General features: G+C 70.6%; 51 protein-coding genes and 2 tRNA genes (2 of these 53 running past the window's edge). 30 read left to right on the top strand and 23 right to left on the bottom strand.

Annotated features, from left to right (window positions below):
* Positions 1–355, bottom strand: the 5' portion of a protein-coding gene (locus SANBI_RS12050) for a M13 family metallopeptidase (RefSeq protein WP_056129782.1). It extends 1,667 nt beyond the left edge of the window; only the first 355 of its 2,022 coding nucleotides appear in the window; its start codon is at positions 353–355; the stop codon falls past the left edge of the window.
* Between the two features lie 232 nt (positions 356–587).
* On the opposite strand from SANBI_RS12050, the gene SANBI_RS12045 reads away from it, so the two are divergent.
* From SANBI_RS12045 to SANBI_RS12035, 3 genes are all read left to right on the top strand, one after another.
* Entirely contained in the window at positions 588–1,337 is a 750-nt protein-coding gene (locus tag SANBI_RS12045) for a hypothetical protein (protein WP_319155324.1), read from the top strand.
* 20 nt (positions 1,338–1,357) lie between these two features.
* Positions 1,358–1,807: a ribose-5-phosphate isomerase gene (locus SANBI_RS12040; protein ID WP_319155321.1), complete on the top strand. Its 450-nt coding sequence runs from the start codon at positions 1,358–1,360 to the stop codon at positions 1,805–1,807.
* A gap of 87 nt (positions 1,808–1,894) precedes the next feature.
* Positions 1,895–2,905, top strand: a complete 1,011-nt coding sequence (locus tag SANBI_RS12035) for an Fpg/Nei family DNA glycosylase (protein ID WP_319155319.1) — start codon at positions 1,895–1,897, stop codon at positions 2,903–2,905.
* A 177-nt stretch (positions 2,906–3,082) separates the two neighbouring features.
* Here SANBI_RS12035 and SANBI_RS12030 read toward each other — a convergent pair whose 3' ends face one another.
* Positions 3,083–4,402 carry a GNAT family N-acetyltransferase gene (locus SANBI_RS12030; RefSeq protein ID WP_319155317.1) on the bottom strand — a complete coding sequence of 440 codons (1,320 nt, stop codon included), beginning with the start codon at positions 4,400–4,402 and terminating at the stop codon, positions 3,083–3,085.
* 62 nt (positions 4,403–4,464) lie between these two features.
* Between SANBI_RS12030 and SANBI_RS12025 the strand changes: the two genes are divergently transcribed.
* On the top strand, positions 4,465–4,815 hold the full coding sequence (locus SANBI_RS12025; RefSeq protein WP_319155315.1) for an MGMT family protein: 351 nt from the start codon (positions 4,465–4,467) through the stop codon (positions 4,813–4,815).
* A gap of 135 nt (positions 4,816–4,950) precedes the next feature.
* Here the strand turns inward: SANBI_RS12025 and SANBI_RS12020 are convergent, their stop codons facing one another.
* The 6 genes from SANBI_RS12020 to SANBI_RS11995 all read right to left on the bottom strand — a co-directional run bounded on the left by SANBI_RS12020 (position 4,951) and on the right by SANBI_RS11995 (position 10,121).
* Positions 4,951–5,997 carry an LLM class F420-dependent oxidoreductase gene (locus SANBI_RS12020; RefSeq protein WP_319155312.1) on the bottom strand — a complete coding sequence of 349 codons (1,047 nt, stop codon included), beginning with the start codon at positions 5,995–5,997 and terminating at the stop codon, positions 4,951–4,953.
* Positions 5,998–6,035: 38 nt separating this feature from the next.
* On the bottom strand, positions 6,036–7,067 hold the full coding sequence (locus tag SANBI_RS12015) for a DUF1648 domain-containing protein (RefSeq protein WP_319155310.1): 1,032 nt from the start codon (positions 7,065–7,067) through the stop codon (positions 6,036–6,038).
* Entirely contained in the window at positions 7,064–7,417 is a 354-nt protein-coding gene (locus tag SANBI_RS12010; RefSeq protein WP_319155308.1) for a GntR family transcriptional regulator, read from the bottom strand. The genes SANBI_RS12015 and SANBI_RS12010 overlap by 4 nt, the downstream gene beginning before the upstream one ends.
* 278 nt (positions 7,418–7,695) lie before the next feature.
* Complete coding sequence (epsC, locus tag SANBI_RS12005) at positions 7,696–8,280, bottom strand: serine O-acetyltransferase EpsC (RefSeq protein ID WP_319155306.1); 585 nt, start codon at positions 8,278–8,280, stop codon at positions 7,696–7,698.
* Between the two features lie 120 nt (positions 8,281–8,400).
* Positions 8,401–9,336: a cysteine synthase A gene (gene cysK / locus SANBI_RS12000; protein ID WP_319155304.1), complete on the bottom strand. Its 936-nt coding sequence runs from the start codon at positions 9,334–9,336 to the stop codon at positions 8,401–8,403.
* Between the two features lie 714 nt (positions 9,337–10,050).
* Positions 10,051–10,121, bottom strand: a tRNA-Gly gene (locus SANBI_RS11995).
* A 407-nt stretch (positions 10,122–10,528) separates the two neighbouring features.
* Between SANBI_RS11995 and SANBI_RS11990 the strand changes: the two genes are divergently transcribed.
* The 7 genes from SANBI_RS11990 to SANBI_RS11960 all read left to right on the top strand — a co-directional run bounded on the left by SANBI_RS11990 (position 10,529) and on the right by SANBI_RS11960 (position 17,320).
* A tRNA-Pro gene (locus SANBI_RS11990) sits at positions 10,529–10,602 on the top strand.
* Positions 10,603–10,940: 338 nt separating this feature from the next.
* Positions 10,941–12,356 (top strand): trigger factor, encoded by a 1,416-nt coding sequence (gene tig, locus SANBI_RS11985; protein ID WP_319161299.1) that lies wholly within the window; start codon positions 10,941–10,943, stop codon positions 12,354–12,356.
* 227 nt (positions 12,357–12,583) lie between these two features.
* A complete protein-coding gene (locus tag SANBI_RS11980) occupies positions 12,584–13,207 on the top strand; it encodes an ATP-dependent Clp protease proteolytic subunit (protein WP_056129811.1) in 624 nt (207 codons plus the stop codon).
* 45 nt (positions 13,208–13,252) lie between these two features.
* Complete coding sequence (locus SANBI_RS11975; RefSeq protein ID WP_056129813.1) at positions 13,253–13,951, top strand: ATP-dependent Clp protease proteolytic subunit; 699 nt, start codon at positions 13,253–13,255, stop codon at positions 13,949–13,951.
* 207 nt (positions 13,952–14,158) lie between these two features.
* A complete protein-coding gene (clpX, locus tag SANBI_RS11970) occupies positions 14,159–15,439 on the top strand; it encodes an ATP-dependent Clp protease ATP-binding subunit ClpX (protein ID WP_319155301.1) in 1,281 nt (426 codons plus the stop codon).
* The gene (locus SANBI_RS11965) at positions 15,436–15,786 is read left to right on the top strand and encodes a chorismate mutase (RefSeq protein WP_082543828.1); all 351 of its coding nucleotides are present in this window, start codon (positions 15,436–15,438) and stop codon (positions 15,784–15,786) included. The genes clpX and SANBI_RS11965 overlap by 4 nt, the downstream gene beginning before the upstream one ends.
* A gap of 337 nt (positions 15,787–16,123) precedes the next feature.
* Positions 16,124–17,320, top strand: a complete 1,197-nt coding sequence (locus SANBI_RS11960) for a baeRF2 domain-containing protein (protein ID WP_319155298.1) — start codon at positions 16,124–16,126, stop codon at positions 17,318–17,320.
* 223 nt (positions 17,321–17,543) lie between these two features.
* On the opposite strand, the gene SANBI_RS11955 is transcribed toward SANBI_RS11960, so the two are convergent.
* From SANBI_RS11955 to valS, 6 genes are all read right to left on the bottom strand, one after another.
* Positions 17,544–18,356: an amino acid ABC transporter ATP-binding protein gene (locus tag SANBI_RS11955; protein ID WP_319155296.1), complete on the bottom strand. Its 813-nt coding sequence runs from the start codon at positions 18,354–18,356 to the stop codon at positions 17,544–17,546.
* Complete coding sequence (locus tag SANBI_RS11950; protein WP_319155294.1) at positions 18,353–19,210, bottom strand: amino acid ABC transporter permease; 858 nt, start codon at positions 19,208–19,210, stop codon at positions 18,353–18,355. The genes SANBI_RS11955 and SANBI_RS11950 overlap by 4 nt, the downstream gene beginning before the upstream one ends.
* Before the next feature lie 5 nt (positions 19,211–19,215).
* Entirely contained in the window at positions 19,216–20,010 is a 795-nt protein-coding gene (locus tag SANBI_RS11945) for a transporter substrate-binding domain-containing protein (protein WP_056129830.1), read from the bottom strand.
* Positions 20,011–20,085: 75 nt separating this feature from the next.
* Positions 20,086–20,541, bottom strand: a complete 456-nt coding sequence (locus SANBI_RS11940; RefSeq protein ID WP_319155291.1) for a hypothetical protein — start codon at positions 20,539–20,541, stop codon at positions 20,086–20,088.
* Between the two features lie 136 nt (positions 20,542–20,677).
* Complete coding sequence (locus SANBI_RS11935; protein ID WP_319155287.1) at positions 20,678–22,477, bottom strand: AMP-dependent synthetase/ligase; 1,800 nt, start codon at positions 22,475–22,477, stop codon at positions 20,678–20,680.
* A 123-nt stretch (positions 22,478–22,600) separates the two neighbouring features.
* Positions 22,601–25,324, bottom strand: coding sequence for a valine--tRNA ligase (valS, locus tag SANBI_RS11930; RefSeq protein WP_319155285.1), 2,724 nt, complete (start codon positions 25,322–25,324; stop codon positions 22,601–22,603).
* Positions 25,325–25,737: 413 nt separating this feature from the next.
* Here valS and SANBI_RS11925 point away from each other — a divergent pair, with 413 nt between their 5' ends.
* From SANBI_RS11925 to SANBI_RS11910, 4 genes are all read left to right on the top strand, one after another.
* Positions 25,738–26,679 (top strand): ABC transporter permease, encoded by a 942-nt coding sequence (locus SANBI_RS11925; RefSeq protein ID WP_056129838.1) that lies wholly within the window; start codon positions 25,738–25,740, stop codon positions 26,677–26,679.
* Positions 26,676–27,758 carry an ABC transporter permease gene (locus SANBI_RS11920; protein ID WP_319155281.1) on the top strand — a complete coding sequence of 361 codons (1,083 nt, stop codon included), beginning with the start codon at positions 26,676–26,678 and terminating at the stop codon, positions 27,756–27,758. Before SANBI_RS11925 ends, SANBI_RS11920 begins: the two co-directional genes overlap by 4 nt.
* 173 nt (positions 27,759–27,931) lie before the next feature.
* Complete coding sequence (locus SANBI_RS11915; RefSeq protein WP_319155279.1) at positions 27,932–29,656, top strand: ABC transporter substrate-binding protein; 1,725 nt, start codon at positions 27,932–27,934, stop codon at positions 29,654–29,656.
* Positions 29,657–29,691: 35 nt separating this feature from the next.
* Positions 29,692–31,455 carry an ABC transporter ATP-binding protein gene (locus SANBI_RS11910; protein WP_319155277.1) on the top strand — a complete coding sequence of 588 codons (1,764 nt, stop codon included), beginning with the start codon at positions 29,692–29,694 and terminating at the stop codon, positions 31,453–31,455.
* Between the two features lie 98 nt (positions 31,456–31,553).
* Here the strand turns inward: SANBI_RS11910 and SANBI_RS11905 are convergent, their stop codons facing one another.
* Positions 31,554–32,900 carry an aminotransferase class I/II-fold pyridoxal phosphate-dependent enzyme gene (locus SANBI_RS11905; protein ID WP_319155275.1) on the bottom strand — a complete coding sequence of 449 codons (1,347 nt, stop codon included), beginning with the start codon at positions 32,898–32,900 and terminating at the stop codon, positions 31,554–31,556.
* A 180-nt stretch (positions 32,901–33,080) separates the two neighbouring features.
* Here SANBI_RS11905 and SANBI_RS11900 point away from each other — a divergent pair, with 180 nt between their 5' ends.
* The 12 genes from SANBI_RS11900 (at position 33,081) to SANBI_RS11845 (ending at position 46,328) form a co-directional block, all read left to right on the top strand.
* Positions 33,081–33,929, top strand: a complete 849-nt coding sequence (locus SANBI_RS11900; RefSeq protein WP_319155272.1) for a nitrilase-related carbon-nitrogen hydrolase — start codon at positions 33,081–33,083, stop codon at positions 33,927–33,929.
* 142 nt (positions 33,930–34,071) lie between these two features.
* Entirely contained in the window at positions 34,072–35,487 is a 1,416-nt protein-coding gene (gene hydA / locus SANBI_RS11895; protein WP_319155271.1) for a dihydropyrimidinase, read from the top strand.
* A gap of 131 nt (positions 35,488–35,618) precedes the next feature.
* Positions 35,619–36,650, top strand: a complete 1,032-nt coding sequence (locus SANBI_RS11890; protein ID WP_319155269.1) for a TIGR03842 family LLM class F420-dependent oxidoreductase — start codon at positions 35,619–35,621, stop codon at positions 36,648–36,650.
* Positions 36,647–37,636: an ABC transporter permease gene (locus SANBI_RS11885; RefSeq protein ID WP_319155266.1), complete on the top strand. Its 990-nt coding sequence runs from the start codon at positions 36,647–36,649 to the stop codon at positions 37,634–37,636. Before SANBI_RS11890 ends, SANBI_RS11885 begins: the two co-directional genes overlap by 4 nt.
* Before the next feature lie 79 nt (positions 37,637–37,715).
* Positions 37,716–38,705: an ABC transporter ATP-binding protein gene (locus SANBI_RS11880; RefSeq protein WP_319155264.1), complete on the top strand. Its 990-nt coding sequence runs from the start codon at positions 37,716–37,718 to the stop codon at positions 38,703–38,705.
* Positions 38,702–39,583 (top strand): ABC transporter permease, encoded by an 882-nt coding sequence (locus SANBI_RS11875; RefSeq protein WP_319155262.1) that lies wholly within the window; start codon positions 38,702–38,704, stop codon positions 39,581–39,583. The genes SANBI_RS11880 and SANBI_RS11875 overlap by 4 nt, the downstream gene beginning before the upstream one ends.
* 200 nt (positions 39,584–39,783) lie before the next feature.
* Positions 39,784–40,932: an ABC transporter substrate-binding protein gene (locus SANBI_RS11870; RefSeq protein ID WP_319155260.1), complete on the top strand. Its 1,149-nt coding sequence runs from the start codon at positions 39,784–39,786 to the stop codon at positions 40,930–40,932.
* 241 nt (positions 40,933–41,173) lie between these two features.
* Entirely contained in the window at positions 41,174–42,538 is a 1,365-nt protein-coding gene (locus SANBI_RS11865; RefSeq protein WP_319155258.1) for an aspartate aminotransferase family protein, read from the top strand.
* Between the two features lie 156 nt (positions 42,539–42,694).
* Positions 42,695–43,495 (top strand): SDR family oxidoreductase, encoded by an 801-nt coding sequence (locus tag SANBI_RS11860; protein WP_319155257.1) that lies wholly within the window; start codon positions 42,695–42,697, stop codon positions 43,493–43,495.
* A gap of 9 nt (positions 43,496–43,504) precedes the next feature.
* Positions 43,505–44,503 carry a TIGR03557 family F420-dependent LLM class oxidoreductase gene (locus tag SANBI_RS11855; protein ID WP_056129870.1) on the top strand — a complete coding sequence of 333 codons (999 nt, stop codon included), beginning with the start codon at positions 43,505–43,507 and terminating at the stop codon, positions 44,501–44,503.
* Positions 44,500–45,435, top strand: a complete 936-nt coding sequence (locus SANBI_RS11850; RefSeq protein WP_319155253.1) for a coenzyme F420-0:L-glutamate ligase — start codon at positions 44,500–44,502, stop codon at positions 45,433–45,435. Before SANBI_RS11855 ends, SANBI_RS11850 begins: the two co-directional genes overlap by 4 nt.
* Positions 45,432–46,328: an NTP transferase domain-containing protein gene (locus tag SANBI_RS11845; protein ID WP_319155251.1), complete on the top strand. Its 897-nt coding sequence runs from the start codon at positions 45,432–45,434 to the stop codon at positions 46,326–46,328. Before SANBI_RS11850 ends, SANBI_RS11845 begins: the two co-directional genes overlap by 4 nt.
* A 9-nt stretch (positions 46,329–46,337) precedes the next feature.
* Here SANBI_RS11845 and SANBI_RS11840 read toward each other — a convergent pair whose 3' ends face one another.
* A complete protein-coding gene (locus SANBI_RS11840) occupies positions 46,338–47,597 on the bottom strand; it encodes an MFS transporter (RefSeq protein ID WP_319155248.1) in 1,260 nt (419 codons plus the stop codon).
* A gap of 206 nt (positions 47,598–47,803) precedes the next feature.
* On the opposite strand from SANBI_RS11840, the gene SANBI_RS11835 reads away from it, so the two are divergent.
* The gene (locus SANBI_RS11835) at positions 47,804–48,187 is read left to right on the top strand and encodes a MerR family transcriptional regulator (protein WP_319155246.1); all 384 of its coding nucleotides are present in this window, start codon (positions 47,804–47,806) and stop codon (positions 48,185–48,187) included.
* A 171-nt stretch (positions 48,188–48,358) separates the two neighbouring features.
* Here SANBI_RS11835 and cofD read toward each other — a convergent pair whose 3' ends face one another.
* From cofD to SANBI_RS11820, 3 genes are all read right to left on the bottom strand, one after another.
* Complete coding sequence (gene cofD, locus SANBI_RS11830; RefSeq protein ID WP_319155244.1) at positions 48,359–49,417, bottom strand: 2-phospho-L-lactate transferase; 1,059 nt, start codon at positions 49,415–49,417, stop codon at positions 48,359–48,361.
* Positions 49,418–49,631: 214 nt separating this feature from the next.
* Positions 49,632–50,210: an HhH-GPD-type base excision DNA repair protein gene (locus SANBI_RS11825; RefSeq protein ID WP_319155242.1), complete on the bottom strand. Its 579-nt coding sequence runs from the start codon at positions 50,208–50,210 to the stop codon at positions 49,632–49,634.
* Positions 50,211–50,359: 149 nt separating this feature from the next.
* The gene (locus SANBI_RS11820; RefSeq protein ID WP_319155240.1) at positions 50,360–50,794 is read right to left on the bottom strand and encodes a hypothetical protein; all 435 of its coding nucleotides are present in this window, start codon (positions 50,792–50,794) and stop codon (positions 50,360–50,362) included.
* A 375-nt stretch (positions 50,795–51,169) separates the two neighbouring features.
* On the opposite strand from SANBI_RS11820, the gene SANBI_RS11815 reads away from it, so the two are divergent.
* Positions 51,170–52,234, top strand: coding sequence for a glutathione S-transferase family protein (locus SANBI_RS11815; protein WP_319155238.1), 1,065 nt, complete (start codon positions 51,170–51,172; stop codon positions 52,232–52,234).
* Positions 52,235–52,358: 124 nt separating this feature from the next.
* On the opposite strand, the gene SANBI_RS11810 is transcribed toward SANBI_RS11815, so the two are convergent.
* The 3 genes from SANBI_RS11810 to SANBI_RS11800 all read right to left on the bottom strand — a co-directional run bounded on the left by SANBI_RS11810 (position 52,359) and on the right by SANBI_RS11800 (position 56,326).
* Positions 52,359–54,071 (bottom strand): HNH endonuclease signature motif containing protein, encoded by a 1,713-nt coding sequence (locus tag SANBI_RS11810; protein ID WP_319155236.1) that lies wholly within the window; start codon positions 54,069–54,071, stop codon positions 52,359–52,361.
* Between the two features lie 258 nt (positions 54,072–54,329).
* Positions 54,330–55,226: a putative F420-0 ABC transporter ATP-binding protein gene (locus SANBI_RS11805; RefSeq protein WP_319155233.1), complete on the bottom strand. Its 897-nt coding sequence runs from the start codon at positions 55,224–55,226 to the stop codon at positions 54,330–54,332.
* Positions 55,227–55,318: 92 nt separating this feature from the next.
* Positions 55,319–56,326: a putative F420-0 ABC transporter permease subunit gene (locus SANBI_RS11800; protein ID WP_319161297.1), complete on the bottom strand. Its 1,008-nt coding sequence runs from the start codon at positions 56,324–56,326 to the stop codon at positions 55,319–55,321.
* On the opposite strand from SANBI_RS11800, the gene SANBI_RS11795 reads away from it, so the two are divergent.
* Positions 56,313–56,573: a hypothetical protein gene (locus SANBI_RS11795; protein ID WP_319161379.1), complete on the top strand. Its 261-nt coding sequence runs from the start codon at positions 56,313–56,315 to the stop codon at positions 56,571–56,573. The genes SANBI_RS11800 and SANBI_RS11795 overlap by 14 nt on opposite strands.
* Before the next feature lie 36 nt (positions 56,574–56,609).
* On the opposite strand, the gene SANBI_RS11790 is transcribed toward SANBI_RS11795, so the two are convergent.
* On the bottom strand, positions 56,610–56,761 hold the final stretch of the coding sequence (locus SANBI_RS11790; protein WP_319155231.1) for a putative F420-0 ABC transporter substrate-binding protein. 949 nt of this gene lie beyond the right edge of the window; the window shows 152 of its 1,101 coding nt (coding positions 950–1,101); the start codon falls outside the window, past its right edge — the gene reads right to left on this strand; the stop codon is at positions 56,610–56,612.

Here is a 56,761-nt window from a genome sequence, read left to right as displayed (position 1 = left end):
GCGCGAGGTCCTGCTGGAGCGGGTCGACCCCGGCTGCCTCGACCGTCGCGGTGTCCATGAAGCTCGCGTACAGCGCACCGATCTGGGCCTCTTCGCCGCTCAGGTCGTCACGTCCGCCGAGCTCTTCGATGATCTGCCGCACGTGGGCCTCGGCCTCGTCGTGCAGCTGGCGGAACGCGCCGTCTGAGGCACGGTCGGCGGGGATCTCGTGGCTGGCGATCCAGCGGCCGTTGACGTGCCTGTACAGGTCGTCCTGCGGGCGGACCTCGGGGTCCAGGGCTGTCACGTCGATCCCGGACGTCGCCGGCGGTCGCAGGTCCTGCTCCTGGGCTGGTGTGTGCTCGTTCGTCGTCATCGGTCCAGGCTATCCGTCGCCGACCCGCTCGACCCCTCAGGCGCCTCGACGTTCGCGCAGGGCGTCGTCAGGGCTGCGTCGTCTGGGCCGCGCCGCATGGGGATGGGGAGAGGTGCCCACGGTCCGGGGGCCCAGATCGCAGCGCGACGCACCCCACCTGTGGTCCTCTGATCCTGCGAGGTGCTCATCGGCGCTCGCCGGACACCTCCCCCCGACTCACGAAGGACATCTCATGCAGACCCTCACCCCCTGGACCGCACCCGACCCCGTCGTCCGTCAGCTCTCGGACGCGCAGGGTTTCCAGAAGGCCGTGGCGCCGTCGAGCGCCGCAGCGAAGGCCTTCGGCATCTTGCTCGTCATCGGTCTCGCCCTGCTCGCCTACAACCTGGTGAGCGTGTTCCGCACCATGAGCGAGTACGACGCTGGCGGCGACAGGTTCTTCGAGGTGTTCTTCTCCACGACGGGGGAGAACTTCAGCACCGACCCGATGCTCGTCGCCTACGTGTGGGGACCGATCATCCTCATCCCGCTCGCGATCATCATGCTCGTCGTCTCGAAGCTGACCCGCGGCAAGCGGACCGAGGCTGCCTTCGCCGCGTACTCCCGCGACGGCTACGTCGCCAAGGCCCTCGGTCTGCCGTTCCGCTTCGCGGCCAACAACTCCCAGGTCGTGCCGCAGGTCATCGTGCCGGCGCACCTCGGGTCCGAGGAGGTCTCGCGCTGGATGGCGGGCGTCGCGCAGCAGGTCAGCACCCTCGACAAGGCGGGGTCCAAGCAGCTGACGAAGACTCTCGTCTCCAAGCTGTCCAAGCCCGAGGTCGCCATCCCTGCCGAGACGGTCTTCCCCGGCTCGCCGCCCTTCGCGCTCCTCGTCCACGCACCCGACGCCGTCGGCGCGGAGACCGTCCGCGCCGTCGTGCCCGGCGAGCGCAGCACCCGCGCCTACATCGTCAACCTGTCCAAGGTCGAGGGCTGGAGCTGAAGTTGCGGCATGATGTGAGCATGCGCGTTCACATCGCTTCAGACCATGCCGGCTACGAGCTCAAGAGCTTCCTCGTCGAGCACCTGACGACCGCCGGTCACGACGTCGTCGACCACGGTGCCCACGAGTACGACGCCCTCGACGACTACCCGTCCTTCTGCTTCGCGGCCGGCGAGGCCGTCGTGGCCGACCCGGGCAGCCTCGGCGTCGTGATCGGCGGCTCTGGCAACGGAGAGCAGATCGCGGCCAACAAGGTGCCCGGGGTCCGGGCGGCGCTCGCCTGGAACCTCGACACGGCTCGGCTGGGCCGCCAGCACAACGACGCGAACGTCGTCGCCGTCGGCGGGCGCCAGCACACCGTGGCCGAGGCGGCGTCCTTCATCGACGCCTTCCTCGCGGAGCCCTTCAGCGGCGACCCGCGCCACCAGCGCCGGATCGACCAGCTGGCCGCCTACGAGGCCGCGCGCTGATCCTGGTGGGGGACTGCTCCGCCAGACCGGGCCGCCGACTGCTCGTGAGCTCACGAGGTCGGCGGTCTTCGGCGACCGGGGGCTCTCGTGCCTGAGGGGCACACGGTCCACAGGCTGGCCCGCACCTTCGGCGAGGTCTTCGGTGGCCAGGCTGTCGAGGTGTCCAGCCCACAGGGCAGGTTCGCCGCCGGTGCGGCGCTCGTCGACGGCCTCGTGCTGCATGCGGCGGAGGCCGTCGGCAAGCAGATGTTCCTCGGGCTCGGGCCGGCCGACCACAGCCCGAGCGCCCCTGGCCTCGCAGACGACCTCCGGTGGGTGCGCGTGCACCTGGGGCTCTACGGGTCGTGGACCTTCGCGAGCGACGGCAGCGCCGAGGTCTCTCATGCCATCGGCGCCCCGCGCAAGAGGGTGGGCGAGCGCGAGACAGTGCTCGCCGCCGCCGCTCCTGAGGAGAGCGTGCTCGCCGCGTGGGAGCCACCCGACCCTCGCGGAGCAGTCCGTGTGCGGATCCTCTCGGCCCACGCCGTCGCCGACCTGACCGGGCCCACAGCGTGCGAGGTCATCTCCCCGGAGGCGGCGCTCGCGGTCCAGCGGCGTCTGGGGCCCGACCCTCTGCGCAGCGACGCCGACCCGGAGCGGTTCGTCTCGGCGGTCCGCAGGTCGCGGTCGGCCGTCGGTCTCCTGCTGATGAACCAGGACGTCGTGGCGGGTGTCGGCAACATCTACCGCGCCGAGGCCCTGTTCAGGGCCGGTCAGTCACCGACGACCCCGGGGCGCGACGTGCCGGGCGACGTGCTCCACGAGATCTGGGACGACCTCGTCGTGCTCATGGCCGACGGTGCTGCGATCGGCGCGATCGTCACGACACGCCCCGAGCACCGCGGTGACGGAGCAGGCGCTCCGCCGCCGCGAGGCCGTCGGGCCGTGCGCCAGAACACGGACGCCGCCCCTGGCGCCGTGCCGCGGGACGAGTCCTTCTACGTGTACCAGCGCGACGGTCTGCCGTGCCGGGTCTGCGGGACCGAGATCGCACGATCAGAGATGGCGGGCCGCAACCTGTTCTGGTGCCCCAGCTGTCAGCGCGACGATCGCCGGTGACCCGGTGACCCGGTGACCCGGTGACCCGGTGACCCGGTGACCCGGTGACCCGGTGACCCGGTGACCCGGTGACCCGGTGACCCGGTGACCCGGTGACCCGGTGACCCGGTGACCCGGTGACCCGGTGACCCGGTGACCCGGTGACCCGGTGACCCGGTGACCCGGTGAGACCTCTGCTCAGAACACCCAGCTGCAGACCGGTGCCACGGGCCACCCGAAGCCCGACGCCGCACGGAGCAGGGAACCGGCCGTGTGCTCTTCGACGCGGCCAGCGCTCGCCAGGGCGGCGAGCGACGTGCCACCCAGATACGCAGCGCCGAGCTCTGTCACCGACAGGCTGAGGTCGGGGGCGTCGTCGGTCCGTACCACCGTCGCGGGCCCGAAGGCTGTCGCTGTGAGCCGCCAGGACCCCTCGTTGGCCGGCAGTCGCGGGTCGGTGACGTGCAGGACGAGGTCGAGGTCGGTCGTGTACGTCCGGGCGGCGAGCGCACCGGGGACGTCGACGATCCTCACCCAGACGTTGTCGGCGATCTTCGGTGCTGCCGCCCGAGGGTCGACGAGCAGCGAGGCGATCGGGTCGTCGAGGGGGATCATGAACGGCTCGATCTCGTGGGTGAGGTCGAGGTCGAGGATGGTCGACCAGAGCCTGTGCGTGGCCGCAGGGTCGAGGCCGACGACCTCACCCGTCGAGACCGTCCCGCGGGGACCGGTGTGACCCCAGTCGACCTTGCGTCGGAAGGTCGTGTAGCCCCGGGGCTCACCGCCCGACTCGACGACGACGATGCGGCGCGGCTCGCGCCCGTTGCGGAAGGCTGCGGGGTCGTCGAGGTGGACGGTCTTCAGCTCGTCGGTCTCGCGGGTCGCCCACCCGGGCCTGTTGATGCCCGATGCCGGTGTGGGCTGTCGTCCGGCACGAACGTGCAGGTCGCTCACGAGCTCGCCGTGGACGGCGGGGTCGAGCGTCTCGATCCTCACGGTGAGGTCCTCTGACCCTGCGACAGGACGGAGCGTCGCCCCGCGGGGGACGGTGAGCCGCAGGTCCTGGGCGGCCAGGCCGTAGCCGAAGCGGCCGTAGATCGCGGCCTCGGCGGCGAAGAGAGCCGAGACAGTCTCACCCCGCTCCACGCAGTCGGCGAAGTGCTGGTCGATCATCGCCGAGAGGATGCCGCGGCGACGGTGCTGAGGGTGGACGCCCACCCAGGTGAGACCGGCGACAGGGATCTCGGCGCCCGGGACGGGGAACCTGCTGAAGGGGTACGACGAGTGGATGGCCGCGAGGCTCTGCCGGACCGGGACGGCCCCGTCGATGGGGACGGCGTCAGGGTCGGGAGTCTCGACGACCACCCCGCGGGTCCGCTCCCAGGTCAGCGGCAGCGGCAGCTTCTTGGACTCTGCAGGGTCGACCGGGGACGGGAAGGTCCAGTGGTCGAGCTCGATGAGCTCGTCGCGTCGTGACTCGGGCAGCTGGATCTGGGTGTAGCCGTCGGGGAGTGCCATGCCTCGACTCTGCCAGCGGCCACCGACAGGGGCCAGGGTTTTACGGTGCGTAGTCTGTGCGGGTGGACGAGGAGTACCTGGAGAGCGTGCTCGACGTCGTCGAGACGGTCCCGCGCGGGTCGGCGACGACCTACGGCGACGTGGCCGAGGTCGTCGGGCGACGGCTGGGCCGCGGTGGACCCCGTCAGGTCGGCGCTGCTCTGCGCGACTCCGGCGGGGCTGTCCCGTGGTGGCGCGTGGTCAACGCGCAGGGGAAGCCGCCGGCGCACCACGTCACGCGTGCGCTGGACCTGCTGCGCGACGAGGGGTGCCCCCTCGTCCCCGACGGCTCGCGCGTCGACCTCCGAGCCGCCCGGGTGGACTGGGACGAGCAGATGGACCTGAGCGCGGGACCGGGGTCCGAGTCCGTCTGACACGGGACCGCCTGAGGCCTGCCCGCGGCTCGGGCCTGATACGGCGGCACTGTGCCTGGCAGGTCCGGTCAGACGAGGCCGCCCCCGACGGGCCCGGCGGCGCCAGATCCAGCCGGCCTGGTCGCTCTGAGCCCCTCAGGCAGCAGCCATGACCGCCCGCAGCGCCGCGGCGTCGCCCTGGACCACGACAGTCGTCACCGCGGTCTGCTCCCACAGCGCCAGCCGCTCGCGGATCCTCTCGGGTGAGCCGACCAGCGCGATGTCGTCCACCAGCTCGCGCGGGACTGCTGCTGCGGCGCGATCGCGGTCTCCCGCGAGGTAGTGCGCCTGGATCTCGTCGGCCGCGTCGCTGTAGCCGAGCCTGTCGACAGCGTTGCGGTGGTAGTTGGCGCCCTTCGCCCCCATGCCGCCGACGTAGAGCGCGATGAAGGGCCGGACCTGGTCGGCAGCCTGCTCGGGGTCGTCGTGCACGACGACGGGCACCGTCGCCGAGACCTCGAAGTCTGCCGCAGGGCTCAGCCCGGGTCCGCGCCGCGCGAAGCCGTCGTCGATGAGCTCACGGAACTCGTGGTCGAGGCGTGGGGCGTAGAACAGCGGGAGCCACCCGTCGGCGATCTCCGCGGCGAGCGCGATGTTCTTGGGTCCTTCTGCGGCGAGGTGGATCGGCAGGTCGGCGCGCAGCGGACGGACCGTCGAGCGGAGCGCCTTGCCGAAGCCGGTGACGGCGCGCCCGCCGGCCGTGCCCTCGTCGAGGGGGAGCGGGTAGGTCGGGCCAGGAGCCGTGACCGGGGCTTCGCGACGCAGCACCTGACGCACGATGTCCACGTACTCGCGGGTCCGGGCCAGCGGACGCGGGTAGGGCTGGCCGTACCAGCCCTCGACGACCTGCGGGCCGGAGACGCCGAGACCGAGCACGAAGCGACCGCCGCTGAGGTGGTCGAGGGTCAGTGCGGCCATCGCCGTGGCTGTCGGGGTCCGGGCCGAGATCTGCGCGACGGCCGTACCGAGCCGGATCCGCTCCGTCCTCGAACCCCACCAGGCGAGCGGGGTGAGGGCGTCCGAGCCGTAGGCCTCGGCGGTCCAGACGGAGTCGACGCCGAGGGCGTCTGCCTCGACCACGGCCTCGGCCATGCCCTCAGGGGGTCCGGCCGACCAGTACCCGGTGTGCAGTCCGATGCGCATGCGTCTCCTCGACGGTGAGGTGGTGGGACCCAGCGAGCCTAGCTCTCCTCGACGGTGCTCTCAGGAGTCCCGGCCGGACGGGCCGCGCGGTGCCTGTCGGCGAAGGCGTTGAGCAGCGCCGCTGCGGTCGCGGCGTCGTCGACCGTGACGACGAAGCGGCGCCCACCTGTTGACCGCACCTCGAGGGTCTCGCCCCCGCGGATCACCACGCCGGTCCGTCCGTCGGTCGACGTCCGCCACCCGTAGCCGCCGAAGTCGCGGAGCGGGACCACGTCGTCGACCGTGGCGTCCACGATCTCGTCGACGGGCAGGTGCTTGCGCGGCACACCGAGGGTCGAGCGGACGGTGAGCCCGGTGACGTCGACTGTCACGACCCACGAGAACATCGCCAGGCTCAGCAGCACCAGGGCGACCGGGACGGCCAGCAGGCCCCAGGTCCCTGCTGTCGTGACGGCTGCTGCGACGAGCACGGCGGCGAGCAGCGTGATGACCATCCCTGTCGAGCTCGAGGTCTGACGGACCCACACGGCCCGCTCGTCTGCGGTGAGAGGGATGCGCGGGACGTCGTCGCGAGGTCTGTCGGTCTCGGGGGAGGGCTCGTCACGGGGGAGAATGAGCGCGACGAGCAGCCCGAGCGCGAGTGCACCGAAGACTGCCACGGTGATGGCGAGTCCGACGCCCCCGACCTCAGACCCGTCGGTCAGGCCTCGTTGCGGGGCGAGGGTGCCGACGGTGAGGGCGGCGACGAGTGTGGCGACCCCGACGTTCAGACCGACCGCGAGCTGTCGGAGGTTGCGGACGCGCCCGGCCCAGAAGGCGAAGGCCCAGAACGCGGCGACCAGGACTGCGCACCCTGCGACGGTGCCGACGAGCAGCGCGGTCAGCGAGCTGAAGCCGTCAGGACCGTCGCTGCCCCAGTGGGTCGCGACGCGTGCGGGCAGCTCGTCACGCCAGGATGCTGCGACGCCCGCGCCTGCTGCGAGGATGACGAGAGGCAGGACCAGCCCGAGGAGCGTGGTCGACCCCCGGTGCTGGACGCGCCCTGGTCGGGTGCTGCGGGCGGTGGTCATGAGAGGGCCTCCTTGAGCAGGGCGAGCGTGGTCTCGGGTGAGAGGTTCAGGGCGCGCGACTCGGCGGCGACGGCGGCGACGGCGTCGCGGAGCGTCGCGAAGTCGGCGCCGGCGCGCTCTGTCACGACGGCCCCGCGTCCGCGACGCAGGTCGATCAGCCCGTCGTCGCGCAGGTCCTGGTAGGCGCGCAGGACCGTGTGGACGTTGAGGTCGAGCGAGGTCGCGAGCTCACGGGCCGAGGGCAGCCTCTCGCCGACGGTGAGGTCGCCGCGTGCGACCCCGAGGCGCACCTGGGTCGCGAGCTGGGCGAACAGCGGCTCGCTAGCGGTCGGATCGATGCGGAAGAGCATGACGCAACAGTAGTTGTTCTATTGCAACTAGCACAAGTTACGGGTGTGCCATCCGTCTGGCTGGCCGTCCGTCTGGCGAGCCAGCGAGCCGGCGGGCATGCAAGCGGGCATGCAAGCGGGCGGGCATGCAGGCAGGCGGGCAGGCGGGCGGGCGGGCAGGCGGCGCGGTGGACCGGCGACCCGCGGACCCGTGGACCGGCGTGGTGGTGAAGCGCTGGACCGGCGGACGGAGAGCTGCGCGGCTCGAGGACCTCGCGGTCCTCCCCGCCGCCCTTGTCTCAGATGAAGATCGCAGGGTCTTCGCAGTACTCGACCCCCGGGGACGCCACGGGCCGCCCCCTGACGACCGCCGGGACGCCGACGGCGACGGTGCCGTCCGGGACGTCTTTGACGACCACGGCGTTCGCACCGATCTGCGCGTCGTGACCGACCGTGACGGCACCGAGCACCTTCGCACCGGCGCCGACGACCACCCTGTCGCCGATCGTGGGGTGCCGCTTGCCGTGGGTCATCGAGCGTCCACCGAGGGTGGTGCCGTGGAAGAGGGTGACGTCGTCACCGACGACCGACGTCTCACCGACGACGACACCCATGCCGTGGTCGATGAACAGCCGACGGCCGATGGTCGCCGCCGGGTGGATCTCGATGCCCGTCGCCGAGCGCGTCGCCTGCGAGAGCAGCCGGGCCGGCAGGCGCAGGGCCGGGTTCCGCCACATCCGGTGGGTCACCCTGTGCGCCCAGACGGCGTGGACCCCGGGGTAGGCCAGGGCGACCTCGAGCGAGCTGCGGGCGGCCGGGTCGCGGTCGCGTGCGACCTGGAGGTCTTCGCGGAGCAGCGTCCAGGCGGCGGTGAGGCGTGACATGAGAGTCCTTGGGTCGTCAGAGGCGAAGAGGTCCCGTGCGCGCCGACGGGCGTGCACGGGACCTGGTGCAGCAGGCCTGCCGCGTCAGTCCGAGGACGCAGCAGGCCGGGCGGGCTGGGCTCAGTCGAGCAGGTCCGCGTAGAGGATCGAGGTGAGGTAGCGCTCCCCGAAGGACGGCACGATCACGACGATGAGCTTGCCGTCGTTCTCCGGGCGCTTGCCGATCTCGAGCGCGGCGTGGATCGCAGCGCCGGAGGAGATGCCCACGAGGAGCCCCTCTTCCTTCGCGGCGCGGCGTGCGACGGCGACCGAGGTCTCGGCGTCGACGTCGAAGACCTCGTCGTAGACGGTCGTGTCGAGGATGTCGGGGACGAAGTTGGCCCCGATGCCCTGGATCTTGTGAGGCCCGGGCTGCCCGCCGTTGAGGATCGGCGACTCGGCGGGCTCGACGGCGATGATCTTCACCTCGGGCTTGCGCTCCTTGAGCACCTGCCCGACGCCGGTGATGGTGCCACCCGTGCCGATGCCGGCCACGAAGATGTCGATCTCGCCGTCCGTGTCGGCCCAGATCTCCTCGGCCGTGGTCGCACGGTGGATGGCCGGGTTGGCCTCATTGGCGAACTGGCTCGCGAGGATCGACCCGGGACGCTCGGCAGCGACCTCGTTGGCCTTGTTGACAGCGCCCTTCATGCCCTCGGCCGCAGGGGTGAGGATGAGCTCGGCGCCGTAGGCACGCAGCAGTGCGCGACGCTCCTTCGACATGCTCTCCGGCATGGTGAGGACGACGTCGTAGCCGCGGGCAGCGCCGACGAAGGCGAGCGCGATGCCGGTGTTGCCCGAGGTGGCCTCGACGATGGTCCCACCAGGCTTGAGCGCCCCCGACGCCTCGGCTGCGTCGATGATCGAGACACCGATGCGGTCCTTGACCGAGTTCGCGGGGTTGTAGTACTCGAGCTTGGCGACGACGGTCGCGCCGACGCCCTCGGTGAGCCTGTTGAGGCGGACGAGCGGGGTGTTGCCGATGAGCTGGGTGACGTCGTCGTAGATGCGTGCCATGAGGTCCTCTTCTGAACGGTCCGCCGGGGCGGAGCTGCGGTTGGGGTGCGGGAGGTTCTGAAGGTGCAGAGGTGCTGCCTGGATATCGGCTACCGGGTGGCCCTGGCGACGCCAGGGCGAGCGGTCGGGGGCCTCGGGGCATGGCCCGCCGCGGGCGTGGGAGGCGCGGGGCGCCTCGTGCGGGTGGCCCGCCGGCAGGATGGCCAGGGACACGGGAGACGAGCGGTGATCGGCCCGGCTGTGGGCAGGGATCAGCGCTCTAGAGACACTGCAGACAGCAGGGGGACGAGACTGCCCGGCCGCAGTGCGCGCCGTGACCGCGGAGCCGCGGGTGCGCGGCAGGCGCGGACGACAGGGTCCGGAGGCTCGTCGTGCTGCGCTCGCGCACCGTGCCTCCCCCTCGTCGTCCCTGAGCGGGCCGTGGGGCGCTGACGTCGACGACGCCAGCCGACCCTGGCCTGCCCGAGCGACTGTATCGACAGTGCAGGTGGGGTGCAACGGTGTGCCGCCCGGTGGCCTGACTAGGGGCGGGTGAAAGGGCGCGGTCCTCTCGCTGCGGGATCACGGGTGCAGGCGGGTCCAACCCCGGGGCGGACGAGCTGTCGTGGCACCTGCTCGACGACTCGCCTGACGCACGAAGCCCCCGTCCTCGGAGTGAGGACGGGGGCTTCATCATGCTGACGAGGATCATGCTGATGAGGATCGTGCTGTCGGAGCGGGCGACGAGAATCGAACTCGCATCATCAGTTTGGAAGACTGAGGCTTTACCACTAAGCTACGCCCGCACGGTTCTGATCCGGGCTCCTTGCTCGACCGCTCGGCCGGCTGATCCTCAGGAAGAGGTCCAACGTCTGCACGGAAGAACTGAGCGGTCCGGAACGAACCTGCGACAGACACCCTAGCAAAGGATCAGGGGTGGATCGCACGCGGCAGGGCCGACGCCGCTGAGACCGACGACACCCTGGTCGCGCTCGGTCGGGCAGGCCGGTGAGCTCCTGCTGACGGCGCCGTCACCCGTCTGCCGCGACGTGCTGCGGATGCTGCGCACGACGGCTCGGACGACGAGCGCCGAGGTCGCAGGCCTCCGGACCCGCGTCGGTCCCGGCTCGGTGAAGGCGTCGCGCTGCCGGTGTGCCGACCACTCCCGACGCCGTCTATGCTTGGCCGAGCGTGCGCCGCCCAGCGGTGCCCGCGGGGTGTGGCGCAGGTTGGTAGCGCGTCCGGTTTGGGACCGGAAGGTCGCAGGTTCGAATCCTGTCACCCCGACTCGCAGCGGAGGACCCCGGCGCTGGAGAACTCGACTCGTGCCGCGGTCCTCCGTCGCGATCGACGTGCGGCAGCCCCCGCCCCGCCGTCCCTGCCGTCCTCCTCCGCGGCCCGGCTCCGCACCCACGGGCCCCTCTAGGACCTCTGCTATGTCCTCGCGTCGTCCGTGGCGTACGATCTTCAGGTTGCTCGTGGGCGAGTATGGCTCGCGAGACGCGGTCCCTCTGCGGTGACGGCCCAGCCTGTCGCCGAGCGGTTCGCCGCGAGGACGCACGAGAACCTCAGTAACGTTCGTGCCGGGCTATCGGCATGCCATCGAGCAGTTGGAGATCATCGAAGTGAAGAGCGCCGTCGAGACCCTGGACCCGACCAAGGTCAAGCTGACCGTCGAGGTGGAGTACGACGAGCTCAAGCCGAGCATCGATCACGCGTACAAGCACATCGCCGAGCAGGTCTCCGTCCCCGGATTCCGCAAGGGCAAGGTGCCTGCACGCATCATCGACCAGCGCGTCGGCCGCGGGGCCGTGCTTGAGCACGCGATCAACGAGTCGCTGTCCGGCTTCTACCGCCAGGCCGTGTCGGAGACGGACATCCGTCCGCTCGGCCAGCCCGACGTGCAGGTCGTGAAGGTCCCCGAGCTCGAGACCGAGGGTGGAGAGCTCCACTTCACCGCCGAGGTCGAGGTCCGCCCCGAGGTCGAGCTCCCCGAGCTGTCGTCCATCAAGGTCGCGGTCGACGACGTCGAGGTCACCGACGACGACGTCGACGGTCGCCTGGACTCGCTCCGTGAGCGCTTCGGCACCCTCGTCGGTGTCGACCGTCCCGCAGCCGAGGGCGACTTCGTCGTCATCGACCTCAAGGCCACAGTCGGCGACGACGAGGTCGACAACGTCTCCGGCGTGTCGTACCAGATCGGCTCGGGCAACATGCTCGAGGGCCTCGACGAGGCGCTCGCGGGTCTCTCGGCCGGCGAGACCACCACCTTCGTCGCACCGCTCGCCGGTGGCGAGCACGAGGGCCAGGACGCCAGCATCACCGTCGTCGCGACCGCTGTGAAGCAGCGCGACCTCCCCGAGATCGACGACGACTTCGCGCAGCTCGCGAGCGAGTTCGACACGATCGACGAGCTCAAGGCCGACCTGCGCGAGCAGGCCGCCGGCGTGAAGCAGTCCAACCAGGCCGTCCAGGCCCGTGACCTCCTCCTCGAGGAGCTCACCAAGTCCGAGGTGCCGCTGCCCGCAGGCGTCATCGAGGCCGAGGTCGTCCGTCACCTCGAGGGCGAAGGCCGCCTCGAGGACGACGAGCACCGCGCCGAGGTGACCGAGCAGACGCAGGTCGCCCTGAAGAACCAGATCGTGCTCGACATCCTCGCCGAGAAGCTCGAGATCAAGGTCGCTCAGAACGAGCTCCTCGACTACCTCGTCAACGCGAGCCGTCAGTACGGCATGGACCCGAACACCTTCATCAAGACCATCGACGAGAACGGCCAGATCCCGGCCATGGTCGGCGAGGTCGCACGCTCGAAGGCTCTCGCCGTGGCGCTGCGCCAGGTCGAGGTCGTCGACGGTGAGGGCAAGGCTGTCGACCTCTCCGAGTTCATCGGTTCTGACGAGGACGACGCCGCGGTCGAGGCCGCTGGCACCGCCGCCGTCGAGGGCGCCGACTCCGAGGTCGTCGAGTCCGACGCCGCAGAGTCCGAGGCAGCAGAGTCCGAGGCAGCAGAGTCCGACGCTGTCGAGACCGACAAGGCCTGACACACCTCAGGGCCCCTGACAGGGTCCGGCCGCAGGGCCCCGTCTCCGTGCGAGACGGGGCCCTGTCGTCTCTCTCGGCGCCCGTGAGAGCTCGCCCACCAGCAGCCCTGCACGCACCGAGCACTGTGCGCCCAAAGCGAAACAGACCCGGTGCGGGACGAAACACGGGTGGGGCTCGCGTTAGGGTCACAACAAGCAAGGGTCAGCAGCACGAAGAAGGAGTTCGCGTGAACGAGCAGATGCCAGTGGCAGCCCGCGGAGACGTGGCAGGCCTGGGCCTGAACGACAGCATCTACAACCGCCTTCTCAAGGAGCGGATCATCTGGCTCGGTTCGGAGGTGCGCGACGACAACGCGAACGCCATCTGCGCCCAGATGATGCTCCTGGCAGCGGAAGACCCCGAGAAGGACATCTTCCTGTACATCAACTCTCCCGGTGGGTCGATCACCGCGGGCATGGCGATCTACGACACCATGCAGTTCATCCAGCCTGACGTCGCGACGGTCGCGATGGGCATGGCCGCCTCGATGGGGCAGTTCCTGCTCTCCTCGGGCACCAAGGGCAAGCGCTACGCGACGCCCCACGCCCGCGTCATGATGCACCAGCCCTCGGGCGGCATCGGCGGTACGGCCACGGACGTGCGCATCAACGCGGAGCTCATCCTCCACATGAAGCGCGTGCTGGCCGAGCTGATCGCCGAGCAGACGGGCAAGAGCACCGAGCAGATCCACACCGACTCCGACCGCGACCGCTGGTTCACCGCTCCTGAGGCGCTCGAGTACGGGTTCATCGACCACGTCGTGACCCACGCCGGGTCTGTCGCCGGCGGCGGCGGCACGACCGGCTCCTGAGCCGGCTCCGCCCCCATCACTTGAAGACCTTTGAGGAGTAGACCCATGAGCACCGAGTCTCAGTTCATCAGCACCGCGCAGCGTCTCGCTGGTGCGGGCGGCGTGGCGATGCCGTACGGCTCGCCGTCGTCGCGGTACATCTTCCCGCAGTTCGAAGAGCGCACGGCCTACGGCATCAAGCGCCAGGACCCGTACAGCAAGCTCTTCGAGGACCGCATCATCTTCCTGGGTGTCCAGGTCGACGACGCCTCGGCGGACGACGTCATGGCGCAGCTGCTCGTCCTGGAGAGCCAGGAGCCGAACCGCGACATCATCCTGTACATCAACTCACCCGGTGGTTCCTTCACCGCGATGACGGCGATCTACGACACGATGCAGTACATCACCTCCCAGGTGCAGACGGTCTGCCTCGGGCAGGCTGCCTCGGCTGCCGCCGTGCTGCTCGCCGCGGGAACCCCGGGCAAGCGCCTGGCCCTCCCCAACGCTCGCGTGCTGATCCACCAGCCCGCGATGGAGGGTGGCGGCTACGCCCAGGCCTCGGACATCGAGATCCAGGCCAACGAGATCATCCGCATGCGCGAGTGGCTCGAGGGCACCCTGGCCCTGCACTCCGGTCGGGACGTCGAGCAGGTCCGCAAGGACATCGAGCGCGACAAGATCCTCTCGGCGCAGCAGGCCGTCGACTACGGCCTGGTCGACAGCATCCTGGAGAGCCGCAAGTCGGCGATCCAGAACAAGGGCTGACCACGATCAGGGCCGACCAGCCCTGAGAGCGTGACCCCGGCAACGACCGGGGGTGAGATACCGTGCACCCGTCGGAGCGCCATGCTGACTTTGGCGCTCCGATGGTGTGCAATGGAAGATGTTCGACCAGCAGTCCCGAGGACGTGAGCGGGGCGGGCTGGATGCCATGATCCGCACCCGACCGGGGCGGTCCCGGGAGGAGACGGCGTGACACGCATCGGCGACGGCGCTGACCTGCTGAAGTGCTCCTTCTGCGGGAAGTCCCAGAAGCAGGTCAAGAAGCTCATCGCAGGCCCTGGGGTCTACATCTGCGACGAGTGCATCGACCTCTGCAACGAGATCATCGAAGAAGAGCTCACCGAGGCGGCCGAGGTCGGCATGGTCGAGCTCCCCAAGCCGCGGGCGATCTTCGACTTCCTCGAGCAGTACATCATCGGCCAGGAGGGCGCCAAGCGGTCGCTCGCCGTGGCCGTCTACAACCACTACAAGCGGATCCAGGCGGGCGAGGGAGCCCGTTCGGTCGGCGACGACGCGGCCCAGGTCGACATCGCGAAGTCCAACATCTTGCTCATCGGCCCCACCGGCTGTGGCAAGACGTATCTCGCGCAGACCCTCGCGAAGATGCTCAACGTCCCCTTCGCGATCGCCGACGCGACAGCGCTGACCGAGGCCGGCTACGTCGGTGAAGACGTCGAGAACATCCTGCTCAAGCTCATCCAGGCTGCGGACTACGACGTCAAGAAGGCCGAGACGGGCATCATCTACATCGACGAGGTCGACAAGATCGCCCGGAAGTCGGAGAACCCGTCGATCACCCGTGACGTCTCGGGTGAGGGGGTCCAGCAGGCGCTGCTGAAGATCCTCGAGGGCACGACGGCCTCGGTCCCGCCGCAGGGCGGTCGCAAGCACCCGCACCAGGAGTTCATCCAGATCGACACGACGAACGTGCTGTTCATCGTCGCCGGTGCCTTCGCGGGGCTCGACGAGATCATCTCGTCCCGGGCCGGTAAGCACGGCATCGGTTTCGGAGCGCCCCTGCACACCGCTGACGCGACAGACGCCTTCGGTGACGTCATGCCCGAGGACCTGCTCAAGTTCGGTCTCATCCCGGAGTTCATCGGTCGGGTCCCGGTCATCACGACGGTCACCCCGCTCGACCAGGTGTCCCTCGTGCGCATCCTCACCGAGCCCCGCAACGCCCTCGTGAAGCAGTACCAGCGGATGTTCGAGATCGACGGCGTCGATCTCGAGTTCACGGACGACGCCGTGGCGGCCATCGCCGACCAGGCTCTGCTCCGGGGGACCGGCGCACGAGGTCTGCGCGCGATCATGGAAGAGGTCCTCCAGCAGGTGATGTTCGAGGTCCCCAGCCGCGACGACGTCGAGCGTGTGGTCGTCACCGGTGAGGCCGTCCTCGAGAACGTCTACCCGACGCTCGTGCCGCGCACGGACCTCGGCAAGAACGCCCCGCGCGAGAAGAGCGCGTGACCGAGCAGCCGAGCGACCCCACGCAGGACCCGAGCATCCGCACGGAGATCCTGCGGCTGCGGGGTAGCATCGACAACATCGATGCGTCGCTGATGTACCTGCTCGCGGAGCGCTTCAAGTGCACCGAGCGCGTCGGTGAGCTCAAGGCGCAGGGCGGGGTGGCGCCGGCCGACCCGCTGCGCGAGAGCCAGCAGATCGAGAGGCTCGGACGGATCGCAGCGGAGGCGGGGCTCGACCAGCGTTTTGCCGAGGAGTTCCGGTCCTTCATCGTCAGCGAGGTCGTCCGGCGGCACGCTGCGATCGCGGCCGAGCGCGGCCAGGACACCGTGCTCGACACGTTCTCCTGACCTGACCTGACCTGACCTGACCTCAGCTGGCCAGCCCCAGTCCTGGCTGGATTGCTCTGGTCTTGGCTGGCCCGCGGTCTGGTCCGAGCAGGGCGGTCAGGGCTCCGCGTCCCGTGGTGTGCCTTAGGCAGGCTGCGTGCCGCTGCGCGCTGTGCCTGGTGGCTCCCGTGCCCACCTGCTGGACGTCTCGACGTGGGGGCGTCGGGCCGCTCACCGGTGCATGTCCGGTGCTCACCCCTGGCCACTGGCGTGACCGGGTGAGGTGCGACAGACTGGGTCGTCCGGGCAGCCCGGACCGCGGCTGTCCGTCCCGACGAGACAGCTGCGAGGACTCTGGATGAAGATCGACTGGCTCAAGCCCCTGCTGGGCGCGCCCGGACCGTTCGTCACCGTGTACATCGACGCGACGAGGTCAGGCGAAGGCGACCGCGAGGTCGAGAACAGGTGGAAGAGCGTCCGCAGATCCCTCGAGAAGGACGGTGCGACGGCGCCCGTCCTCGACATGATCGGCGAAGAGATCGTCCGTCCCACCCGGGTCGGTGGTCCGCACGGCCGGGTCGTCGTCGCCGACGAGACGGGTCTGCTGGTCGACAGGGTCACCAAGACGCCTCCCGCGGTCCAGAAGGGCACCTTCGGACCTTTCCCTGCGCTCCTGCAGGCAGCGGGTGCCGCTGATGAGTCTGTCGACTACCTGCGCATCGTCGTCGATCGCCTGGGTGCGGACCTCACCTGGTCCGAGGCCGGCGGACACCTTCCCTATGCCGAGCACGAGTCTGTCGAGGGCGGGCACGACGTCGTCAACAAGGCGAGCTCGGGAGGGCTGTCGCACAAGCGCATCGAGTCCCGCGCGGAAGACTCCTGGGAGCGCAACGCCGAGGCTGTCGCCACCGAGGTCGACCGTCAGGTGGCTGCGCACCGCCCGGAGGTCCTGCTGCTCAGCGGAGACGTCCGAGCGGTCGCCCTGCTCAAGGGAGCGCTCCAGAAGAAGACGGCCGAGCTGGTCGTCGACGTCGCTGGCGGCTCCCGTGGCCACGGGGTCAACGAGGATGCCTTCGAGGCCAACATCACCGAGGCTCTCGAGGCCTTCCGCGTCCAGCGCCGGGAGAAGGTGCTCGACGAGTTCCGGCTCGAGCACGGTCGCAGCACCGGGGGAGTCACCGGGCTCGCCGACGTCATCGCGGTCCTCGCACGCGGCCAGGTGAAGGAGCTGCTGCTCTCCGACGAGTACGGGCCCGGCACCGAGCTCGACGGCCGCTCGGTGTGGGTCGGTGCCGAGCCCCTGCAGATCGCTGCCTCGCGCGACGACCTGGCGGACCTCGGGGCCGTGACGGACGAGCACGAGCTGCCGGCGACCATCGCGCTGGTCCGGGCTGCGCTCGGTCAAGACTCAGGACTGACCTTCGTCCCGGCAGAGTCGCTCTCGCTCGTCGACGGCGTCGGGGCGCTGCTGCGCTGGCACGACAGCGGGACACCCGGGGACGAGCTCGCCCCGAGCATGTCCTCCGACGGAGGCCGCATCGAGAATCTCGGCTGACGCTGACGCTGACGCTGACGCTGACGCTGACGCTGACGCTGACGCTGACGACACAGCACGACAGAGCGGCGGTGACCTCCGAGGTGGTCACCGCCGCTCTCGCGTGCTGTAGGGGGTGCGCCAGGCGGCATCCGCCCCCGGTGCTCCGGAGCGCTGAGCCGCTGAGCCCGACGCCGCAGCGCTGCTGAGCCCTACGCCACATGCGTTGCAGTGCTGCTGAGCCCTACACCGCGGTCGGCCCCTCGTCCGTGTGCGTCGGGTTGAGCACCCTGTCGAGGAAGGCGCGGGTGCGCGGCTCCTGCGGGTCGCCGATCACCTGTGCGGGCGGCCCGGACTCGACGACCACCCCGCCGTCCATGAACACGACGCGGTCGGCGACCTCCCGGGCGAAGGCCATCTCGTGGGTCACCACGATCATGGTCATGCCCTGCTGCGCGAGGTCGCGCATGACCGAGAGCACGTCGCCGACGAGCTCGGGGTCGAGCGCCGAGGTGGGCTCGTCGAAGAGCATGATCGACGGGTCCATGCTCAGCGCCCGGGCGATCGCGACGCGCTGCTGCTGACCACCCGAGAGCTGCGTCGGGTGCGCGCTGCCGCGGTCGGCCAGACCGACCCGCTCGAGGTTGTGGAGCGCGACCTTCGTCGCCTCGGCCTTCGAGCGCCCCAGCACCTTGCGCTGCGCGACAGTGCAGTTCTCGAGAACGGTCTGATGTGTGAACAGGTTGAACTGCTGGAACACCATGCCGACGTGCTGGCGCACGGCGTCGATGTTGATGTCCGGGTCGGTGATCTCGGTGCCCAGGACCCTGATGGTCCCCGACGTCGCGCTCTCGAGCTGGTTGACGCAGCGCAGCAGCGTCGACTTGCCCGAGCCCGAGGGGCCGATCACGCAGACCACCTCACCGGGGGTGACGTCGAGCTCGATGCCACGGAGCACCAGGTTGTCGCCGAAGCTCTTGTGGAGGTCGCGGACCTGGACCACGGGCGCAGCGTCAGCCGCGGTGCCCTCGGTCGTCGCAGGAGGTGTGAGGGTCATGAGCGCGATCCCTTCCCGGTGCGCTTCTCGAGCCAGCGGGCCAGCAGGCCGAGCGGGATCGTGATGCAGAGATAGCCGATGCCGGCGACGAACAGTCCGGTCAGCCCACCGCCTGAACCGCTGGAGAGCGCGTCGCGGCCGATCTTGGTGAGGTCGAACTGGGTCGGGAGCAGCCCCATGAGGTAGATCAGCGAGGTGTCCTTGGTGAGCAGGATGATCTCGTTGGTCATGGGGGGCAGGACGATCCTGAAGGCCTGCGGGATGACGACGGTCAGCAGCGTGCGGCCGTGGGACATGCCCAGAGACCTGGCCGCCTCGATCTGGCCGCGGGGGACAGCCTCGATCCCGGCGCGCAGGGTCTCGGCGATGTACGCGGCCGAGACCATGCCGAGGGCGAGCGCAGCCTTGAGGGTGAGCGAGGAGATCGACACCCCGAGGGCGATCGGCACGGCGTAGGCGAAGGCGATCACGACGAGCAGCGCGGGGATGCCGCGGAAGAACTCGATGTAGATCGTCGCGAGCCAGCGGTAGACGCCGACCGACGAGAGCTTCATCAGGGCGAGCACAGTCCCCAGGCTCAGCCCCACGGCGAAGGCCGCTGCCGTGTACATCAGGGTGTTGAGGAAGGCCCGGGGGATCTTCGGGAAGAGGTCCTGGGCCGCCTCGACGTTGAAGATCTGGTCGCCGACACGGCTCCAGTCGATCGAGACCGCGAGGACGACGACGGCGACCACGAGGAGGCCGTACTGGATCCCGCGGGAGATGCGCGCACGCTTGCGCGGGCTCATCCGGGTACGAGCCTCCACCGTCGCGCGGGGCGCGACGGCGGAGGGCGCTGCTTCGGGTGTCGTCATGAGTCTCAGCCCTCGGCGGGCGCGGTCCCGATCCACTCGGTGTACAGCTCGTCGTAGGTGCCGGCGGTCTCGAGGCGGACGAGCGTCGTGTTGATGGCGTTGACCAGGGCGGTGTTGCCCTTCTTCACGCCGAAGCCGTACTGCTCACCCGTCGAGAAGTTCGCAGCGACCTCGAAGCCGTCGCTGATGAAGGGCGAGAGCGTCGCGACGTCGTTGACGACGGCATCGACCTGGCCGGTCTGGAGGGCCTGGACCTGGGCGCCGAGGTCGTCGAAGACGACGCTCTGCAGGCCGTTCTCCTCGGCCCAGGCAGCGCCTGTGGTGGCGACCTGGACGGCGATGGTCTTGCCCTCGAGGGACTCGAGAGTAGAGAGGTCGGAGCCCTCGGCGACGAGGAGACCCTGGTCGGCGTCGAAGTACGGCTCCGAGAAGTCCATGTTGGCCTTGCGCTCGTCCGTGATGGTGATCCCCGAGGCCACGATGTCGCACTGGCCGGCGTTGAGGGCCGCACCGGACTCGATGCCGTCGAAGCCTGTCGCGAGCGGCGCGAGCTCGAGGTCGAGGTCTGCTGCGACCTCGCCGACGAGGGCCATGTCGAAACCGACGATCTCGCCGTCCTTCTCGAGCTCGAAGGGCTCGAAGGGCGGGTTGGTGCAGACCGTGAGCTTGCCCGACGCGATGGTCGCGATCGAGCCGTCTGCGGCGGTGCCGTCGGAGCTGGCGTCGTCCGAGGACGAGCATCCTGCGAGGAGGAGGCCGCCGAGGGCGACGAGGGCTGCTGCGCTACGTGCTGTGTTCATGGGACACCTCAGAGGCCGAGTGATTGAGTATTCATGTCCCATGATACATATTCACTCGGCGCTGCGTGCTAGGACTCAGGCCCCGGCACTCACAGTGACCGACGTGACAGCCGCGTAGAAGATCTTGTCGAGCCTCAGCGAACGGTCGGACATCTGGCTCGGGTCCAGCACGAGCGCCGTGGCGACGTCGACGGTGCCTCCCCACCGCGCGACCTCGGCGAGCACGACGCCCGCTGTGCGCGGGGCGAAGACCAGCCCGTAGACCAGCCCGACGACCGAGCCGTCGTCGAGGACGCTCGTCGTGCGCGGGTCGGCTCCGGAGGGGTCGACCCCCGCAGCCGTGAGCAGGTCGACGGTGCTGCGCAGCCGCAGCGGTCGCCGCAGCGCGGCGATGCTGTAGTCCGGTCGGTCGGGGCCAGGCACGGTCCGCAGGACGCGCGCGACGAGAGGTAGCTGGACCGCGAGGTCGTCAGGACCCGCCACGACCCTGTCGATCGACACGTCGAAGCGGTCCTGGGGGTCGCTGGTCATGGTCGCGGTCTCATCGTCAGGTCTGATCCTCCAGCCTCAGGCTGCTGGGCGCGTCGCACCGGCCCCGACGCGCACGGCCCGGCGCACCGGCCCCGACGCGCACGGCCCCGCCGTGCAGGGTCCAGTCACGCTGCTCTCACCCTGCGTAGATCGCGGCGATCTCGTCGCTGAAGTCGGCGAGGACCTTGGCACGCTTCACCTTGAGCGACGGGGTGAGGTAGCCGTTCGCCTCGGTGAAGTCTGTGCTGAGCACGTGGATCTTGCGGATCGACTCGGCGCGGGACACGGCCTCGTTGGTCCTGTCGACGGCGCGCTGGAGCGCTTCGAGGACGGCCGGGTGCTTGCCGGCAGCCACGACGTCCATCGACGGCAGACCCTTGCTGCGCAGCCACCCCGGGAGCATCTCGGCGTCGAGGGTCACGAGCGCGGCGATGAACGGCTTCTGGTCGCCCACGACTACGCACTGGCTGACGAGAGGGTGCCCGCGGAAGCGGTCTTCGAGCATCGCTGGGGCGACGTTCTTGCCACCCGCCGTCACGATGATCTCCTTCTTGCGGCCGGTGATGCGCAGGTACCCGTCGTCGTCGAGGGACCCGAGGTCGCCGGTCCGGAACCAGCCGTCGACGAGGGCCTCGGCTGTGGCCTCGGGGTTGTTGCGGTACCCGCGGAACACGTGCTCGCCGCCGATGAGGATCTCGCCGTCGTCGTCGATCTTGGTGCTCGTGCCGGGGAAGGACGGGCCGACCGTGCCGATCTTGATGAGCCCGGGGCGGTTCACGGCCGTGGGCGCGGTGGTCTCGGTGAGGCCGTAGCCCTCGAGGATCGTCAGACCGATCCCGCGGTAGAAGTGGCCGAGCCGCTCGCCGAGCGGCGCCCCGCCCGAGATCGCGTACTGCGCCTTGCCGCCGAGCGCAGACCGTAGCTTGGAGTACACGAGCGCGCTCGCGAGGGCGTGCTGCGCCTTGAGGGCTGCCGAGGGACCGGGGCCTCCAGAGGTGGCCTCGGACATCGCGATCGACACCTTGGCGGCCCAGCGGAAGAGCCGCAGCTTCGCGCCGCTGCCGGCCTTCTGCTCGGAGGAGTTGTAGACCTTCTCGAAGACACGCGGCACGGCCAGCAGGAAGGTCGGCTGGAAGGTCGCGAGGTCGGGCAGCAGGTTCCGGGTGTCAGGGGTGTGGCCCATGACGGCGCCCGACGTCACGCACAAGACCTGGACGAAGCGGGCGAAGACGTGGGCGAGCGGCATGAACAGCAGCGACCGTGCCCCGGGCACCGCGCAGATGTCGCCGAGGCCCTCGACGCCGTTGCGGGTGAGGAACACGAAGTTGCGGTGGGTGAGCTCGGCGCCCTTGGGGCGTCCTGTCGTGCCCGAGGTGTAGATGATGGTCGCGAGGTCGCTGCCGACGACGGCCTCGCTGCGCGCGGTGACCTCGGCCGTGTCGACGCTGCTGCCCGAGAGACGCAGCTGGTCGACGGCGTCGTCGTCGATCACCAGGACGTCGGTGAGCTCGGGCAGGGTCGTGCGGGCCTCCTCGACGAGCGAGGCGTGCGTCGAGGTCTCGACGAGGGCCAGGCGCACACCGGCGTCCCCGCAGATCCAGCGGATCTGGTCGGCCGAGCTGGTCTCGTACACGGGCACCGGGACACCACCCACGGCCCACACCGCGAAGTCCAGCAGGGTCCACTCGTAGCGCGTGCGCGACATGATCGCGACCCTGTCGCCGACCTCGATGCCGCGCGCGAGCAGCCCCTTGGCCGTGGCGAGCACCTGGTCGGCGAAGTGCTGGGCCGTCACGGGCTGCCAGGCGTCACCGAGGTGCGTCTTGCGCTCGATGAGCACGCCGCCCCCGTCCCTGCGCACACGGTCGGCGAGCAGGGTGTTGATCGACGAGCTGTGCGGTGCGTCGGTCAGGCTGGGGGAGGAGAACTCGATCATGCGGGCATCCTTGCTGGCGATCGGGCGGGGCGGGTCGTGCTGACGTCCGGGTCGTGCTGACGTGCGGGTGGTGCTGACGTGCGGGGGCGGGCGCTGCTGCCCGCCCCCGGGCTGTCGAGCGGGTCAGGCTCCGCGAGGCTTCTTGGCCTCGGCCTCGCCGAGCTCGGAGCGCACGACGACGATGCCGCCCTGCACGGCCGGGTCACCCTGGCCGTCCGCGGCGATGTCCAGGCGGAGCTCGCCGGTGACCCGGCCGGCTCCGCGCAGGTCGACCATCGACGACTCGATCGCGTGCAGCGAGGCGCGCGGCACGGCGAGCTCGGCCAGCAGGATCGGCGTGCGCATCGAGACCTTCGCCTCGGACTTGATCTTGCGCAGCGTAGCGAGGGCGTGACCCGAGGCCGTCAGGACCGAGAGGTCCGTGCCGGCAGCGGCTGTGCGCAGGCTGTCTGAGGTGGGCCAGGCGGCCTGGTGGACCGATCCCTCGCGCCACCAGGACCAGACCTCTTCGGTCGCGAAGGGCAGCACGGGGGCGAAGAGACGCAGGAGCGTGTCGAGCGCGATCGCGAGACCGGTCCGGGCGGACAGCGTCTCGGCGGTCACGTCGGTGGCCTCGGCACCTGCACCGTAGGCGCGGTCCTTGACGAGCTCGAGGTAGTCGTCGCAGAAGGTCCAGAAGAAGGTCTCGGAGACCTCGAGAGCCTTCGTGTGGTCGTAGCCCTCGAGCGCGGCCGTGGCACGGTCGACGACGTCGGCCAGACCGGCGAGCATCGCCCGGTCGATCGGCTCGGTGACCAGCGCCGGGTCGAGGACGAGGTCGTCCTCGCCGGCGAAGGACAGCGCGAACTTGCTCGCGTTGAGGACCTTGATCGCCAGGCGGCGACCGATCTTCATCTGCCCGACCTCGAAGGCGGCGTCGGTACCCAGGCGTGCCGAGGCGGCCCAGTAGCGGACGGCGTCGGAGCCGTGCTCCTCGAGCAGACCCATCGGCGTGACCACGTTGCCCTTGGACTTGCTCATCTTCTTGCGGTCCGGGTCGAGGATCCATCCGGAGATCCCGGCGTCGGTCCACGGCAGCGAGCCGTGCTCGAGGTGCGAGCGGACGACCGTCGAGAAGAGCCACGTGCGGATGATGTCCTGGCCCTGGGGGCGCAGGTCCATCGGGAACACGCGGGAGAAGAGGTCGGGGTCGCTCAGCCAGCCACCGGCGATCTGCGGGGTGAGGGACGACGTGGCCCAGGTGTCCATGATGTCGGGGTCGCCGACGAAGCCGCCGGCCTGGCCACGCTGCTCGGCGGTGTAGCCGGCCGGGACGTCGGAGGACGGGTCGATCGGCAGGATCGCCTCGTCGGGGACGATGGGCGAGTCCCACTGCGGCTCCCCGTGCTCGTCGACGGGGTACCAGACGGGGATCGGCACACCGAAGAAGCGCTGGCGGGAGACGAGCCAGTCGCCGTTGAGGCCACCGACCCAGTTCTCGTAGCGGACCTGCATGAACTCCGGGTGGAAGTTGAGCTCGGCGCCCCGGGCGAGCAGCTCGGCACGCAGGTCGCGGCCGGGCATCTCACGCCCGCCGTTGCGGATGTACCACTGACGGCTCGTGACGATCTCGAGGGGCTTGTCGCCCTTCTCGAAGAAGTTGGCCTTGCGCTGGGTCGCGACGGGCTCGCCCTTGAGGTCGCCCGACTCGCGGAGCGCGTCGACGACCACGGTGCGTGCTGAGAACGTCGTCTTGCCGAGCATCTCGGAGAACAGCGCCGTGCCCTGCTCGCTCGTGATCCACTCGGGGAGCTCGCGGGTGATGCGGCCGTCGCGGACGAGGACCGACCGGGTCGGCAGCTGCAGCTCGCGCCACCACTGCACGTCGGTGAGGTCGCCGAAGGTGCAGCACATGGCGATGCCCGCACCCTTGTCGCGCTCGGCGAGCGTGTGGGCGAGGACGGGCACCTCGACACCGAAGAGCGGCGAGGTGACCGTGGTGCCGAAGAGGTGCTGGTAGCGCTCGTCGTCAGGGTGCGCGATGAGGGCGACGCAGGCGGGGAGCAGCTCGGGGCGGGTGGTCTCGATGACCACCTCGGAGCCGTCGGCCGCGTGGAAGGCGATCTTGTGGAAGTGCCCGGGGTAGTCGCGCGCCTCGAGCTCGGCCTGGGCCACAGCGGTCTGGAAGGTCACGTCCCACAGGCCCGGGGCCTCGGCCTGGTAGGCCTCGCCGCGGGCGAGGTTGCGCAAGAAGGCCGTCTGCGCGACCGCCTGGGCCGGCTGCCCGATGGTCTGGTAGTGGTGCGCCCAGTCGACACTCAGGCCGAGGTAGCGCCACAGCGCCTCGAACTGCTGCTCGTCCTCGGCCGTGAGGCGCTCGCACAGCTCGATGAAGTTCTTGCGGCTGATCGGCTGCTGGTCGGCCGCCTTGACGCTCTTGCCCTCGGCTCCCTGCAGCGGGGGCTCGTAGCCCTCGACGTAGGGGAGCGAGGTGTCGCAGCGCACGCCGTAGTAGTTCTGCACCCGGCGCTCGGTCGGCAGACCGTTGTCGTCCCAGCCCATCGGGTAGAAGACGGACTTGCCGCGCATCCGCTGGAAGCGGGCGACGACGTCGGTGTGGGTGTAGCTGAAGACGTGCCCGACGTGCAGCGAGCCGGAGACCGTGGGGGGAGGGGTGTCGATCGAGTAGACGTCGGCGCGCTCGGCGCTGCGGTCGAAGGTGTAGGTGCCCTCGGTGGCCCAGGCGGAGTCCCAGCGACCCTCGAGACCGTCGAGGCTGACCTTCTCGGGTACCTGCTTGACCGTCGCGACCACGGGTCGGGTGTCGGGCGCTTCGGGGACAGGTGCGGAGACGTCGGGTGAGCTCATGGGGGCCATCTTTCCAGATGCGCAGGAGGTTCTGGGATTCCGGCGCGGCCTGTGGACGCCGCAGCACACCTCGAGCGGCCCGTGACGTCTGGCTCACCAGCGACGAGAGGAGCGGCGTCCCGCAGGGTGGACGACCCGACTGAGGCCAGACAGCGGTGATCCCGCGCTCGCGGGGGCGGGACAGTCTCACCGAGTGAGAACCGCGTCACCTCTGGCGGGACAGGTGGTCCCGTGCCGTATCGTGTGAGGACGGACTGCGCCGAGCGTGGTCTGTCGATCACCTCCCGACGACTCGTCGGGAGCACGCCGGGGTTCCGGCCTTCAGGAGACCAGGGAAGCAATCGTGAACGAGATGTGTTGTCGGTTCAGCCGCCGCCACTCTCTTCCGCCGACCCTGTAAGGACCCCACGCCCATGTCGATCGACCGCGACATCATCGGGCCCGTGACGACCGCCAAGACCTCTCGCAGCGTCTCGCTGTGGGCGCGTCTGCGCCGCGACCGCCTCGCCGTCGCCGGTCTCGTCACGATCGTCTTCTTCCTGCTCGTCGCGATCTTCGCGCCGCTGCTCTCCTCGCTGTCGGGCAACGACCCGTACACGTACCACCTCGACGCCCTCGACGCGTCAGGTGCGCCGGCAGGCTTCGGCGGTGGGATCAGCGCAGAGCACTGGTTCGGCGTCGAGCCGCTGACGGGCCGCGACCTCTTCTCGATCGTCGTGCACGGCTCGCGGACGTCGCTCGTGGTCGGGCTCGGTGCGACGGTGGTCGCGATGCTCCTCGGGACTGTCGTCGGGCTCGTCGCGGGGTACTTCGGGGGCTGGGTCGACACCCTTGCGAGCCGCGTCATCGACGTGATGTTCGGGTTCCCTAGCCTCATCTTCATGATCGCCCTCGGCGCGATCGTCCCGGTGTCCTTCCCCAGGGTGCTGCTGCTCGTGCTCATCATCGGGTTCTTCGGGTGGGCGTCGATCGCCCGGGTGGTCCGCGGTCAGGTGCTCTCGCTGCGCAAGCAGGGCTACGTCCGCGCCTCGACAGCCCTCGGCGCCCGGCACAGCCACATCTTGTTCAAGCAGATCCTGCCGAACCTCAGCGCGACCATCGTCGTGTTCTCGACGATCACCATCCCGGCCACCATCGGCTCCGAGGCGGCGCTGTCCTTCCTCGGTGTGGGTGTCGCCCCGCCGACCCCGTCGTGGGGCCGGTCGATCGGTGACGCCGTCACCTGGTTCTCGGTCACGCCGATGTACCTCGTCTTCCCCGGAGCGGCCTTGTTCTTCATCACCCTGGCCTTCAACGTCTTCGGCGACGGCCTCCGCGACGCCCTCGACCCACGCTCGAGGGGGGTCCGCTCATGAGCGACCACCAGAACGCCAGCACCCCTGTCGTCCAGGGTCCCGGCAGCACCGCAGCCGCCCGCTCGGCGGGCATCGGCACGAGCGCGGCACGCACGGCACGCTTCGTGCTCGGCAAGGCGAGCGGCATGGTCGTCGTGCTGCTCATCGTCTCGGCCCTGACCTACGCCGTCTTCGTCCTGCTCCCGGCAGACCCTGCCCAGCTCGCCTGCGGTCGTCCGTGCACGCCGGAGCGCCTCGAGGCAGCCCGCGGGTACATGGGTCTCGACGAGCCGCCGTGGAAGCAGTACCTGCTGTTCCTCGGCGGGATCTTCGCGGGGCGGACCTTCGGGGCTGGCGCGACGGCCATCGACTGCGCGACACCGTGCCTCGGGTACTCCTTCAGGCTCAACGAGTCGGTGACGGACCTCATCATCAGCCGCCTGCCCGTCACGGTCTCGATCGCCGTGGGTGCCGCTGTGCTGTGGCTGCTGGTCGGCGTGGTGTCCGGGGTGGTCGCTGCGATCAAGCGCGGGACCGCCGTCGACCGTCTGATCATCCTCGGCGCGATCGCTGGCGTGTCTGCCCCGAGCTACCTCGTGGGTCTGCTCGCGATCCTGCTGTTCGGCTTCACCCTCGACATGGTCCCGGTGTCCGGCTACGTGCCCTTCACCGAGAGCCCCCTCGACTGGGCGTGGCACCTCGTGCTGCCGTGGACCGTGCTCGCGCTGCTCTCGGCGGCCGTCTACGCACGGCTCACCCGTGCCCAGATGCTCGACGTCATGGGGCAGGACTTCATCCGGACGGCCCGTGCCAAGGGGCTCACCGAGGGTCGGGTCATCACCCGGCACGCGCTGCGCAACGTGATGATCCCTGTCATCACGCTGTTCGGCCTGGACCTCGGGTCGCTGCTCGGCGGCGCGGTCATCACCGAGCGAGTGTTCTCGATGCCCGGTCTCGGCTCGCTCCTGCTCGACGCCGTCGGCAACTTCGACCTGCCGATCCTCGTCGGCGTCACGCTCTTCTCGGCCGCGATCATCATCGTGGCGAACTTCGTCGTCGACCTCGTCTACGGCGTCCTCGACCCGAGGGCGCGCTCATGAGCCGCGCCCAGGTGGTCGTGCGACGCGCTGGGACGTCTGGTCCCGCCGTGCTCGGGTCGCTGGTCATGCAGCGATGTACACAGCGCTGACTCAGCGCGCCCCGTGACCTGGCGCCGCGCGACACCGCGCGAGCGCACCCCGAAGCACCAGCTCCTCGAGAGGCACGACCCCCGATGAACGCATCACGACCTCGCAGCACCCGCGCTGCGCGCCCGACCCTGCTCAAGGCCGCAGCCGCGACCGCAGTCCTCGCGCTCACCCTCACCGCCTGCAACGCGAACGGTGGCGACGACGACGCGACCGCCCCGAGCACCCAGGGCTCGACGGGCACGACGGAGAAGGGTGGCACCATGACCATCCTCACGTCGGCCACCGAGATCAACTGGGACCCGGCCAAGAGCCAGAACCTGGCGATCACGACCCTCGGCCTCGTCGAGCGACGCCTCACCACCTGGGGCGTCGAGCCCGGCAAGCCCGGCGTCGTGGTCCCCGACCTCGCGACCGACACGGGCACGGTGTCCGACGACGGCACGACGTGGACCTACACCCTCAAGGACGACATCTTCTTCGAGGACGGCACGCCGATCACGTCGGCCGACATCAAGTACGGCATCGAGCGGTCCTTCGCGCCTGAGCTCTCGGGCGGTCTGAGCTACCACAAGAGCCTCCTCGAGGGCGGTGACGAGTACGCGGGCCCCTACACGGGCGGCGACCTCGCGTCGATCGAGACCCCTGACGACAAGACGATCATCTTCCGCCTGAAGTCCGCCTACGGCGACTGGCCGTGGATCGTCTCGCAGCCGGCCTTCGCCCCGGTCCCCGAGGCGCAGGACGACATCGCGACCTACACGCAGCAGCCTGTCGCGTCGGGCCCCTACAAGGTCGTCGACACGAAGCAGGGCGTCTCGGTCACCCTCGAGCGCAACGACAAGTGGACCGAGGAGAGCGACGACGTCCGCACCGCCGGACCCGACTCGATCGTCTTCTCCCTCGGGCAGGACGCGACTGTCACCGCGCAGCGCCTCATCGCCGACGCGGGCGACGACAAGAACGCCTTCGGTGCGAGCTTCGTCCCGCCGGCCCAGCTCGCGCAGGTCGCGAACAACCCCTCCGCCAAGGAGCGTCTGGTGACCTCCGACGCCGGGGCGCTCGCCTACCTCGCCATCAACACCGAGCGTGAGGGCCTCGACGACGTCAAGGTCCGCCAGGCGATCCAGTACGCGGTCGACAAGCAGGCCTTCCAGGTCGCCTCCGGTGGAGAGACCGGCGGGGCGCTGGCCACGACGCTCATCACCCCGGGCATCGAGGGTCGTGAAGACTTCAACCTCTACGAGGCCGACGCGGCCGGTGACGTCGACAAGGCCAAGGAGCTCCTCACGGAGTCCGGCTGGGACCCGACCAGCCGTGAGCTCGTGCTGCTCTCCGAGGACGACTCCGTGTCGCTCTCGCAGGCGCAGGCCGTCGAGCAGGGTCTCGAGCGTGCCGGTTTCCAGGTGACCATCAAGCCTGAGGCGCAGCTCGCTGCGGTCCAGACCCTCACCCAGGGCACGGGTGAGTACGACCTGACGATCAGCTCGTGGCAGCCGGACTTCCCGAGCGCGAACGGCAACATCCAGCCGCTCTTCGACTCGAGCCAGATCGGCAACGGCGGCTACAACCTGGCGCGGTTCTCCGACCCGGCCGTCGACGAGCTCATCGCCCAGGCGACCGCCGAGATCGACGTCGAGAAGGCTGGGGCCCTGTGGGCCCAGGCCGACCGCGCGATCATGGAGCAGTCGCCCGTCGTCCCGCTCATCTACACGCGGAACTCGTTCCTGCACGGCTCCAACGTGCAGAACTTCTACATCCCCGCGTTCCCGGCCTACCCGAACTACCTCAAGGCATCGCTGAGCCAGTGACCACGAACGCCGAGAACACAGAGAACGCCGAGAGCATGGTGCCACTCCTCACTGTGGACGGGCTGACCGTCCGGTTCGAAGGCCAGGACACCCCCGCCGTCGGCGGGGTGTCCTGGACGCTCGAGCGCGGGCAGGTGCTCGCCCTCGTGGGCGAGTCCGGCTCGGGCAAGAGCGTCACGGCGTTCTCTGTGCTCGGGTTGCTGCCCGCGACGGCGACTGTCGCCGGCAGCATCCGGCTCGACGCCGAGCACCTCGGCAGCGAGCCCGGCCGTGACGGGGCCCGCCGCGGCGGGCCCGTCGAGCTCGTCGGCGCCTCCTCGGACACCCTGCGGGGTGTCCGGGGCGGTGTCGTCGGGCTCGTGTCCCAGGAGCCGATGAACGCCTGGAACCCCGTGCTGACCATCGGGTGGCAGATCATCGAGGCCGTCCGCACCCACGCCAAGGTCTCGCGCGCCCAGGCGCGCGAGCGCCTGCTACAGCTGCTCCACGAGGTCGGGCTGACCGACCCTGAGCGGGTCGCCCGCTCGTACCCGCACCAGCTCTCGGGCGGACAGCTGCAGCGCGCGCTCATCGCGATGGCACTGAGCGCCGACCCCGTCGCGCTCATCGCCGACGAACCCACCACAGCGCTCGACGTGACGGTCCAGGCCGGGATCCTCGAGCTGCTGCGGTCCTTGCGGGACTCGCGCGGCATGGCGATCCTGCTCATCACCCACGACATGGGCGTGGTCGCCGACCTCGCCGACGACGTCGTGGTCATGCGCCGCGGGCTGGTCGTCGAGAAGGCGCCGGCTGCGACGCTGTTCTCCGACCCACAGGACGCGTACACCCGGGAGCTGCTCGACGCCGTGCCGCGGCTCGGCGCGCTGCCCGAGGCGGAGGCGCTCGTCGCGGCAGACCCAGAGACGCCGGTCCGTCGCTCCACCACCACGACCGCCAGCGACGCGCGGGCCGCTGCGGCCCCGTCGCCTGCACCTGCAGCACCCCCCGTCGACCTCCGCGACCTCCATGTCGTCTACCCGGGCGCACGGCGCTCGGCTCCGGTCCACGCCGCCGACGGAGTGACGCTGCGCATCGACCGAGGCGAGATGCTCGGCCTGGTGGGGGAGTCCGGCTCCGGCAAGTCGACCGTGGGCCAGGTGCTCGCCGGTCTGGTGCCGGCGACCTCCGGCTCGGTGCGGGTCTGCGACGTGGACCTGCGCGAGGCGTCCCGCAAGGAGCAGCTGGCCGTCCGCAAGCGCGTCGGTGTGGTGTTCCAGGACCCCGCGTCGACCCTCAACCCTCGCTGGACCATCGCCCAGGCGATCGGTGAGCCCCTCGGGCTGCACACCTCGCTGCGCGGGTCTGAGCTCCGCGACCGCGTCGCGCACCTCCTCGAGATCGTCCAGCTCTCGCCCGACCTCGCCGACAGGTTCTCGCACGAGCTGTCGGGCGGGCAGCGTCAGCGCGTGTCGATCGCCCGGGCTGTGGCCCTCGACCCTGACGTGCTCATCGCCGACGAGCCGACGAGCGCGCTCGACGTGTCGGTCCAGCAGCGCATCCTCGAGGTGTTCGCGGACCTGCAGCAGAGGCTCGGCTTCTCGTGCCTGTTCATCTCGCACAACCTGGCTGTCGTCGAGCGGGTCACGGGTCGCGTCGCGGTGATGCACCAGGGACGGATCGTCGAGCAGGGACCGACTCGCGACGTCCTCGGCTCCCCGCAGGACCCGTACACGCAGCGGCTGCTCGCGGCGGCGCCGGTCGCGGACCCCACGGTCCAGGCGGAGCGTCGCGCGCACTGGCTGACGCTCACGCGCTGAGCGGCGCGATGTTCGGGTGCTGAACCACGCGCCGCTCACGCGCCGAACCGTGCGCTGCTCACGGCTGCTGCACCGCTCCTGACTGACTGCTGCGCCGCTCACCGCTGCTGCGCCGCGACGCCCAACGCCGTCCCGACCTCTTCGTACCCGTGCCGCACCTGCCCGAGCGAGATCCGCAGGTGCCCGCCGGGTGGGTTCGGGGTGCTTGTGGTGAAGGGCGCCCCGGGGGCGCAGCGGATCCCGAGCGCCGCGAGGTGCACTGTCGCGGCGCGCTCGTCGGTGACCGGCAGCCACATGTTGATCCCGTCGCCGGCCCGCAGCTCCGCGCCGGTCGCACGCACAGCGCGGGCGACCTCACGCTGCCGCAGTGCGTAGGCGTTCCTGGCCTGGGCGACGCTCTCCCGGACCGTCGAGTCCGTGAGCAGCTCGAGCAGCACCTCTTGCAGCATGCGGCTGGTCCATCCGGGGCCGAGCATCCGCCGGGCGACGACGTCGCGCATGAGGTCGGCCGGCGCTGACATCGCGGCGATGCGCAGGTCGGGTCCGTGGGACTTCGAGAAGGACCGCACGTGCACGACCTGGTCGGGCAGGTGCGTCCCGAGACTCACGTCGGGCGCCTGGCAGATGCTCCCGGAGTGGTCGTCCTCGACGACCAGCACGTCGCGGCCCCGTGGGTGGCGGCGCAGCACGTCGGCGAGCTCGGCGGCCCGCGCAGCGGTGAGCGACGCCCCCGTCGGGTTGTGCGCCCGCGGCTGGAGCAGCACGACGCCCGGCCCGTCGTCGAGGACCCGCGCGAGACCGTCGGGCCTCATGCCGTGCTCGTCGACGTCGACCCCGAGGGTCTGTGCACCGAGGTGGTCGAGCAGGTCGTAGAAGGGTGGGAAGGACGGGTTCTCGACCGCGACGCGCGACCCGAGACTCACGCGGAGCTCGAGCACCCGGCTCAGCCCGTCCATGGCGCCGTCGACGACCGTGAGCGCCTCGGGCACGAAGGGCCAGTCGGCCCGCAGGCGACGTTCGAGCGGTGCGATGAGCGCCGGGCCGAGATAGCTCGACGTCGTGGCTCCCTGGGTCCGTCGGGCGAGCCTGGCGAAGGCGACGCCGAGCGGGGGCAGGAGCTGAGGATCGGGGGTGCCCGACGACAGGTCGATCCGGTACGGGACCTGGTCGCCCGCGGCGAGGTCTCTGTACCGCGGCGGTAACCAGGTCGACCGCTGGCTCAGCACGAAGGTGCCGGCCCGCCCGCGCGTGCGCACCAGTCCGGCCTCGGCGAGGGCGTGCCACGCCCCGGAGACCGTCCCCGGGCTCACCCGGAGCTGGGCGGCGACGTCCCGGACCGTCGGCATGCGCTCGTCGGCCGCGATCTCACCGGACCTGATGAGCCGCGCGAGGGTCGCGGCGATCCCTGCGGGCGTGCGGTCTGTCACGAGCTCGGCGAGGTCCATGCCCTGATCTTGTGGGGCCCAGGGGCAGGCGCAGAGCGGCTGGCCGGAGAGTTAACACGACCGACACGAGCGTTCTCGGGGACGTTACGTGGGGACACGCCGCGGAAATGTTCAAGGCCGAGAGTCACACCCATCAGCCCGCCAGGTGAAGGCGGCGACGAGGAGAGGCGAGGTGTCCGCGTGACAATCGTGAGGACAGCACTGACCCAGGCGACGTGGACCGGCGACAAGGAGTCCATGCTCGCCAAGCACGAGCAGTTCACCCGTGACGCGGCGGCCCAGGGCGCGAAGATCATCTGCTACCAGGAGCTCTTCTACGGCCCGTACTTCGGGATCGTCCAGGACACGAAGTACTACGAGTACGCGGAGTCGGTGCCCGGTCCGATCACCGAGCGCTTCCAGGCTCTCGCCAAGGAGCTCGACATCGTCATCGTGCTCCCGGTGTACGAGGAGGACCAGCCTGGCGTCCTGTACAACACGGCTGCGGTGATCGACTCGGACGGCAGCTACCTCGGCAAGTACCGCAAGCACCACATCCCGCACCTGCCGAAGTTCTGGGAGAAGTTCTACTTCCGTCCCGGCAACCTCGGGTACCCGGTCTTCGGCACGGCCGTCGGCACGATCGGAGTGAACATCTGCTACGACCGTCACTTCCCCGAGGGGTGGCGTGCGCTCGCCCTGGGCGGCGCCGAGATCGTGTTCAACCCGAACGCCACGGCTCCTGGCATCTCGAACCGGCTGTGGGAGATCGAGCAGCCGGCAGCGGCTGTCGCCAACGGGATGTTCGTCGTGGCGACCAACCGGGTCGGGCTCGAGGACGGCGAGTTCGGGGACGAGGCCGTGAACTTCTACGGCTCCTCCTACGTGGTCGGACCTGACGGCGCCCTGGTCGGCGAGATGGGCTCGTCGACCGAGCCCGAGCTGCTGATCCGCGACATCGACCTGGACAAGGTCCGTGAGGTGCGCGAGCGCTGGCAGTTCTTCCGCGACCGCCGCCCGGACGCGTACGAGGCGCTCGTCGCGCCGTGACCTAGGCAGGTCCGGCCTCGTCCGGCCCGGCTCTGTCCGACCTGGACCGCGCGTCCGGCCCGGACCCGTCCGACCTGGACCGCGTGCCCGACCCCGCGTCTGTACCCCGCTCAGCCCAAGCCCTCCGACCTCCAGGAGACCCATGTACACGCTCATCACCGGCGGGACCGTCGTCAACGCGACAGGGACGGGGCTGGCCGACGTCCTCGTCGAGGACGAGACGATCGTCGCCGTCCTCGAACCTGGCTCGGCCGTCCTGGGCGAGACCTTCCTCGCCGGGGTCGACCGCAGGATCGACGCGACAGGCAAGTACGTGATCCCGGGCGGGATCGACGCCCACACGCACATGGAGATGCCCTTCGGCGGGTCCTTCGCCTCGGACAGCTTCGAGACGGGGACCCGGGCCGCGGCGTGGGGCGGCACGACGACGATCATCGACTTCTCGGTCCAGTACGCCGGCCAGGACGTGCTCACGCAGTTCGCCGCGTGGCACGAGAAGGCCGCCGGGAAGTGTGCGGTCGACTACGCCTTCCACCAGATCATCGGCGGCGTGGACGACGTGTCCCTCGCGGCGATGGACACGCTCATCGACGAGGGTGTGTCGAGCTTCAAGCTCTTCATGGCCTACAAGGGCGTTTTCCTCTCCGACGACGGGCAGATCGTCCAGGCCATGCAGCGGGTGTCGAACAACGGCGGGCTGCTCATGATGCACGCGGAGAACGGGTCGGTCATCGACCTGCTCCAGCAGCAGGCTCTCCAGCGCGGGGACACCGACCCAATCCACCACGGGCTCACCCGTCCGTGGCAGACGGAGGAGGAGGCCACGTACCGCGCGATCCGTCTGGCCGAGCTCACGGGGGCGCCCCTGTACGTCGTGCACGTCTCGGCGAAGCAGGCCGCGCAGCGGATCGCCGAGGCCCGCGACACCGGGCAGAACGTCTTCGGCGAGACCTGCCCGCAGTACCTGTGGCTCTCCCTCGAGGAGCAGCTCGGCGCCCCGGGCTTCGAGGGGTCCAAGTGGGTGTGCTCGACGCCGCTGCGCTCGCGGGCCGACGGTCACCAGGAGCACATGTGGCGCTCGCTGCGCACCAACGACCTGCAGCTCGTGAGCACCGACCACTGTCCCTTCTGCATGAAGGGGCAGAAGGAGATGGGCGTCGGCGACTTCACGAAGATCCCGAACGGGATCGGCTCGGTCGAGCACAGGCTCGACCTCATCTACCAGGGCGTGGTGACCGGCAAGATCTCGCTCGAGCGCTGGGTCGAGATCTGCTGCACCACGCCGGCCCGGATGTTCGGGCTGTACGGGACCAAGGGCGTCATCCAGCCCGGGGCCGACGCCGACGTCGTCGTGTACGACCCTGCGGGGCACACGAGCATCTCGGTCGAGTCGCACCACATGAACCTCGACTACTCCGCGTGGGAGGGCTTCGAGGTCGACGGGCACGTGGACGTGGTGCTGTCCCGCGGGAAGGTCCTCATCGAGGGCGGCGAGTACCACGGTCGCCCCGGGCACGGGCGGTACGTCAAGCGGGGGCTGTCGCAGTACCTCATCTGACGGGTCCCCCCGGGCCCCTGCCTCGGAGCCCGCCGGTCTCCATCCGCACCCACCGTGCGGTGGCCGGACCGGCTGACGCGCCGACCGGCTCTCACCAGCATCCCCAGCCCTTGACAGAAAGGACACCGCTCATGGACTTCGGTGTCGTCCTCCAGAACCACCCGCCGGCGTCACGCGTCGTCGAGCTCACACGCCTGGCCGAGACCTACGGATTCTCCTACGCGTGGACCTTCGACTCGCCGCTGCTGTGGCAGGAGCCCTTCGTCGTGTACCCGCAGATGCTCGCCGCGACCCGCAAGATCAAGGTCGGGCCGATGGTCACCAACCCGTCGACGCGTGACTGGACCGTGCTGGCCTCGCTGTTCGCGACGCTCAACGACATGTTCGGCAACCGGACGGTCTGCGGGATCGGGCGCGGAGACTCGGCGGTCCGGGTGCTCAACGGACGCCCGTCGACCCTCAAGGCGCTGCGCGAGTCCATCCACGTGATCCGCGAGCTGGCGAACAGCCGCAGCGTCGAGCTCAACGGGTCCACCTTGCAGTTCCCGTGGTCCAAGGACTCCGAGCTGGAGATGTGGGTCGCGGCCTACGGCCCGCTCGCGCTCAAGCTCACCGGGGAGGTGGGGGACGGCTTCATCCTCCAGCTCGCCGACCCGGACATCGCCGCCTGGATGATCAAGGTGGTCAAGGACGCCGCGGAGAAGGCCGGGCGTGACCCCGAGGCCATCACATTCTGCGTGGCCGCCCCGATGTACGTCGGTGACGGCGACTCCCCGGCCGAGCGGGCGCACATGCGCGAGCAGTGCCGCTGGTTCGGGGGGATGGTCGGCAACCACGTGGCCGACATCGTCTCCAAGTACGGGGCGGACTCGTCCGTCCCCAAGGCGCTCACCGACTACATCGAGGGCCGTCAGGGCTACGACTACAACGAGCACGGCCTGGTCGGGAACTCGCACACGAGCTTTGTGCCCGACGAGATCGTCGAGAGGTTCTGCCTGCTCGGCTCCCCGCGCGAGCATGTCGAGAAGCTCAAGGCGCTGCAAGACCTCGGGGTGCACCAGTTCGCCGGGTACCTCCAGCACGACAACAAGGAGGAGACCCTGCGCCTGTACGGCGAGCGGGTCATCCCGGCGATGGCCGAGCACGTGACGGCCAAGGCATGACGAGCCCCGATGCGGTGACGGTGGAGACCACCGTCGGAGCGCCGGCCAGAGGGCCCGAGATCTCGCCGGCGTCCGCGCGGCGGGCGACGGCAGGCCGCTCCGGGGCGCTGGCTGCCCGTGTCCTCGGCTCCAAGCCCGTCGTCGCGGTGCTCGCCGTCGTCGTCCTCGCCTCGGTGTGGGAGCTCTACAAGGCCCTCGGGCCCGACGACGGCTGGTCCCTCGGCGAGACCCGGCTGCTGCCGCGCACGACCGACCTCGCCATGCCGCACACCTGGGAGATGGTCGCGCGGCTCTTCGACCCCGTGTCGGGGGCTCGTGACGCCCCCGTCCTGTGGCGGGCCGTCCTCGAGGCCGGTGCGCTGAGCCTCGGGATCGCCGTCGTCGGCTGGGTCGTCGGTGTGACCGTCGGGATGCTGCTGGCGCTCGCCATGCAGCGCCTGCGGGTCGTCGAGCGGGCTGTCCTGCCGCTCGTGGTGCTGTCTCAGACCGTCCCGCTCATCGCCCTCGCCCCGCTCGTGCGGTCGTGGGGAGCGAAGCTCGAGATCGGCAGCCTCGCGTGGGAACCGTGGATGTCCGTCGCCGTGATCGCCTCCTATCTCGCGTTCTTCCCCGTGGCCGTCGGGATGCTCCGCGGGCTGCAGTCGCCCGACACGATCCATGTCGAGCTCATGACCGCCTACGCGGCCGGGTGGTTCGCGACCCTCGTCAGGCTCCGTCTGCCGGCCGCCGTCCCGCACCTGCTGCCCGCCCTGCGCCTCGCGGCCGCGAACGCCGTCATCGGGACCGTCGTGGCCGAGGTCGCGACGGGTCTGCCCGGTGGGATCGGCCGGATGATCCTCGAGTTCGCGAACTTCGCGTCGAGCGACCCCGCCAAGCCCTGGGCACCGATCTTCGGCGCCGTGGTCCTCGGGCTCGTCGCGGCCGGGCTCGTGACGCTGCTCGGCCGGTCGCTCGGTCGGTTCCGTCGGGGCGAGGTGGTCGCATGAGCACGGCTGCTGACTGTCTCTGTGCCCCTGCCACTGCCACTGCTCGTGCTCACGCCCGACCGACCCGAGGAGCGCTCTGATGTCTCAGCCCGACCCGCAGTCCCCGCCCCTCTCGACGTCTGAACCCGCCAGCACCGCGCCCGCACCCCTGGCGTCACCCGGTGCCCAGCGTGCCCAGAGTGCCCAGGCCTCAGCCGTCCACGTCGACTCCGTCACGCGCGTCTTCGGCCGTGGGGCCAGCCAGGTCGTCGCCCTCGACGACGTGAGCCTCACGGTCGCACCTGGAGAGTTCGTCTCCTTGATCGGCCCCTCGGGCTGCGGCAAGTCGACGCTGCTGCGCCTCGTCGCCGACCTCGACCAGCCGACCTCGGGCACGGTCGAGGTCTTCGGGCGGCCCGCCCGCCAGGCGCGGCTGTCCCGGGAGTACGGCATCGCCTTCCAGCAGGCCGGCCTGCTGCCGTGGCGGACGGTCCGGGCGAACGTCGAGCTCCCGCTCGCGCTGTCCGGCACCGGGCGAGGAGCCCGGAGGGAGCGGGTCGACCACCTGCTCGACCTCGTCGGGCTCGCTGACTTCGCCGACAGGTTCCCCGACCAGCTCTCGGGCGGCATGCAGCAGCGCGTCGCGATCGCCCGGTCCCTCGCGGAGGAGCCGAGCCTGCTGCTCATGGACGAACCCTTCGGTGCCCTCGACGAGATGACCCGCGAGCACCTGCAGACCCAGCTGCTGCGGATCTGCGCGGAGACCCGGGCCGCGGTCGTGTTCGTCACCCACTCCATCCCCGAGGCCGTGTTCCTCTCGGACACGGTGGTCGTCATGTCGCCGCGACCTGGACGCATCCGGGAGATCGTGCCCGTCGGCCTCGACCGCACAGGGATCGCCCCCGCGACAGCCGTGAGCACAGCGGCCGAGGACGCCGTCGGAGACGACCTGCGCACGGCTGACGCCTTCGTCGACGCCGTCGCCAGGGTCCGGACCGCGCTGCACGGCGACCTGGCCTCGGCGAGACGTCCGGGCGGTGCGGCTGGGGAGAGCCGCCCGGCGCGCCCAGCCGGGGTGGACCAGCGATGACGACCACCCGGCCCGTCGGTGGCCCGACCACCGCAGCGGCGCAGTCGTCCCGGGCTGAGGCGGACACCTCGACCTCCGGGGCCTCCGTCGTCCGGTCAGGCCGTCGCTTCGCGCGCTCTGGGGCCTCAGCGCTCGCGGCTGTCGCTCCGCCGGTGATCCTGCTCGCCGCGATCCTCGCCGCATGGCAGGCAGCCGTGACGCTGGGGGACGTCCCGCCCTTCGTGCTCCCGGGCCCGTCAGCCATCCTCGACGAGCTCCGAGACCTCGCCGGTCCTATCGCCTCAGCCGCTCTGGTCACCGGACGCAACGCCCTCGTCGGGCTGGTCGCGGGGGCGGTCCTGGGGATCGTGCTCGCCGTCGTCGCGTCCTCGGCGAAGATCGTCGACAGGCTCGGCGAGCCGGTGGTCACCGCGCTCTCCGTCGTCCCCGTCGTGGCCCTCGCCCCGGTCCTGTACTCGATGTACGGGGCGGCGTCCGAGCAGGCCCGCGTGATCGTCGCCGGTCTCGCGGTGTTCGTGCCCGTCTACGTCAACACGCTGCGCGGACTGCGGCAGGTGACCCCGGTGCACCGCGACCTCATGCGTGCGCTCGCCGCCTCCCCCCGGCAGGTGGCACTCACCGTGACGGTCCCGACCGCCGTGCCCTTCGTCTTCACGGGGCTGCGCATCGCCTCGTCCCTCGCGGTGATCTCCGCGATCGTCGCCGAGTACTTCGGCGGCCCGCGCTCGGGCATCGGGTCCTTCATCACGACGGCCGCGTCGGGGTCCAACTACGCGCGGGCCTGGGCCTACGTGCTCGGCGGGATCGTCGTCGGGCTGATCTTCTTCACGGTCACGGCGCTCGCAGAGCACCTCGCGACCCGGAGGAGACCTGTGTAGTCGGCGAGGAGCACCCACCAGGGAGTCCTCCCCGTCCGCGGCAGCCCGCCGCCCCCCCACCACGTCCTACCCACCCCCACGATGTCCACCTGCCAACGGCTGCCAGGCGGTCGCGAGACGAGCCGCCGGCCCGACTCGCACGAGAAGGACCAGTCCACCCACGCGTCGGCCTCCGAGGCCGGCCGACACAGGGAGAAGACATGAGGACCACCACACGTTGGAGGGCCGCCGCTGCGGCGACGGTCGCCGCAGGGCTCGTGCTCACAGGGTGCTCGAGCTCGGACGAGGACGCCGACGCGTCCACCGGCGGCACCGGAGAAGATCTCACGCCAGTGAAGCTGCAGCTGCAGTGGCTCACCCAGGCCCAGTTCTCCGGCTACTACGCCGCGCTCGACCAGGGCTACTACGAAGAGCAGGGCCTCGACGTCGAGATCATCCCGTCGGGCGGCGACATCGTGCCGCAGGACGCCCTCGCCCAGGGGGAGGTCGACTACGCGGTCGCGTGGGTGCCCAAGGTGCTCGGCTCGATCGAGCAGGGCGCGAACATCACCAACGTCGCGCAGATCTTCGAACGCTCGGCCACCCTCCAGGTGTCCTTCGCGGACGCCGGCATCGACTCGGTCGAGGACCTGGCGGGCAAGAACGTCGGCTCGTGGGGCTACGGCAACGAGTGGGAGCTCTTCGCAGGGCTGGGGGAGGCGGGGGTCACCGACTTCACGCTCGTCACCCAGGCCTTCGACATGCTCGGTCTGCTCAACGGCGACATCGACGCCGCGCAGGCCATGACGTACAACGAGTACGCGCAGCTGCTCGAGACCGTGGACCCGGACACCGGTGAGCTGTACACGCCCGACGACTTCTCGGTCATCGACTGGAACGACGAGGGTGTCGCGATGCTCCAGGACGCCGTCTGGGCGGACACCGAGCGCCTCGAGTCCGACCCGGCCTACGAGGAGACCACCGTCAAGTTCCTCACCGCGACCCTCAAGGGCTGGGCCTACGCCCGCGACAACCCCCAGGAGGCCGCCGACATCGTCACAGCCGCCGGCTCGACCCTCGGGACGAGCCACCAGCTGTGGATGGCCAACGAGGTCAACAAGCTCATCTGGCCCAGCACGACGGGAGGAATCGGCCTGGTCGACCCCGCAGCGTGGGACAAGACCGTCGAGCTCGCGATGTCGACCGAGAACGAGACCGGCTCGACGATCATCACCGAGGCTCCTCCGGAGTCGGCGTACACCTCGGAGTACGTGCAGCAGGCCATCGACGCGCTGACCGAAGAGGGCGTCGACGTGGTCGGCACCGACTACGCGCCGATCGACGTCACCCTCGCCGAGGGCGGCAACTGACGGAGCGCGGGGGTGCGGTGGTCGTCGCCGACTCCGCACCCCCGCACCCCGCAGCCAGCGCAGCCCGCGCGCCCCGCACCCCGCGCAGCCGCGGACCCCGCGCGCCCTGCGCCCCGCGTAGCCCCGCAGTCTCGAAGCCGCGCAGCCGCTCCGTTGCCCCACCTGTCAGCCGCCGCGCTGGCTCCGACCATCCCGGTCGTCTCGCGTCCCACCTCACCCCACCACCAGCCCGAGGAGTCCCATGAACGTGCCCGTCCCGGCAGCCTCGTCACCGGGCGCTGTCCGTAGCCCGGCGTCTCAGGCGCCCCCCGGCACAGCCCTCGAGCTCGACCGCGCCCACGTCTTCCACTCCTGGTCCGCCCAGGGATCCCTCCAGCCGCTGACGATCGCGGGAGGTCTCGGCTGCGAGGTCTGGGACGACACGGGACGCCTGTACCTCGACTTCTCCTCGCAGCTCGTCAACATCAACATCGGGCACCAGCACCCGCGCGTGGTCGCCGCCATCGCCGAGCAGGCCCACCTGCTGACCACCATCGCGCCCGGCCACGCGAACCTCACCCGGGGCCGGGCAGCGCAGCTCATCACCGAGCGCGCTCCCGACGGCATGGACAAGGTCTTCTTCACGAACGGCGGCGCCGACGCCAACGAGAACGCGATGCGCATGGCCCGCCTGCACACCGGACGCAGCAAGATCCTCTCCGCGTACAGGTCCTACCACGGCAACACAGGCTCGGCCGTCGTCGCGACGGGCGACTGGCGGCGCATCCCCAACGAGTTCGCCCACGGTCACGCGCACTTCTTCACGCCGTACCTGTTCCGCTCCGACTTCTGGGCCACGACCCCCGAGGAGGAGTGCGCCCGGGCTCTCGAGCACCTGGCTCGCGTCGTCGAGTGCGAAGGTCCGGCGTCGATCGCCGCGATCCTCCTCGAGACCGTGCCCGGGACCGCGGGGGTCCTCACCCCGCCCCCGGGCTATCTCGCCGGGGTGCGCGAGATCGCCGACAAGCACGGCATCCTGCTGATCCTCGACGAGGTGATGGTCGGCTTCGGCCGGACTGGACACTGGTTCGCCTTCGACGCCCACGACGTCCGCCCTGACCTCGTGACCTTCGCCAAGGGCGTCAACTCTGGCTACGTCCCGGCCGGGGGAGTGATCATCGACGCCCCCGTCGCGGCGACCTTCGACGACCGGGTCTTCCCCGGCGGGCTCACCTACTCCGGCCACCCGCTCGCCATGGCCGCGATCGTCGGGACCCTCGAGACGATGGCCGACGAGAAGATCGTCGAGAACGCCCGCGCGGTCGGCGCCGAGCACATCGGCCCCGGGCTGCGTGCCCTCGCCGACGCGCACCCGGTCATCGGCGAGGTCCGGGGGAGCGGGGTGTTCTGGGCCCTCGAGCTCGTCGCCGACCAGGAGACCCGTGCCCCCATCGCCCCCGCGGTCATCGGAGCCGTCAAGCAGGGCTGCCTCGACCGTGGGCTCCTGCCCTTCGTCGCCGAGAACCGGCTGCACGTCGTCCCGCCGTGCGTCGTGACACCTGCCGAGGTCGCCCGGGCGCTCGCGGTCTACGACGAGGTGCTCACCGAGGTCGAGGCGGCGCTCTGAGCACGACGCACGGCTGCGGCCTCCGGGCCGCCACCGCCACGCCGTCCGCAACCTTCCTGCGCAGGACCACTCTGCGCAAGACCTGACTCCGCCGGTCTGCCGCACCGGTGCGGCAGACCGGCCCTCTCCGCCACCTCTCACCCCCAGGAGCACCGCATGTCCGACCAGCCCGTCAGCCCGACCCAGCCCGCCCCACCGACCCCGCGCCGCATCGTCGTGACCGGCGCCTCGTCAGGCATCGGCGCGGCGACCGTCGAGCTGCTCCGCGCCGAGGGCCACGACGTGGTCGCCGTAGCCCGCCGCGAAGACCGCCTCGCGGAGGTCGCCGAGCGCACCGGCGCGACGTACGTCGTCGCCGACATCACCTCGGACGAGGACGTCGCCCGTCTCGTCGCCGAGGTCACCGCCTCCGGCCCTGTCGACGCCGTCGTGAACAACGCGGGCGGCGCGCTCGGCGCGGACCCCGTCGGGGCGGCAGACCTCGAGCTCTGGCGCCGCATGTACGAGCTCAACGTCATCGGCACCTTCCGGGTGGTCAACGCGTTCCTGCCGGCGCTGCGCGAGGCCGAGGGCGACATCGTCGTCATCACGTCGACCGCCGCGCACGAGCCCTACGAGGGCGGTGGAGGGTACGTGGCCGCGAAGTTCGCCGAGCGGGTCGCGACGCGCACGCTGCGCCTCGAGCTCGTGGGCGAGCCGGTCCGCGTGGTCGAGATCGCCCCGGGCATGGTGCACACCGAAGAGTTCTCGCTCACCCGTTTCGGTGGAGACTCCGCCAAGGCTGCCGCGGTGTACGACGGGGTGCCCGGTCCGCTGCAGGCGGGCGACGTCGCGGAGGCGGTGCGCTGGTCGCTCGCGCAGCCGCCGCACGTCAACATCGACACCCTCATCCTGCGCCCACGCGCGCAGGCCGCGTACACGAAGACGCACCGGGTGCCGTCCGGGTCGCAGGGATAGGGTGGACTCATGGACCTGACCATCGGCTACGCCGCCATGCTCGAGCAGTTTCACCCGACAGACATCATCAGCTATTCCGAGTATGCGGAGCAGCACGGGTTCTCCGGTGTCATGGCCGCAGACCACTTCCAGCCGTGGGTGCCGCAGCAGGGGCAGAGCGCCTTCGTCTGGAACGTCCTCTCGTCCCTGGGAGAGCGCACCCGCGGTGACATCGGCCCCGGCGTGACGGCCCCGACCTTCCGCTGGCACCCCGCGATGGTCGCGCAGGCGTCGGCGACCCTCGCCGCGATGTACCCGGGCCGCCACTGGCTCGGGCTGGGCTCGGGCGAGGCGCTCAACGAGCACATCATCGGCCAGTACTGGCCCGAGGCCCCCGAGCGCATCAACCGCATGTTCGAGGCGATCGACGTCATCAAGAAGCTCTTCACAGCGTCGCTCGCCGGCAAGGACGTCAAGCACTCCGGACCGTTCTACAAGCTCGAGTCGACGCGCCTGTGGACGATGCCCGAGGTCGCGCCCGAGATCCTCGTCGCGACAGCAGGACCTGTCACCGCCAAGCGCGCGGGCAAGCACGCCGACGGTCTCATCACTGTCGGTGCCCCGCTCGAGAAGATCTCGATGCTCTTCGGCAAGTTCGACGACGGCGCCCGGGAGGTCGGCCGCGACCCCGAGGGCATGCCCAAGGTGCTGCAGATCCACCTGTCGTGGGCCGAGACCGACGAGGAAGCCCTCGCCAACGCGATGACCGAGTGGCCCAACGGCGGCATGAAGTTCCCGAAGGCCGACATCCGCTCGCCCTTCGAGTTCGAGCAGATCGCCAAGCTGGTTCGCCCGGAGGACTTCGAGGGCCGCATGGTCATCTCCTCCGACCCCGACGTGCACCGCGCGAACATCCAGAAGTACGTCGACCTCGGCTTCGACCGCATCTACCTGCACAACGTGGGACGCAACCAGCGCGAGTGGATCGACGTCTTCGGCCGCGACGTGCTGCCCAAGCTGGTCCGATGACGGAGAGCACGACCCCGGACGTGACAGAGAGCGTGGCCGAGGCGCAGTCCGCCCCGGCCGAGACGCACTCCACCCCGGACGAGGCTCTGGCCGTTGCGGTCGGGTCGGAGACCGTCGCGTCGACGTCCCAGCCGGTCGCGGCAGAGCTGCGCGTCTGGGCCCTCGACGGGATCCCGGAGGTCAGCCCCGGCGACGACCTTGTCGACCTCGTCGAGCGTGCTGTCAGCGCGTCGGGTCGACCGCTCGAGCACGGCGACGTGGTCGTCGTGACGAGCAAGATCGTCTCCAAGGCCGAGGGGCGCGTGGTCTCGGCGCAGGAACGTGAGCAGGCGATCACCGACGAGACCGTGCGGGTGGTCGCCTCGCGCGTGCACCCGGGTGGGGTCACCCGCATCGTGGAGAACCGGCTCGGTCTCGTGATGGCCGCTGCTGGTGTCGACGCGAGCAACACCCCGGACGGGACCGTGCTGCTGCTGCCGCTCGACCCTGACGAGTCTGCGCGCAGGCTCCGGGCCGGGCTCGCGGAGCACCTCGGTGCCCGGGTGGGCATCGTCGTGACCGACACCGCCGGACGCCCCTGGCGTGCCGGGCAGACCGACATCGCGATCGGGGCAGCCGGTGTGCACGTCATGGACGACCTCCGTGGCCAGACCGACGCCCAGGGCCGAGAGCTGTCGGTCACCGTCGCGGCTGTCGCCGACGAGATCGCGGCTGCGGCCGAGCTCGTCAAGGGCAAGACCAGCGGGAGGCCTGTCGCGGTCGTGCGCGGTCTTGCGCACCTGACGATCGACGACGACGGCCCTGGGGCTCGTGCGCTCGTGAGGCTGGGTCCGGCCGATATGTTCGCCCAGGGCAGCGCCGAGGCCTACGAGCAGGGCTGGAAGGACGCCGTCGGCGGGACGGCGCAGACGCCGGCCGAGCCGTCGAGATGACCCGTCAGGCGTCGGGTCAGCCCACGGCGCCGGCCGCGCAGTGGTCGGTCATCGTGCCTGTCAAGCTCACGGCCCAGGCCAAGACGAGGCTCGCGGGCGATCTGAGCCCGCAGGAGCGCGCAGAGCTCGCACGGGCGATGGTCGCCGACACCGTCGCCGCTGCACGGGCCGCTCACGCTGTGCGGCAGGTGGTGGTCGTCACGGACGACGACGATGTGGTCGCTGACCTGCGAGGCATGCGTTCACCGGGGTGGGCCCCTGTCGTGGTGGTGCCGGAGCCTGTCCCAGCCGCCGGCCTCAACGCGGCCATCCGTGCGGGCGTCGCCGCGGCACGACGCGACGCCGAAGCAGGAGGCTTCACTGCCGGCGAGACCGCAGCGGCACCAGGTGACGCCATCGCACGAGGCGAGGTGGCCGTCCCGAGTGGTGACACCGGTGGGGCCGCGCCCGGCGTCGGGCTCCGCGCCGGTCCGGTCGCCGTCCTCCTCGGAGACCTCCCTGCCCTCCGCGCTGCCGACCTCGAGGACGCCCTCGCCGCGGCGTCGGCTTTCCCGAGAGCCGTCGTCGTCGACGCCGAGGGCACAGGCACCACGCTGCTGACAGCCTCCGCAGGGGTCGTCCTCGAGCCGGCCTTCGGTGCGGGCTCGGCCGCCGAGCACGTCCGGCGCGGGCACGTCGCGCTCGATGTCCCTGACCTGTCGGGTCTGCGGCAGGACGTCGACAGACTCGGCGACCTCGCGGCCGTCGCGGAGCTCGGCACCGGCCGTGCGACGTCGCAGGTCCTCGCCCGCCGTGCGCAGAGCGGTACGGAGCCGTCCGTGGACGTCGAGCGGCCGCGACCCCCGGCGCTGGACCAGATGCCCTGCACCGACGAGACCGCGGCCGTCGCGTAGCGTCCGGCCCTACGCGGGGCTCGCAGTCCCGCGTCCCGCGGGGAAGGCGTAGCGCCGCCCGCCCACGACGATCACGAGCGCGACCATGGCGAGCGGCAGGCTCAGGAGCGGGAGCGCACCGGCCCCCGCCACGGCGAGACCCACACCGCCGACCGCCCCACCGAGGGCGATCGCGAGGTTCCACACCGTCACGACGACAGACTGCGCGGCGTCCGCCGAGGCGCCTGCAGCCCGCGCCGAGGCCGTCTGCAGCACAGGGGCGATGCTGCCGAAGACGGCTCCCCACACGGCGATCGTGACGAGCAGGACCACGGGCTCACGGACCGTCCCGAGCAGCACGAGGGAGCCGACCAGGGCTGCCGCGCTCCCGATGGCGAGGTGGCGGAGGTGACTGTCTCCGAAGATGCCCACGAAGATCGCGCCGGCGATCGAGCCCGCACCGAAGACCAGCAGCGATCGTCCGAGGCTCTCGCCGAGCCCGACGTCCACGAGGTACGGGGCGATGTAGGTGTACAGCAGGTTGTGCGCGACGATCACCGCCGCGGCGGTGACGATGATCGACCTCACACCGGGGACGCGCAGCGCTGTGGCGATGCCACCGGAGCCCGACCGGGGTGTCCCGGGGACGTCGGCTGTCCCGAGCCGCACCCACACGACGAGCCCGAGCGCGACGACCGACAGCACGCCGAAGGTCCACCGCCACCCGACCAGCTCGCCGAGCGCGGTCCCGGCCGGGACGCCGACGGCGAGCGCGAGCGTGCTGCCCAGCGCGGTGAGCGCGATGGCCCGGCCCGCCAGGTGCGGGGGCGAGAGCCTGCGCGCGTAGCTAGGGATCAGGGCCCAGGTCATCCCGGCGCCGAGACCGGCGAGGAACCGCGTCGCGAGCAGCAGCGGCAGCGAGGGTGCGAGGGCCGTCGCGGTGTTGACCACGACAAAGCCGAGCAGCATCCCGACGACGACGGCGCGTCGGGGGAGCGAGGCTGTGAGGGAGGTGAGCGGGATGGCCCCGACGAGGCAGCCGACAGCGAAGACCGTCACGGTCTGCCCGGCGGTCGAGGTGCTGATGCCGAGGTCGTCGCTCATCTGGAGCAGGAGGCCCGCGGGGAGTGTCTCGCTCAGCAGGGTGACGAAGCAGGTCACGGCGAGGGCGAGCAGGGAAGCCAGGGGGAGGCGGGTGGGTGTCGGGTCGGTTCGGAGCGCCGGCGTCTCAGCGTCGGACGGGCGCGTCTGACGGGCGAGGGCTGTGGTGTCGTGCGGTTCGGTGGTCACAGGAGAGATCGTCGGACCTTCTCACCAGTGTCAGGGTCAAGCCGGGACTATCTCTGCTGGCTGTGACGTTGTGCACCCCGTGACCGTGCGACGACCCCAGACCTTCCGAGGACCGCTGCCTGACGCGGAGACCTCCTCTCGCCCCGGGCCCGAGGCCCTCCGACGACCTCTCGACCGCAGGGGTGACCGTGCGCAGAGTGGTGACCGTGCGCAGAGTGGTGACCGTGCGCATCGGTGAGCTGGCCTGCCGCACCGGGACGACCCCGAGGCTGCTCCGCTACTACGAAGAGCAGGGACTCATCTCGCCCAGCCGGGAGCCGAACGGCTACCGCGACTACGACGAGCGTCTGGTCGCACGCGTCGAGCACATCCGCGGCTTGCTGGCTGCGGGGATGTCGACCCGGCTCATCCACCTGATCTTGCCGTGTCTCAACCGCCCCGACAGCATCTTCGTCGACGACGTGGCTCCGGAGACCGTGGCCCTCCTCGAGGAAGAGCTCGACCGGATGGACAGCCGGATCGAGTGCCTCACCAAGAACCGCGACGCGATCGCGACGTATCTCGGTGCGGTGACCGCGGCCGGGCGCTGAGGGTGGCGGGCTGTCTAGCGGCGGGACGCTGATGCTGACGGGTTGTCTAGCGGCCGGGCGCTGATGCTAGCGGCCGGGCGTGAGCTCCGGTCGATCCACGGTCTCGGTGATCAGCGCAGCTGACATCGACGAGAACCGGTCACCGGCTGACAGCCCCACGGCGACCGCGTCTCAACGGAACCCGGCGAGGTCCAGGGCCGCAGTGGCGATCTCAGCCGTCGCCGCGTCGTCCGTCATGAGCAGCGGCACGGCACGCGACCGGATCCCGGCAGCCTCGAGCCCTGAGACGGCCTCGTGGTCGCTGTCGTCGACGAGCCACCCGTCGATGACCCCGAGACGTCCCGCCGTAGCCTCGGTCTGGCCGTCGCCCTCGACGAGGTCGTCACCGTCGAGGCCTTCACGCGCGCCGTAGTGCACCCCGACAGCCAGTGCGCTCGTCTCGACGCCGATGGCGGTCAGGCACGCGTCCGCCATCCCGCGGACCGCGGCGCCGCCGACGATCGGCGAGATGCCGACGACAGGGGCCGGCGTGGCGTTCAGCGCCTCCCGGATCCGGGGCACACCCAAGATCGTCCCGACCGAGACGACAGGGTTGGACGGTGGGAGCAGGACGAGGTCGGCCGTCATGATCGCCTCGAGGACCTCGGGTGTGGCCGACGCGGAGTCGACCCCGACCTGCTCGAACCGACGGGCGGGGATCCCTGCGCGGTGCCGCACCCACCACTCTTCGAAGTGGATGAGCCGCTCCGGGTCCTCCGGAGTACCCTCGCCGACCACCACGTGCGTCTCGACAGGCTGGTCGCTCATCGGCAGCAGCGTCACGCCAGGCTTCCACCGGCGGCACAGGTGGGCTGTCACCTCTGTGAGGGTCTTCCCGGCGCGCAGCAGCTCGGTGCGGGCCAGGTGGGTGGCGAGGTCGAGGTCGCCGAGGGTGAACCACTCCCAGCCCAGGTCGTAGGCGGCGAGGTCGGCCGACACGCGGCTCGACTCGTCCTGCCGTCCCCAGCCCTGCCCCTCGTGGATCGCCCCTCCGAGGGTGTACATCACGGTGTCGAGGTCAGGGCAGACGCGGACGCCGTGCAGCCACATGTCGTCGCCGGTGTTCGCGACGACGGTCACCTCGGCCGTGGTGCCGCCCTCGCCGTCTGGGTAGCGCTCGGCGAGCAGGTGCAGCAGGCCACGGGTGAAGCGGGCGCCACCGACGCCGCCGGCGAGGAGAGTGATCTTCATGGTGACGAGCCTAGTCAAGGACGGGGTGCGTCCTGTCACGTCACGCGGGGCCCGACGGCGCGTGGTCCTCACCGCTCCCGTCGGCACAGGCGCCGGTCCGGCGCTCCGACGGCAGCGCCGCGGACCGCTCTGAGGGCTGCGAGCCGTCGTCAGACGTTCTTCTTCGCAGCGGCTCATCCGCTCCGCGGACGGCTCTGGACGCTGCGAGCCGTCGTCAGTCCTTCTTCTTCGCGGCGGCCTTCATCGCCTTCTTCGTTGTACGGACCTCGTCGAGGCTCGTCTCGTCGGTGACGTCGGCGATCGACCGGCGTGCATCAGCATCGCCGTAGGATCCCGCAGCCTCGCGCCAGCCCTCGGGCTGGACGCCGTACTGCTTGCCGAGCAGTGCGAGGAAGATGGACGCCTTCTGCGCACCGAAGCCTGGCAGGGACTTGAGCCGCCGCAAGACCGTCGGGCCGTCGGGGTCGTCATCCGTCCACAGACGCGTCACGTCGCCGCCGTACGTCGCCTGGATCTCCTGCGCGACAGCCTGGATGCGCCCCGCCATGGAACCGGGGTACCTGTGGACCGCGGGCTTCGTGGCGCAGAGCTCGGAGAACTCCTCAGGGTCGGCCTCGGCGATCTTCCGCACATTCAGGCCGCCCATCCGCTCGGCGATCTTCTGCGGCCCGGCGAAGGCCGACTCCATCGTGACCTGCTGGTCGAGGAGCATCCCGACGAGCAGCGCGAAGGGATCGCTGGAGAGGAGCGCGTCGGCCTCAGGGTCACCGGTGAGCCACAGGTCTCGAGTCATCTGCTCATCATGGCACCGGAGGCGCCACTCGTCAGGGGTCAGGATGTGGGGGATCTCTGACAGCACGCCTCAGCGCGGGGGAGGCCAGAGGGGCAGCGAGCGATCTGGCGCCCGCGGAGGGTCAGCGGGCGATCGAGCACCGCGGGCGGTCAGCGGGTTGCCGGGGCCGGGTGGACGAGGGCCTCCGCGGCGAGCAGGAGGTCGCGCGCCCCGAACACCTCCAGGGTGACTGTCGGGGTGACGAGCGTCCAGACCTCGTCCTGGTCGTCGCTGGAGGCGAAGGGGTCGCCCTTGAGCGTGGCGCGCCTCGATGCGTGGTCCAGAGTCACGTGCCCGATCTGGATGGCCCGCTGGCGGTCGTCTCGACGTCGGCAGGTCACAGCACCGGCAGACAGCTCGAGCTCTACGTCCGCCCACTCTCGGGTGAGTCCCGGGATGCGACCGGTGACCATGCGGACGTAGCAGCGGAGCGTGCCCTCGTCGATCTTCTGCCGTGCCCGGCGTCGACGCCCCCGCCCAGACCCGCCTCCGCCGAAGACGAGGTCGACGAGGAGACCGAGCACTTCTCCGATGAGGTCGCCCATGGTGTCGCTCCTTCGTCGGTGGTCCAGGTGCTGCGGTGCCAGGTGCCAGGTGCCAGGTGCCAGGTGCCAGATGCTGGGCGCTGTGGTGCTGTGGCGCTGTGGCGCTGTGGTGCTGGGGTGCCGCGTGACCGAGAGCCGGGCGACACTGGTCCGCTGCCTGCGGTCGAGGACCGTGGTCCGGCGGGGAAGAACCTACAGCTCGGAGCAGTCGCGGAGCCGAGGTCCGCCGGCGAGGCGCGGGTGATCTTCCGGAGTCGGCACGGCAGGTGCCCGGACTGCCCTCTGGACGCGTGCCGGTCTTGCTCGCCCCACGTGCCTGACGTCGTGCACACCGTGCGTCCTGCCGCGCCCGCCAAAGTAATGCAAGATTGCACTATGGCTGACGACGCGAACCCCACGACCGCAGACGACCAGAGCACCGCCGGGTCCTACGTGACGCCGGGTACCGAGTTCACCCGCGACGCGCGCTACATCGCGACCCGGATCACCGCCGACGGCCGCGACGGCTACCCGGTCGAGGCAGGCCGCTACAGGCTCGTCGTGTCGAGGGCGTGCCCGTGGGCGAACCGCGCGATCATCGTCCGCCGCCTCCTGGGCCTCGAAGACGCCATCTCCATGGGTGTCGCAGGCCCCACGCACGACGCCCGCTCCTGGACCTTCGACCTCGACCCGGACGGCGTCGACCCCGTCCTGGGCATCCCGCGCCTGCAGGACGCGTTCTTCGCCCGGTTCCCCGACTACGAGCGCGGCATCACGGTCCCGGCCTTCGTCGACGAGACGACAGGCCAGGTCGTGACGAACGACTACGCGCAGATGACCCTCGACATGTCGACCGAGTGGACTGCGCACCACCGCGAGGGAGCCCCTGACCTCTACCCCGAGGCGCTGCGGGCCGAGATCGACGAGGTCGCGCTCGCGGTCTTCAAGGATGTCAACAACGGTGTGTACAGGTGCGGCTTCGCGGGCTCGCAGGAGGCGTACGACAAGGCCTACGACAGGCTCTTCGCCCGCCTCGACTGGTTGTCCGAGCGCCTGTCGACGCAGCGTTACCTCGTCGGCGACACGATCACCGAGGCCGACGTGCGGCTCTTCACCACGCTGGTCCGCTTCGACGCGGTCTACCACGGGCACTTCAAGTGCAACCGCTCGAAGCTCACCGAGATGCCGGTGCTGTGGGACTACGCCCGCGACCTCTTCCAGACCCCCGGCTTCGGCGACACGATCGACTTCGAGCACATCAAGCAGCACTACTACGTGGTCCACACGGACATCAACCCGACGAGCATCGTGCCCAAGGGGCCGGACCTCAGCGGGTGGCTCGAGCCGCACGACCGTGCCGCCCTCGGCGGTCGCCCCTTCGGCGACGGGACCGCGCCCGGCCCGGTCCGTCCTGGCGAGGAGGTCGACCCTCAGCACTCTGCGCAGGCGATGCGCGGCTGAGTGGTCTACGGGTCTGGTTGCACGTCGGACCCGTGGTGCCGGGCGCGCGCTGGTCGCGACACTCGTGGGTCGTCGTGACTGTGTCCAGCGTGCCCGGCGCAGTGGTCCTCTCGAGCGCTCCGGGTCAGAACGGTGGCTCGTCGGCACAGGGGGCCGGGCCGTGATCAGTGGTTGCGGTACCAGGTTCGTCGCGCCTCTGGTCGTGGTCGCGTGAGATCTCGACGGCGGCGCGGTCGAGGTACGTGCGGCCTGATGGGGTGGTCCAGTACACGACGTCAGCGCTGGTCCGCGATGCTGCGTGACGTGCGGAGTCGCTGCCGACCTCAGGGCTGGTGCCGCTCTCAGCGTTGCTGCGGTCCTGAGAGCCGGAGGCACGTCGGTCCATGGCGAGGGCGGGGGAATGCTCGGGCTGAGGGCGGGCGCACTCGTCCCCGCGACCGGCGCTGCCTGGGGACTCGGTGCTGACGGTCCAGCCGGTGGTGTGCTTCAACCGGTGGTGCTTCCGGCACAGGTGGATGAGGTTGTCCTGATCGGTAGCTCCCCCGTGGGCCCAGTCCTTCACATGGTCGATGTCGCAGCGTTGTGCTCGGCGGGAGCACCCGGGGAATCGGCAGGTCTCGTCGCGGAGCCTGAGCCAGGACCTGAGGTCTGCCGGTACGGCGTAGCGGTCGCGCCCCACGGACAGGACGGTGCCTGTCTCGGGGTGGGTGAGGATCCTCAGGAAGCTGGGTGCTTGTGCTGCCAGGCGGCGGGCGGTGTCGGCGTCGATGGGCCCGTGGCCGGCGAGGTCGCCAGGCTCGTCTGAATGGCCGAGGAGAGTCATGACGGGGATGGTGACGGCGACCTGGGGTTTGATGTCCCCGAGGGAGACGCGGTCGGCGACGCCTGCGATCGAGTGCATGGGTCGGCCGTCGCCTGTGGTGGTGGTCGGCACAGCGGCGCCCGTGCCCTCGTTCACGGGCCCACTCGTACTGCGGGCGCGGGTGGTGCTGAGGCGGAGAGATCGACGGTCGGTCAGCCCGGACGTGCCGGGTGCCTCGGTGCCTGAAGGGCCCCCGAGGGTCGCGTGCGGTGCGGGCAGCTCGACCTCGGCGGTCGAGGCCGCGAGCACCGCGCGGGCGTCGTCGTCGAGCAGCAGGTCGATGCTGGCGTCGGCGCGCAGCTGCGCCAGGGTGCGAGGCTCGTCCTGGCCTTGGACTGCGGCGGCGATGTCGGTGAGGCGGTGGAAGATCGCGGTCGCCTGGACTGCGGGCAGCAGGTGGTGCAACCACGCCATGCCGTCCTCGCACGGTTGCAGCTCGACGTGGCGGTCCTGGGCGGCGAGCCGGTGGCGAGCCGTCATCGGACGGGGGTCTCGGTGCTCACGCTCGCGCCGGGCGACGCGCTTGAGCCTGGAGACCGTGGTGGTGCGGGCCTTGTCGGCCAAGATCGCGTCCAGCTCGAGGACCGATGTCTCGTCCAGCCCGATGGTCGCGTCGAGCACTGCGAGCGCGTGCCTGTAGGAGACCTCGCCCGAACGCAGGGCGGTCATCGTCGCGGGGTGCTCGTGGACCAGGGACTGCGACTCGACCAGCAGCGTGGACGCCGACCTCTCGGGCAGGCGCAGCGCGCAGGCGAGCTCGGCGGTCACCGACCGCTCGGCCAGACCGTGGTCCAGGCCGCTGGCGTGCTCCAGGCCCCGGCGGCGAGCCGCTTCTTCGGCAGCATCCCGCGACCAGCGGCGCAACGCCTCGACACGCTCAGCGCACCGAGCCTGCGCAGCGGCAACCTCGGCGAACCCCGCCACGACCGCGTCCACCAGCTCGCCCTGGCGGTCGTTCACCTGAGCGGGGGTCATCGAGTCGATGTCCTCGGCCCCCGCATCGTCGGGCTCGAGCGACTCGAGCGAGACAAGGGACGCAGGAGGCGACGCAATCGATGTGGGCGAGGTAGGCGACGGAAGCAAGGGAGAAGACGCCGGCGATGCGAGACCTGACGGCGTGGCGTGGCTAGCACTGCGCACTTCATCAGGTAACAGCAGATTTCTCGACATGTCCCAATTCTCTGGATCGCCACTGACACTCGCCGTGGTCGATCCCTCACGACCCACCGTCCCTCAGGCCAGCGCGAAGGACAGCACAGGTCTTCCCGTCTCCGGGTGGGTCAGTACCGTGCACCGGACGCCGTACACCTCGTCGAGCACCTCAGGCACGAGCACCTCCTCGACAGGCCCAGCAGCCACGACCCGACCTCCGGCGAGGACCACCACGTGGTCGCAGACGCTCGCCGCGAGCGTCAGGTCGTGCAGTGCCGCGAGCACGGTGACGCCTTCGTCGGCAAGCTCGCGGAGCAGCGCGACTGTCTCGAGCTGCGCGCTGATGTCGAGATGGTTGGTGGGCTCGTCGAGCAGGAGGAGACGAGGCTGCTGAGCGAGTGCCCGGGCCATGTGCACACGCTGTCGCTCGCCCCCGGACAAGGAGGCGAGGGCCCGGTCCGCGAAGGCCGTCATCCTGGTGCGCGCCAGAGCGTCGTCGGCGATGGCGTGGTCGGTGGCGCTGTCACCTGCCAGCAGCGAACGGTGCGGGATCCGACCCAGCAGCACAGCATCGCGCACGGTGAGCGGGAGCTCGGCCGAGGCGTCCTGCTCGACCACGGCCAGCTGCCGCGCGCGCTCCCGACGCCTGAGGCCCAGCAGATCTGCGCCACCGAAGGCGACCTCGCCGGCATCGGCTCCGAGCACCCCGGTCAGCAGACGCAGGAGGGTCGACTTGCCGGACCCGTTCGGGCCCACCAGGCCGGTCAGCGCCCCGACGGGAGCCGTGCAGTCGACGCCGTCGACGATCGTCCGCCCGTCGACGGACCACGTCATCCTCGAGGCGTTGAGCCCGTCCTGCGGCTCGCGCCCCGGGGCACCAGGCTCGCGCGCCGTGGCAGCAGGCTCACGCCCCGCGGCACCAGGCTCGCGCGCCGTGGCGCCAGCCTCGCGGACCGCGGGACCAGGCTCGCGCCTCATGCCACCAGGCTCGCGCCCCCTGGCACCAGGACCGCCCCCCGCGGCACCAGGACTCCGCCTGAGCTCTTCGGGCCCCCGCCCCGGCGCCCGTGTCACGCGAGCCTCCGCCCACGCCACAGGAGCAGCGCGAAGACCGGCGCCCCGACAGCCGCCGTGATGATCCCGACAGGCACCTCCCGCGGCGCGAAGATCGTCCGCGCGAGCGTGTCGGCCCACACGAGGAACGACGCTCCCGTGAGCGCGGAGAGCGGCAGCAGCAGCCTGTGCCGTGCCCCGGTGAGCAGCCGCACGGCGTGCGGCAGGATCAGCCCGACGAAGCCGACAGCCCCCGAGACCGACACGAGCGCCCCCGTGAGCAGCGCGACGCCGACGAGCAGCAGCCACCGGGTCCGCTCGACCGAGATCCCGAGCGCCGCCGCCGAGGAGTCGCCGAAGGTGAAGGCATCGAGGACCGACCCCGACAGCGCCAGGGCCGAACCGAGGACGAGCACGGCGATCCCCGCGATCGCGACGGATCCCCACGTGGCACCGGCGACAGACCCCATGAGCCACGACAAGATCTCCCGGTACGAGTCGCCCGTCGCCGACCAGAAGATGACGAAAGACGTGGCAGCCGCGCACAGCTGGCTCACCGCCAGCCCCGACAAGACGGTCCGCGTCGGCGTGATCGCGCCGAGCGCCCCCGCGAGCCCGAGGGCAGCGGCGAGCGCGAGCACAGCCCCCGCGAAGGCCGCGACCGGCAGCAGCACTCCCAGACCGAGCACGAGGACCAGGACCGCACCGAGGGACGCGCCCGACGACAGCCCCAGCAGGTAGGGGTCGGCGAGCGGGTTGCGGGTGAGGGACTGCATGACGACACCGCAGAGCGCGAGACCTGCGCCGACGGCCGCGGCCGTGAGCACCCTGGGGAGCCGCAGCTGCCACACGATGCCGTCCCGCAGGACGCTCAGCGGCTCGACGCCCACCACGTGGTCGAGGCCGAGCCCGCGGGTCAGGTGCCAGGCGACGGATCGCCAGACCTCGCCGACGCCGAGATCGGCCGAGCCGATCGTCACGGCGAGGAGCACGGTCGCCACGAGCACGGCGGTGGCGCCGATCAGCCAGGGGAGGGGGCGGGGACGGGACCTGGGGGCATGTGCGTGCTCGCTGGGTCCCGGCAGAGGACCGCCCGGAGCAGACGAGCTCGAGCTCGACACGCTCGACACGCCCACGCTCGACGCGCCTGCGCTCGGCACCCCCGCGCTCCACCCCGCCGCGCTCGGCGCCCCCGCGCTCGACCTTGCCGCGCTCGGCACCCCCGCGCTCGAGCTCGCCGCGACCGGCACCCCCGCGCTCGGCACTCCATAGTTCGACACAGCCCCGCCCCGCCCCCTCCGGCGCATCTCAGCCAGCAGCGCTGTCGTCGGTGCCGACGGTCAGAGCCCCGACCTGCTCGACGACGTCAGACACCGCGGAGACGTTGCGCACCCCAGCCTCCGTCGCGGCGAAGGGGATCACCACGTACCGCTGCTCCTGCACAGCGTTCAGGTTCGCGG

The organism is Sanguibacter biliveldensis (assembly GCF_033798665.1).
In the GTDB taxonomy this organism is placed as follows: Bacteria; Actinomycetota; Actinomycetes; order Actinomycetales; family Cellulomonadaceae; genus Sanguibacter; species Sanguibacter inulinus.
The sequence above is the reverse complement of the archived record's forward strand: the minus strand, read 5'-3'. Positions and strand labels throughout refer to the sequence as shown.

Coding starts and splice junctions, on each gene's coding strand:
- SANBI_RS12045 (WP_319155324.1), top strand. CDS start 588: ATGCAGACCCTCACCCCCTGGACCGCACCCGACCCCGTCGTCCGTCAG.
- SANBI_RS12040 (WP_319155321.1), top strand. CDS start 1,358: ATGCGCGTTCACATCGCTTCAGACCATGCCGGCTACGAGCTCAAGAGC.
- SANBI_RS12030 (WP_319155317.1), bottom strand. CDS start 4,402: ATGGCACTCCCCGACGGCTACACCCAGATCCAGCTGCCCGAGTCACGA.
- SANBI_RS12020 (WP_319155312.1), bottom strand. CDS start 5,997: ATGCGCATCGGACTGCACACCGGGTACTGGTCGGCCGGACCCCCTGAG.
- SANBI_RS12015 (WP_319155310.1), bottom strand. CDS start 7,067: ATGACCACCGCCCGCAGCACCCGACCAGGGCGCGTCCAGCACCGGGGG.
- SANBI_RS12010 (WP_319155308.1), bottom strand. CDS start 7,417: ATGCTCTTCCGCATCGATCCGACCGCTAGCGAGCCGCTGTTCGCCCAG.
- epsC (WP_319155306.1), bottom strand. CDS start 8,280: ATGTCACGCCTCACCGCCGCCTGGACGCTGCTCCGCGAAGACCTCCAG.
- cysK (WP_319155304.1), bottom strand. CDS start 9,336: ATGGCACGCATCTACGACGACGTCACCCAGCTCATCGGCAACACCCCG.
- SANBI_RS11975 (WP_056129813.1), top strand. CDS start 13,253: ATGAGCACCGAGTCTCAGTTCATCAGCACCGCGCAGCGTCTCGCTGGT.
- SANBI_RS11960 (WP_319155298.1), top strand. CDS start 16,124: ATGAAGATCGACTGGCTCAAGCCCCTGCTGGGCGCGCCCGGACCGTTC.
- SANBI_RS11955 (WP_319155296.1), bottom strand. CDS start 18,356: ATGACCCTCACACCTCCTGCGACGACCGAGGGCACCGCGGCTGACGCT.
- SANBI_RS11950 (WP_319155294.1), bottom strand. CDS start 19,210: ATGACGACACCCGAAGCAGCGCCCTCCGCCGTCGCGCCCCGCGCGACG.
- SANBI_RS11945 (WP_056129830.1), bottom strand. CDS start 20,010: ATGAACACAGCACGTAGCGCAGCAGCCCTCGTCGCCCTCGGCGGCCTC.
- SANBI_RS11940 (WP_319155291.1), bottom strand. CDS start 20,541: ATGACCAGCGACCCCCAGGACCGCTTCGACGTGTCGATCGACAGGGTC.
- SANBI_RS11935 (WP_319155287.1), bottom strand. CDS start 22,477: ATGATCGAGTTCTCCTCCCCCAGCCTGACCGACGCACCGCACAGCTCG.
- valS (WP_319155285.1), bottom strand. CDS start 25,324: ATGAGCTCACCCGACGTCTCCGCACCTGTCCCCGAAGCGCCCGACACC.
- SANBI_RS11925 (WP_056129838.1), top strand. CDS start 25,738: ATGTCGATCGACCGCGACATCATCGGGCCCGTGACGACCGCCAAGACC.
- SANBI_RS11920 (WP_319155281.1), top strand. CDS start 26,676: ATGAGCGACCACCAGAACGCCAGCACCCCTGTCGTCCAGGGTCCCGGC.
- SANBI_RS11915 (WP_319155279.1), top strand. CDS start 27,932: ATGAACGCATCACGACCTCGCAGCACCCGCGCTGCGCGCCCGACCCTG.
- SANBI_RS11910 (WP_319155277.1), top strand. CDS start 29,692: ATGGTGCCACTCCTCACTGTGGACGGGCTGACCGTCCGGTTCGAAGGC.
- SANBI_RS11905 (WP_319155275.1), bottom strand. CDS start 32,900: ATGGACCTCGCCGAGCTCGTGACAGACCGCACGCCCGCAGGGATCGCC.
- hydA (WP_319155271.1), top strand. CDS start 34,072: ATGTACACGCTCATCACCGGCGGGACCGTCGTCAACGCGACAGGGACG.
- SANBI_RS11890 (WP_319155269.1), top strand. CDS start 35,619: ATGGACTTCGGTGTCGTCCTCCAGAACCACCCGCCGGCGTCACGCGTC.
- SANBI_RS11885 (WP_319155266.1), top strand. CDS start 36,647: ATGACGAGCCCCGATGCGGTGACGGTGGAGACCACCGTCGGAGCGCCG.
- SANBI_RS11880 (WP_319155264.1), top strand. CDS start 37,716: ATGTCTCAGCCCGACCCGCAGTCCCCGCCCCTCTCGACGTCTGAACCC.
- SANBI_RS11875 (WP_319155262.1), top strand. CDS start 38,702: ATGACGACCACCCGGCCCGTCGGTGGCCCGACCACCGCAGCGGCGCAG.
- SANBI_RS11870 (WP_319155260.1), top strand. CDS start 39,784: ATGAGGACCACCACACGTTGGAGGGCCGCCGCTGCGGCGACGGTCGCC.
- SANBI_RS11865 (WP_319155258.1), top strand. CDS start 41,174: ATGAACGTGCCCGTCCCGGCAGCCTCGTCACCGGGCGCTGTCCGTAGC.
- SANBI_RS11860 (WP_319155257.1), top strand. CDS start 42,695: ATGTCCGACCAGCCCGTCAGCCCGACCCAGCCCGCCCCACCGACCCCG.
- SANBI_RS11855 (WP_056129870.1), top strand. CDS start 43,505: ATGGACCTGACCATCGGCTACGCCGCCATGCTCGAGCAGTTTCACCCG.
- SANBI_RS11850 (WP_319155253.1), top strand. CDS start 44,500: ATGACGGAGAGCACGACCCCGGACGTGACAGAGAGCGTGGCCGAGGCG.
- SANBI_RS11845 (WP_319155251.1), top strand. CDS start 45,432: ATGACCCGTCAGGCGTCGGGTCAGCCCACGGCGCCGGCCGCGCAGTGG.
- cofD (WP_319155244.1), bottom strand. CDS start 49,417: ATGAAGATCACTCTCCTCGCCGGCGGCGTCGGTGGCGCCCGCTTCACC.
- SANBI_RS11825 (WP_319155242.1), bottom strand. CDS start 50,210: ATGACTCGAGACCTGTGGCTCACCGGTGACCCTGAGGCCGACGCGCTC.
- SANBI_RS11820 (WP_319155240.1), bottom strand. CDS start 50,794: ATGGGCGACCTCATCGGAGAAGTGCTCGGTCTCCTCGTCGACCTCGTC.
- SANBI_RS11815 (WP_319155238.1), top strand. CDS start 51,170: ATGGCTGACGACGCGAACCCCACGACCGCAGACGACCAGAGCACCGCC.
- SANBI_RS11810 (WP_319155236.1), bottom strand. CDS start 54,071: ATGACCCCCGCTCAGGTGAACGACCGCCAGGGCGAGCTGGTGGACGCG.
- SANBI_RS11805 (WP_319155233.1), bottom strand. CDS start 55,226: ATGAGGCGCGAGCCTGGTCCCGCGGTCCGCGAGGCTGGCGCCACGGCG.